This is a genomic window from Mesorhizobium sp. LNHC221B00 (assembly GCF_000502935.1).
In the GTDB taxonomy this organism is placed as follows: domain Bacteria; phylum Pseudomonadota; class Alphaproteobacteria; order Rhizobiales; family Rhizobiaceae; genus Mesorhizobium; species Mesorhizobium opportunistum.
Genome location: NZ_AYWR01000015.1, coordinates 169,495 through 225,488 on the forward strand (window position 1 = coordinate 169,495; position 55,994 = coordinate 225,488).

A 55,994-nucleotide genomic window follows, 5' to 3' on the forward strand; every position below is an offset into this window, starting at 1 on the left:
GTGCCCGATGTTGAGACTCTTTGATATTCTCGATGTTTGAGCGCGTGAGCCTCATTTTCAACATGAACAATTGGCCAGAAAATTGTTTTCTTGGAGAGCCGGTGAACCGATGACGAGCGCTCCGACTTGGCCAGGAAAGGTCAATCAAATGCAACAGGAAAGCCTGGCCGAGAAATCCATCAAGCAGGCCAAGCGGTCGCGACCTCTTAACGGAGCGACGACACCGGGGCAAGCGACAGTTCCAGTAGAAAATGGCGCGACAAAGGAGCGCGCCGCGCCGGTTCTGGTGTTCAGCACGCCCGATGTCATCGGCACAGACGGTCCGATCGCCCCGGACACCGTCGATCATGCTTCGGTGCGTAGCCTGCTCGTTCACGGATTGCTGACAAGACAGGTGGCCATGACCGACGGGGTGCAACTGACGACTCGGGCATCGGACCAATACCTTCGCCAAGTGGCGCCCTTTCTGAACGGAACGATCATCCTAACGCCGACGACGCGTGTGGCGGATCTCAGTCGCGACCATACTTATTTTGACAGCCGCGTATTGCCCACGCTGTCCGATCTGCTGAAAGAGATCGCAGCCGCGCGCAAGGCAGTCGATGCCAAATTCAATTCGCTGAACGGCCTGCTCGGCGGCCCCATCGGCCCGATGGATTTTGGCCCCAAGGACAGCTACTTTCGCAATTACGAGGGCGGTGCGATCTACCTTGCGCCAAATGGGTCGATCCACGAAGTCCATGGCGACATCTACCGAAAATATATCGAACTTGGCGGCGTCGGCGGGTTCCTCGGATATCCGCAGACGGACGAACAGAGCACGACCTTTAATACCGGGCGATTCAACCACTTCCAGGGCGGATCGATCTACTGGACGCCTGAGCTTGGTACCCATGCGATCGGCGGCGCCATACGCGACAACTGGTGGCAGCTCGATGGCGAGCGCGGTCATTTGGGTTTCCCGGTGTCTGACGAAGAAGTCTGGATTGATCCGACGACCGGAGCGGCCGGCGGCAGGGTCTCATATTTCCAGGCGGGCAATATCGCGATCCGGTCCGACGGACGGCCGCTGGTATCCAATTCAAGCGTGGTGCTAAAGGCGAGCCTCGCCACGAGCGGCGTGCATTGCAATGTCGAGCTGTGGATGAACAGTGCGGGGGACTGGAACTACAAGGGCGACATGCGTGACAGCGGCTTTTTCGGCTTCAACGTAACCGTCGCCTCGACGCTCAATTTCCAGGATGCGGCCGGAAACATTATGGTGTTCAACGTCGAGCGGCATCTCGACGGGACCACGTCGTTCGGTAACGATCGCAGCGACGACTGGAACCAGGTGGGGATTCAAGATTCCTTCATCCGCGACAACTGGGAACACATTCGGTTCGCCGGAATGCAGACGCACATGGACGTCGACACAACCTTCGGCGAAATCGTCCAGATCATCGGCACCGCCTTCGCGGTTGCGGTCGTCGTCATCGTAGCGATCGGGACCGCCACGGGCAAGAACTGTCCGCCTCGTGTTACCAAGGAGTGGAACGGCCAAACGGGGCGATACGAGCCCAGCTACACCTTCGATTCGGTTCCGCAGGGAGAGCAATGCCCCAACTGACGTCCAATAATGTTTGATCGCTTGGAGGCGAATATGCAAGGTAACGGCCCAGATTCCGACAACGGTCAGTACCGCGAGAGCGAAGGCTCGCACGCCAGCGACACACCATCATTGGGATCGATGCCGACCCTGTCGATAGCGGCGACGCGCCTCGAATCCGTCATCGCCGCCCATCAATTTCATACTCTCGCACTGTACAGCGCAGAATGGCTCGTTTCGACGTCATTGTCTGATGAACGTAGCGCTCAGGCGGCGCGTCGCGAGGCGTTGGTGCAGGCCTTTATCGAGCACGGCTCCGCGGAGTTCGATTCGAACCGGTACAGCGACATTCTGAAGTTCAATGCGGCATCGCGGGCGATTCGTGCCAAGGCCGCCAGTCTTGGATATGGTCCTACAGCCAACACCGTAGAGATCACTGCAGTTCCAGGCGGGTTTGTCGGGCGTTTTGGAGGGAACGATATCTATGCCTCCGCCCGGTAACGCCTTCGAAGTCCACGGGGACATACGCGCAAAATACAATGCTTTGGGTGGCGCTGCCGGCCCGCTAGGGCTTCCAACTACCAACGAGACGCCGACCCCCGATGGGATTGGGGCCTTCAATCATTTCGAAGGCGGTTCGATCTACTGGACGGGCCATACCGGTCCCTTCATGGTTCGCGGCGCGGTCAGAGACCGCTGGGCGGCATCGGGATGGGAACGGGGGCCATTGGGCTATCCGGTCCAGGATCAGCATCGCATGGCTCTGCAGGGTCCTTTGCCGCTGATCGAGTGGTGCCGGTTCGAGAACGGATTAATTGCCGGCGATGTCCGGGGTGGCCTCCCGTCTCCGTTCATATTGCAAACCCCAGCCGAAACCGGGGGACGCTTTGCCGAGCCTGCCCTGCTAAAGTACGCTGACCTTGGCAATCTGTTCGCGAATCGCATCAACGAGCAGTTCAAGGCATCGCCCGATAACGTTGCCTTGCGGCCGGGCGTGGAACTGACGGGCGTGAGCGGTTGGCAATACGGGTTCTGGGCAAGCAAATCTCGGTCAGTCGGATTCAAGCTGCGCGGCTTTCACGACAATGGACTCGCGCCGGACACCAACTTCACTATCGAGATGAAGCTGCGTCTTGAACTGACCTGGGCATTTGGATCCTTCACCGAGCCGACGCAAAAGACGCTGATCGCGATTCTGGAATATCTGAACGTCGGGCACGATGGCGGGCTTGCCTTGGCGCAGGTTTATGCCTCTGTCGATTCAGCAATCACGGACACATTTTACGGGTCCAACCCCGAGCCGCATGATCCCGCTCACCCCGAGGTACCATCGGGTGCTATATTCGTGGCCAATGTTCCGACATTCGCGAACGCGACGAATGGTGATATCGCCGTGCTCGATGTCCTCGTGACGTCCGGTGGCGATCTCCAGGTCCTCGTTAATCCGCTGACACCGCCGCAGACTGCGCCGAGTTCGATTTCATGGTCGGCTGTGCGCCAGCTGCAAGTGCAAAACATATTGAACACGTTCACCTGACGCGTTCGGCGCAATTCGAAACCGAGATCGATCGAGAACGTCATGCGACGGTAGCCTGACCTCCAAGAAACGCAATCCGCGAAAAAGCCCTCTCAATCCGTGTGTAGGGTTCGACCTGACAATCGAGAATGGCCAGGCATCCAAGTGTATTCGCAAGCTCTCATTTGCAATATTTCTCGCTAAACGGCGGCCTTCCGGGAGCGTCGAACCGGACTTCAACGGCCGACTCTGGGGCGCGTTGCCGTCGGGCCGATACTCGACGAGAAGGGGCCGGCAGCTGACAGGCAGCTTGCGGCAGCGGATGTGCATCTGAACATTTGGCAGCCACAACTGCCGTCGATATTGTGGAGCCATGAGATTCCATTCCGACGGACCCGCCATACCTGACATCCTTTTAGAACGAGCTGACGCTGGTCGCGTCGTGTTCCTTTGCGGGGCTGGTGTTTCATTGCCCTCGGGTATGCCCAGTTTCATCGGTCTCACCCGACATGTAATCGAATTCTTCGATCCTTCCGAAGACACAGAGATCATGTCCGCTTTCCAGCCGTGGCTGGATGACCCGTCGGGCGCGAATGTGCCGCTGGATCAAATCTTCAACCTGCTACACCAGGAGTACGGCAAGGACGAGGTGAACGCTCTAGTCACTGAACGGCTCAGTGCTCCCCCAATAGGCAATGAGGTTGGACGAGAGCACCGTCTAATCAAACGGATATCCTCGAACCAGAGCGGCGCGCCGCAGATCGTGACAACCAATTTCGATCTTTTTGTTCGAAGCAGGAACGCCCGCCGGAGAGATGATCTACCACGTTCCTCCCGCATTCCCTGACCTTGCCTTCGGAACGACGATAGAGGGTATCACTTACCTGCATGGCAGGTTATCAGACGGAAGTTCCGCACATCATCCATACGTGTTAAGTAGCGCAGACTTCGGTCGCGCCTATCTTTCTGAAGGATGGGCAACCAATTTCATCAGAAATTTACTGAGCCGCTACACCGTAGTCCTTGTTGGCTATCAGGCCGAGGACCCGCCGGTCAGATATCTGCTCCAGGGGCTCAACCACGATGGGCTTTATGATCGCTCTCGTCTCTTTGCGTTTGATCGCGGGTTGCCTGAAGATATCGAAGCCAAGTGGCTTGATCGAGGCGTAACGGCCATAGCGTATATTGATCATGCCCATCTGTGGACAACGATGGAAGCTTGGGCAGACCGCGCCGACGATCCCCGTCAATGGCGGGCATCCGTGATAGCGGTCGGGCGACAAGACCCGAAGGAGATAGCTCCTTACCAACGCGGTCAAGTTGCCCATGTGCTTCGTTCCGTGCAGGGCACAAGATTATTCGCAGAAAGCGAACCCGCACCCCATCCGGAATGGGTATGCGTAATGGATGCGAACGTTAGGTCTGCTAAGCACAGCAGTGGCTACGGAAAAGACGCTGAAACGTTCGATCCAAGACTCGCCTATGGGCTCGATGACGATCTGGAAAACTTCTCAGAAGAGGATCGTCGGCAAGGCGTCAGCAACGACAACCTTCTTGTTTGGCGTCCAGGGGATGACAATCCGCACGAGTTCCATCGCCTCGGTGGAAGGCAAGCCGATGGCTTTGAGGCAACCCCAGCCAGACTATGGCATCTCATCACATGGATAGTTAAGTCTATCAACAGCCCCGTGTTGGCGTGGTGGGCCATTCGCCAAAACGGGCTGCATCCGCGACTGCTGCAACAAATCGAATGGCTTATTGAAGGTTCCGCGGCCCCCCATGAGCGTACTCGCCATGTCTGGCATTTGATTCTGGAGCACCATCGCGACCCTCGTAACCGCCATTGGGACGGCAGCTGGTTCGACCTTAAGAAAAGGATTGCCATCGAAGGCTGGACGTCCAGCGTTCTGCGCGATCTTCGACAAGTCTCCACTCCTAGGGTCGATATCAGACCTCCGTTTGGCGTCGGCAGTTCCAGACCGCCGACGGCAGCCTGGGACGACATCCGTCTCAGTGATCTTGGCCAGTTCGAGATCAAGTTTCTTGAACGGCACAACGAGCACCTAGAGGTGCCTGACGAGGCATTGCCTCGAGTGTTCGGCATCCTGGAAGACCAGCTTACCGTTGCCTCCGGCCTGCTCGCGGACATCGAGACGGTCCACTTTCAGACGCCCACCTGTTACCCAGAACGAGAGGTCAATGGCCGAGAACACGTTGCGAAAGCGTCGGAAGCCGTGACGATGTTCATTCAGCTATTCAATCGGATCGCTGACCGTCGACCAGATTTGGCCAATGCCCACGCCACGACCTGGCCTGAATCGGACAGGTACTTCTTCCGCAAACTGAAGCTGTATGCTTTCGCCAAAGGTCACGTCTTCGATGCCGACTACGTTGCCGAGGCCGTGCTGGCCTTCGAGCAGGCATTGTTCTGGGACATCGATGTCGTCCGGGAGTTTCTGTTCCTACTTGCGGACAGGTGGCACGAATTTTCGCCGGAGCACCAGGATCGACTGACCGAGCGCATTCTGGCCGGTCCTGATCAACTCTCCCATTGGTCAGATGAAGCGTATCCCGCAGTACGAGACGGGTTTGCAGCACGGTACGGGAGATACCTTGAACTAAAGGGGTGCGTTCTTTCAGCCGACCATATGGCTCGGCTCGTAGATATCATAGAAGGCATTCCACGATGGAACGATGGGTGGGCGATCTCGATGGTGACGCAGAGAGGCTCGCATGTTGGCTGGGTCGGGACAGATGAGACGCCGGACGCCCTTCTGGACCTTCCAGTAAACGAGATCGTGCCACGAGCAATGGATGATCTGACGCGCGACTTCGCCACCTTCACCGAGAAGCGCTCTTTCACCGGACTTGTGAAAACCAAACCGAAGACGGCGCTGTCCGCGCTGACCGTCGCCGGAAAGGCGGGCGAATACCCGCAGGCGTTCTGGTCGTCCATGATTGACGATCTGCCCGAGGATATCTCACCTCGGCTGAGACGTGTTTTCCTCCACAGGCTGGCCCGACTGCCGCATAGCGTGATCGCGGAGTTGCGACACACTCTGGGGCGCTGGCTCGAACAGAAACTCGTGTCGGTGCTTGAATTCGACGATGGTCTTGGTTGGTCCGTCTACGATCACATCGTTGACGGCATTCTGAGCGGTGGAGAGGACGCCGCAGAGAGTGGTCTTGGTGAGGTTCGCCAAGGCGACGAAATCGTCGAACGGTCTAGACGAACCCTCAGTCATGCAATCAACGGCCCTGTGGGAATGTGTACAGAGGCGCTTTTCCATGCTGTGCCTGGAGAAACTCAACAAGCAGGGTCATTGACTCCCGAGTACATCAAGACTCGCGTCGAGCGCCTCTTTGCAGCACCTGGCGAGGGTTCGGATCACGCTGTCTCGATTGCGATGAGGAAACTGAACTGGCTCATATACGTCGATCCTATTTGGGCTCAGGAACGGCTCATCCCGATGTTGGCGTTCGATCACCCTGGCTCGGAACCGGCATGGAACGGGTTCCTTCATGGCGGGCAAGTCCCATGGCCGCCCTTGGCCGAGCTCATCAAGCCTCTGCTGATTGACCTCTTCCCATGGATCGACGGATTTTCTTGGGATCGTGACCTCTCGAATGTTGCGGCGCAGTGGCTCGGCTTCATGCGTGTCTTTCACCCTGATCAGCCCGACGGCTTGACCAAACGAGAGATGCGTACGGTGCTGCGGTCCATGGCTGATGAGTCTCGGAACCGGTTCATCTTCTGGCTTGGCGAGGTTGGCCAGAAGAACGAAAATGGCTGGACCGAGCTTGTCGTCCCGTTCATCGAGGAGGTCTGGCCTAGGGAACGCAGGTTCCGCACCTCGGCGTCGATGAGAGCTTGGATTGGCCTTCTCGATGACACAGGCGACAGCTTTCCAGCCGTGTATGGAGCCGTGAAGAAGTTCTTGGTACCTGTGGAGACGAATGACCATCCGTTCCATCGGTTCACCCGAGAGATCAACGATGAAGAACCGATCACGACGCGCTTCCCCGAAGCGACTCTCGACCTGATGAACGCCGTCACGCCCCAGGTCATCACTCGGCCATCCTACGAGTTGCCGAAAGTGCTGGCTGTAATTGCCGAGACAAATCCAGCGCTAACCTCAGACCCTCGCTACTTGCGGCTCATCGATCTGGTCGAGCGAACCTGACATCATTTCTTCGAAGGGCTGCTTACAGCGAACGGAATTGAGAACTCGAACGTCCAGCTTGAGGCGCTTTTCAGACTGACAATTTTGTGGGCCGACACCGGACGGTCCGGTTTCAACCAACTTCTGCGGTAAGCTGTCGTTGACGAAACCGACGCAGAATCAGTCGTAGCGCCGGTCAAAGCCGCAGTCGGCGTCATCGTTAGCCAATGGCTCGGTCCTATACCTTCAAAAATCGATAAGCGAAGCGATCGGTCTCGCCCTCGATCGAGTGATCGAAAACCTTGATCGAGTGCGAATCGTCCTTGTTTGCGAGGATGGTGCTGTCCGCATCCAGTACAAAGCCAGCCGCCTCAACCTCCTCCCGAACATGCGCGTCGCTCGTGCCCCCCCGACGGCGGCGGCGTGGTCTACGATGACGTAGGACCCACCGGGCTTCAGATGCTCATAGACGGCTCGATTGAAGTCGGCCGCCGTCGCGCCCCTCGCCTGGATCAGCGCGGTGTGGAGATCGTGGTAGAATAGGTGCAGCCACAGCACATCTGCTGGCTGCGTGACCTCCGGCATCGTCACGAGGTCCGCTGAGGCAGCCTCGACGTTCCCTCGGCCCGGCTCCTTCGAGAGCGTCTGGTTGCGGCCGACCGGATCGTTCTTAAAGTGGGCGACTTCGGCCGACACGAAGCTGAAGACCCGCCCCTCTGGTCCGACGATGTCGGAGAAGAGGCGTGTCGAGTCTCCGTCGCCAGGATACACGTCGATCACGGTGGAACCAGCATCGATACGTGCGAACCGGATCAACTCGGATAGCTTCGATTGGTCGTACATCGGAATTTCCTTACGGTTGGGCATTCGACGAGCGCTCGCAGCAGATGGCCAGCTTTACGCCCGCCGGAACAAGGCCATCTCGGAAGCCTGCTAGTGCTTGCGTGTCGACATAGCTCCCGGATGTTCTTCACTTTGCCACCTCGAACGGTAATGGCGAAGCCCCAATCGTCCTTGAACGTCTCATTCGTGGCTTTGATCTTCCCCCCAACCACGCGGACCACCAGAACCCGGTCTCCCTGCGCCACGAACTCGGGGTTCTGGATATAGTCATTTCCAGCTCTTCGCACGCCTTCTGAGATGACCGTCTCGTTTCGTGCCGTCGTTCTTAGATCGGCAGCGCTTTGCCCGCCTTCTCCGCCGCCATGTACTGCGCGTACCAGTCCGGCCAATTCTCATCACGCTGGCCGCCTGTCCGCTTCTCGTGCTCGCCATGGGTCACAGACGCACGCCGGAGCGCGGCCGCGAGCTCGGTCGACGAGGCAAATGTGGTTTCTCCAGTGTCGACGCGGCCGGGCGCTCGCGCAGTGACCTCCTGCAACATCCAGATATTTCCGGCCGGATCGCTAAAGGATGCCCACGACAAGTAGCTGCGCCGTTCAGGGTCTGGACCGATGACGCGGCCTTCACTGCCGGCATAGTGGAACACTTCGCTCACGTCGACGCCGCGATCGGCGAGTTCGGCGCGTGCTACTTCGATGTCCGACACGACGAGCTCGCCACAGCTTCTGAGGACATCGAGTTCGAGCTGGGCATAGGGTTCCGTTCTGGTCCCTGAGCCGAAGACTACGGAACACGGCGAACCAGGAGGCGTAAACTGGATGACGCGAAATCCGTCGCCTGTGAGGTCGGCGTCCAGTCGCCAGCCCAAGCCGCTATAGAAGTGTTTGGCACGGTCGATGTCCGCAACGGAAATGACCGCGACCTCGAGCCTTATGTCTACGCCTCGCGCTGTCGGCGTTGCGATCGCAGTTTCGCTGGGCAGTTGAGCAACGTTCATATTCACCTCCTTTAATTTGACTATTTTAGAAAGGCGTCTTCATTCCGTCAGGCCACCGCGGCGACGCGATAACGAGCCGGATTAGCACTGAGCGATAGGTTCGGAACGAGCTTCTGGCGTGCCGCTTCATATGCGTGCCAATCACCTGCGTCTGGCAGTGAAGGGATGGTTACCAACTCGCCCTGGTCCAAGCCGGCAAGTGCAGCATCGACTAGATCGTCTGGCTGCATAACCTCAAGTGTCTTATTCGGCAGTTGGTCGAGCGACCCTCCCGAGACATCCCAGAAGTTGGTCGCGATTACCCCGGGCAAAATCGCCTGGATGCGTAGGTTTTTGCCGGCAAGCTCCTTGTGAAGCGAAACGCTGAAAGCCAGGACAAAGGCTTTCGTCGCGCCGTAGACACCGTTCAGCTTTTCTGGCGCAATGGACACCGCTGAGGAGACGTTAATAATAGTGCCGCCCCCCCGCGCAACGAATGCCGGAACCGCAGCATAAGTTAATCGAGTCAGCGCCGTCACGTTCAGCTCAATCATGGCGGCCATTCTGCCGACGTTGGTCTCCAGAAGCGGCGATACCGCGCCCATGCCAGCATTGTTGACAAGCATAGTGATGCCGGGATCGCTTTCGAGTAGCGTTTCGAGCCGAGCTAGATCCATCTTTCTATTGAGGTCGACTGCGACGGCATTGACACCGCGGCCGGTCGAGCCGGCGATGCGCTTCGCAACGTCGTCCAGTTTCGTCTGGTTGCGAGCCACAAGGATCAAGTCATAACCGCGGTGTGCAAGCCGGTCGGCATAGATCGCACCAATCCCCGACGAAGCGCCCGTGACGAGAGCGATGCCTTTTCCAGAACTCGTCATGGTAGCTCTCCTTCAGCATTCGTCCGCAAAAGGATCGACTAAGGGAAACGCTAAATCCATTGAACGATGGTGTAGGCGACACCTGTGTATAGGTGACCGACAGGCGCCAATCCCGCCGCGAAGCGTTGGAAAGCACCGCATGGGTGACTCTCAACGTCGCGTGTATGGGATGACGCCGAAAACGCTCCACTTTGTCCTGCGACCACTGTCAACCTGGTTAGGGCCACATCCAAGCGAGCAACTTTCCACCGTCCTATTGTGCAGATCGCCACACCCCGAAATGCGTTGACGTTGTACGAAAACGACATTTGCTCTACGATCCAGCCAGCGAAACCCTAAAAAAAAGGGAGGCAGTGAGCATGGAAAGCGCATTGCTGATCGAGGGGGGGCTTCACGACGTGGTCGCGTCTTTCGGCCCATTTCGTTTAAGCGCGGCCGAAAGATCCCTGCTGAAAGACGAGAAGCCCATTGCGATCGGCGGACGCGCGTTAGATATCTTAGTCTACCTTGTAGGGCACGCCGGTCAGGTACTGAGTACCAGGGAATTGATTGATCATGTGTGGCCCGATGTAACCGTGGAGGAAGCGGGTCTTCGGGTACACCTCTCCAACCTTCGCAAGGCTTTAGGGGACGGAAAAGACGGTGCGCGCTACATCGCTAACGTCCCAGGTCGCGGCTACAGCTTTGTAGCGGCGGTGCAACGCACTGATCGTAGGCGCTCCGCTGCGCATGCTGGCGCCGCAAAAAGGACTCAGAGACTCCCCCCACGATTGGAGAGAATGATTGGTCGCGACGGAACGGTCGCCGATTTGTGTTCACTCCTTTCAAGCCGCCGGTTCGTCAGTGTCGTGGGACCAGGAGGGATGGGAAAAACGACTGTCGCAGTGGCTATCGCTCACGCCCTGCGCGACGAGTTCGCCGATAAGATCTATTTCCTCGACCTTGGCTCGGTTGGTGAACCATCGCTCGTTGCCGGCGCCGTGGCATCGACGCTCGGACTGATCGGTCAGTCGGCGCAAGACCCGCTGGCCGGCTTGGTCGCTTTGTTGGCAGACAAGCCGGTTCTTCTCGTTTTTGATAGTTGCGAGCACGTGATCGACGCTGTTGCCGAGCTTGCTGAGATGCTTTTTACGGAAACTCAGCTTGTGCACCTGCTGACCACCAGTCGAGAGGCACTGCGTGTAGAGGGCGAAAATGTACATCTTTTAACGCCGCTCGAAAGTCCTGTGGAAGAGGCTGGCTTGACCGCTGCACAAGCGCTTGCCTCACCTGCAGTGCAGCTCTTTATGGAGCGTGCTTCAGCCGGAGGGCTGGGAGTCGAGCTTAGTGATGCGGACGCTCCGGTACTGGCAGCGATATGCCGCCGCCTTGATGGGATAGCACTTGCTATCGAACTTGCAGCCGGCCGTGTGGGCGTCTACGGAATTCGAGGAACTGCCGATCTGCTCGATAATCGCTTCAAGCTTCTTTGGCACGGGAGGCGGAGTGCGCCACCCCGGCATCAAACGCTTCAGGCAATGCTGGATTGGAGCTACAACCTGCTCTCCCAGTACGAGAAGGCCGTCCTGCTGAGGCTATCGGTCTTCGTGGGCGCCTTTACCCTTGAAGACGCATTGGCCGTCGCAGCAGAAAGTGGAGACGACGCGGCCATGCTGGCCGATGCCATCGCGGGCTTGGTCGACAAGTCGCTTGTCAGGACGTCTCAACTGGGCGGAGCCACCTACCATCGGCTGCTGGACACAACGCGAGCATACGCAGCAACGAGGCTCACCGAAACTGTCGAAAAGGAGACGTTGTCGAGACGACACGCCCTCTACTTTGCCAACCGATTGAAGTCCGACGCGACAAGATCGACCGCCTTCGGAAGCAGAGACGTCTCCGCGTACGAACCGCATATGGGCAATATTCGGGCTGCGCTTGTCTGGAGCTTCTCGGAGTTCGGTGAGGTGCAAATCGGCGTACAACTTGCAGCCGGTGCCGCGCCATTGTTTTTGGGGTTCTCCCTCTTGGGAGAGTGTGAGCTTTGGTGCGAACGCGGCTTATCAGCGCTACAAGAGGCAGATCGCGGAACAATCACCGAGCTGGCGCTCCAAGCTGCACTGGCAATGTCTTCGATGTTCACCCGAGGAAATAGTGACGACGTAAGACGGGCCATTGAGCGGGGTATCGGTCTTGCAGAGGCGCTTCGTGACGAAAAATACAAATTGCATCTGCTCGCCGGACTAAACGTCTTTCTCACGCGGATCGGCGATTTTCGTGGAGCGGTTACGTCCGCGGAGCGGAGCATGCTCGTGGCGGGCGAGCTTGGTGAGCCGCCCGGTCTGGTAATGGCTGAGTGGATGCTGGGTGTAGGCCACCATCTGGTCGGGAACCAAGCCGCGGCGCGGCTACATTGCGAGCGCGGGCTTGAGCTGGAAGCTATCTCGGGCGCCGCGCAGATCGACTTTTTTGGTTACGATCACAGGGCACGTGGACTTGTGGCCTACGCAAGAGCCTTATGGTTGCTGGGCATGCCGGAGAAAGCCATCCTCATCGCCGACATGGCAGTTAAAGAGGCCATGAAGCGCGAACATCCTGTGACGATCTGCATGTCACTGAGCTACACAGTTCCAGTTTATCTCTGGAGTGGCGACTTTGACCGAGCGACTGAATGCATTGAGCGTGTCCTGGTTCACGCCACCAAGTATTCCCTAGCTCCCTATCAGGCTCTTGGCCTCGGGCTAAAGGGCGAACTGATGGTCTTGAAGGGCGAGACAGCGGAGGGCATCGACCTGCTGAGGGGCGCATTAGAAACACTGGCCGCGGAGCGCCATCACATTCTTGCAACGACTTTCTTGCGAGCGCTTGCCGAGGGCATGCTTAGATGTGGGAAGGTGGATGAGGCCGCCTCACTGATTGACCGAGCGCTTGTCTTGGCGGAGCAGGCCGGCGAGACATATGACCGCCCAGATCTGCTGCGCGTCAGAGGCGAGATTCACCTGGCACGATCGCCGGCGGAGGTGAGAGCGGCAGAGGATACGTTACTGCAAGCACTCTACTGGGCCAGCAAGCAAGCCGCAGTGGGCTGGGAACTGAGGGCAGCCGTATCACTGGCCCGGCTGTGGGAGAAGCAAGGGCAAGCAGCCCGCGCCGAGGATCTACTTGGCAGGCTCTTGGAGCGTTTCTCGGAGGGGCTCGGGACAGCTGATGTGATGGCAGCGACCGGCCTTCTCGCACAATTGACCGCGAGATCCGCAAACATGTCGCGCTGACGAGTTGTCCTGGGAGGAAAGCGGGGCGGCGAACCGCCCCTGCTCCTGTCAAATGAGCTGCCGCAGCGGCTTGAATGCCGCCCTGAGTTCAGCAGAGAAGATCTTCGGCTGTTCCCACGCCGCAAAGTGCCCCCCAACCTCAAGCTTGTTGTAGTAGATCAGCTTGGGATAGGCCTTCTCGGCCCAGTTGCGCGGGCAGAGATCGATCTCGTCAGGGAATGAACTGATCGCGACCGGGATTGTAACGCCTTTGATACCAAAGTACGTGGCCTTGTTTTCCCAATAGAGACGGGCTCCGGATATCGCTGTGTTCGTTAGCCAAGCGATTGTGACGTTGTCGAGAACATCGTCCCGGGTCAGGCCCGCACTCTCGCCGGCGAACACCCGTGAGATCAGCGCATAGCTCCATGCGTCATGATCAAGGAAGTAAGCTGCCAGCCCAACTGGAGAATCCGCAATGCCGTAGAGAGTCTGCGGACGCAATCCCATTTGGTAGCCGTAGGCAACGCCCTTGCTGTAGACGAACTTCAGACGCTCAAAGGCGTGCATCTCTTCTGCCGACAGGCCGTCTGGCGCCGGCCCGCCGGTGGCTGCCGCTTTGTCGACTTCCGGCGGTACTGCCCCTGGCATATTGACGTGGATGCCGAGCAATTCCGGCGGCGCCTGGAGCCCCATCTGTTCGGTCACCACAGACCCCCAGTCGCCGCCCTGCGCGACGAATTTGCTGTACCCGAGGCGTTTCATCAGCTCAGTCCAGGCATGCCCGATGCGGGCGGTATCCCAGCCTGTCGAACTCGGTCTGGCGGAATAGCCATATCCTGGCATAGACGGGATGACCACATCGAAGGCCTCCGCCGCACTGCCGCCATGGGCGGTTGGATTGACCAACGGATCGATGATCTTTAACTGCTCGATGATCGAACCTGGCCATCCATGGGTGACGATGATCGGGAGCGCATTCTCGTGCTTTGAACGAACATGGATGAAATGGATGTCGAGTCCATCGATCTCCGTGATGAAATTCGGCAAGGCATTCAGCCGTGCTTCGATCTTGCGCCAGTCGTACTCGTTCGCCCAGTAGTGGGCGAGCTTCTGGATCGTCGCGAGCTGCACACCTTGCGATGCGTCCGTGACCGTCTCCGCTTCGGGCCAGCGCGTCTCGGAAACGCGGCGGCGGAGTTCAACCAAATCCTTGTCCGGGAAAGTCATGCTGAAGGGGCGGATGGACTCGCCGCCTGCCGCTGCGTTGAGTCTGCTCGGAAGTGCACTGATAACTCCTGCGGCGGCCGTGGCTGCAAGTATTTCGCGTCGTGACAATGATGACATGATGTCCTCCATAGCTACCTGAACCATTTCAGGTACGAGACGACGATCAACCGTAAGTCGACGCGCATCTATTGTACGAAGGTTTCGACTATACCTGCGTATAGGTTTTATGATTGCTCATAGGGCGTACCCATATATTGCGCAAGAGAACAAGCCTCGCGCTCTGGACAATTGCTCGATTTCCGAGGCTCAACGGTGCCCGTACCCGCAACAGCGGCGTACAGATTTTAACAACGTATAACAAGCTATCCAGCGCCGTTTGAGCAAACGTCCCGTTGTACCCGGCGGATGCCGCCCGAACACGGATAGAGGCACTCCACCAATAGCCACCCAATCGCATCTAAGGAAAATCCTTGCGACTGGTGGGCTGCGTGTCAAACAACGTTATGACCATGGAGGACCTGATAATGCTTGGAACTTCCACGCCTGATGATCTTTGCAACTGCGAAAAGCCGGTCGTATTCGTATTAGATGACGACTTGTCTGTGCGTGAATCGTTGGACTTGCTTGTCCGCTCAGGTGGCTGGATGCCAGAGACGTTCGAAACGGCGGAAGCTTTTCTTTATCGAGCGAAGGCCCTTGTTCCAAACTGCCTGATCTTGGATATCACCCTCCCCGATTTTAATGGATTGGATCTGCAGGCACTTTTCTCGGTAGAGCGAATTGAAATGCCAATCATTTTCGTGACTGGACATGCCGATGTGCCGCTGGCTGTCAAAGCGATGAAGGGCGGTGCCGTCGATTTCTTGACCAAGCCATTCAGTGAAGAGGCACTGTTGCAGGCAGTCGAGCAGGCACTCGAGCGGAGCAAGGAAGCGCTCGCGCTTGCCTCGAGCATGCGAGCGGCCAGTGATTGCTACGGGTCGCTTAGCCGACGTGAAAAGGAGGTCATGGATCTGGTTGTCGTGGGTCTAATGAACAAGCAGATAGGATACGAGCTCGGCATCAGCGAGATTACGGTTAAGGTGCATCGAGGCCAGGCGATGCGAAAAATGAAAGCCAGGTCGCTTCCAGAATTGGTCAAGATATCTTCAATCTTAGGCAGCCGTCGCCAAATCCCATCGCCGCATTCGAATATGGAAACTCGAGCGTGACTTCCATCCCACTCGCCCCTGCTCGATTACGCAAAGGTGTGGATTTCGTTGGCTATGGACAGATCGATTTCCGCGTTGATGCTGACGCCGGTCGGTAGCGCTAAACCGTTTTTGGCGGCTATAGGTGATGATTTTACTAGGGACGAGGACATCCTGACGAAGCGAAAGCACTGCTGCACCCAGTGCTCGAGCAATTTGCGGAGGGGTCGAAACTGCGGATCGAAAAGCGGCCGAAACGGCTGCTTGCAGCATCGGGCTAGCGCAGCGAACTGGGACAGTAGGGATCAGCCCCCTGAACGAGGCCGGTATGGTCGTTTAATGATCAACCTCAAACTAGGCCGGGATCATCGGCAATGTCCGCTTCTGGCAATACTAGCGGGAACGCGAATGACCGACATGAGGCGCAAAGCAGCCCTCCCTCCCTCCGCCGGGAACTGCGTCGCATAACCGCGCGGGAGCGACATTCGACTGGACTTCATACGGCAACGAAGCATTGGTGTTCCCAGCGCACCAGAAAGCGGCGAATAAGACCGAGCAAGATCTCCAGCCCGCCAGGACAGCGGGCTTCAGCCAGTACAAGCGCCGGAATGGTCCGGGTTTGCACTGATGGAGCTTTCAAATGGCTATGCTCAATAACACCACCGCCAAGGCCGACAACACCGAAGCAGGCGAAACGGCGTCCAGCGTCGACAACAGCACCCCAAACCGGAAGCTGCGCGAGAAGTCCGGTGTGACCGTCTCGGTGATCGTAAAGCAGGCAAAGGACGTAGCGCCCGCAGGGCCAACCAAAACCGACATCGTCATCAAGAAGCTGAAGTCGGCCAAAGGCGTTACCATCCAGTCCTTGATCGATGCGACGGGGTGGCAGGCGCACTCCATGCGGGGCTTCCTCTCCGGCACCGTCAAGAAGAAGCTAGGCCACGAAATCCTCAGCGAAACCGGCAAGGACGGACAACGGCGATATCGCATTGTCGAAGCGAAGACCGCCGGTTGACCTCGATGCGCAAGCGGCTCGATCTAGATAGTGAGATCGCCGGAGTCGGCGATCTCACGCGCGACGAACTATCTGCGGCCTGGGCAACCGCCTACGGCTGTCTCCCACCCAAAGGGGTCAAACGCGGTTTGCTTGAACGATCGACTGCCTGGCACCTCCAGGCAAAGCGTTTGGGTGGTTTGACTTCGACCGTCAAGAAAACACTGGGGACAGGCAACGCAGGCCGGACCAACGTGAATGCTGCCCAGGCGAGCAAAACTGGGCCGGATAGCCAGGATGAAGTTCCATCGCTCCGCCCCGCATCATCGGATAGGGCATCAATCTCGCTGCCACGATCTCTTCCGCCAAAAGCCGGCTCCCGCCTGATGCGGGAATGGAATGGCCAGATGCATATCGTCGAGGTTGTCGACGACGGCTTCGTGCTTGACGGCACGACGTACGCATCGCTGTCGGCAGTCGCCCGCCGCATCACCGGCGCCCATTGGTCTGGCCCGAGGTTCTTTGGGCTATGACAGCAATTCCTCGCCTCAACTGTGCCATCTACACGCGAAAGTCGACGGAAGAGGGATTGGAGCAGGAATTCAATTCGCTCGATGCCCAACGCGAAGCCTGCGTCGCCTTCATCGCATCTCAGGTCGGTCTCGGCTGGAAGCTGGTGCCAGACCACTATGGCGATGGCGGCATCTCGGGCGGCACGATGGAGCGCCCTGCCCTGCAGCGTCTGCTGCAAGACATCCGGGACAAAAAGGTCGATGTTGTGGTGGTCTACAAGATCGATCGCCTTACCCGTTCGCTGATGGACTTCTCCAAGATCGTCGAGATCTTCGATGCCAGCTCCGTCTCGTTTGTCTCGGTAACGCAGCAGTTCAACACCACCACCTCTATGGGCAGGCTTACGCTCAACGTGCTTCTGTCCTTTGCTCAGTTCGAGCGGGAGGTCACGGCCGAGCGTATCCGGGACAAGATCGCTGCATCGAAGAAGAAAGGCATGTGGATGGGTGGCGTGGTGCCCTTGGGCTACCGCGTCGAGTACCGCAAGCTGGTGATCGACGAAACCGAAGCGCAGACAGTCAGACACCTGTTCGACCGCTATCTCGCCCTGAAGTCGGTCCGAGATCTTGTCGACGAGGTTGCGGCCGATGGGCTTTCGAAACGGACGCGACAACGCGAAGACGGATCAGTTGCCGTCACCATGCCCTTTGGTCGAGGCAACCTTTACCACCTTCTTTCAAACCCGATCTACATCGGCAAGATCAGGCATAAGGAACAAGTCTACGATGGAGAGCACGAGCGGATTGTCACGTCCGCAACGTTCGAGGCGGTCCAGACACTCCTTGTCTCTCAGGCGCCGCGGCGGCGAAGCCAGGCGAATGTCACGCAAGCGCATTTGCTTACCGGTTTGCTCTTCGATGAAGCCGGCGAGAAACTGCGATCGGTTCATGCCAACAAGCAAGGTGTTCGCTACCGCTACTATGTCTCAAAGCAATTCGTCGACCAGCGCCGAAACGGGTCCGATGGCTGGCGTCTTGCAGCGCAGGCACTTGAATCAGTTGTTGAGCATCGCCTGAATCGGATTCTGAGCGACCATGCCCAACTGTCTGATTGGATTCGGCAATGGGCCGGCGCTGGCGAAATCCTGTCGGCGATGCGGCGAGCCGATGAGATGCGGTCGTGTTGGGTTTCAGACAGTGCATACGCGAAGCGATCCATGCTTCAAAAGATCGTTCGCAAGATCACCCTCAAACCGGGATCATTGACCATCGAAGTGGATCACCGCTCGCTCTCGGAATTGCTTCTCGACCGGACACTGCCACCAAACGAGGGCGCCCAGCTAGCTTCCATCGAATGCCCAATCGGTATGAAGCGGCGCGGCGTCGAAACGCGGATCTTGCTTACAGACGGATCTAACATAAGCCGAGAACCCGATGGTGCTTTGATCGACCTTCTGCGTCGAGCGCACTTATACCTCGGTCAGATTACCGACGGAGCCCACCGAAGCCTCACCGACGTTGCCATGCTAAACGGCACCGATACATCCGAGGTCAGCCGCCTCCTGCCTTTCGCTTTCCTCGCTCCTAAAATTGCGGCCAACATCGTTGCAGGTGATCTGCCTGTTGAATTAACGGCGCACCGGCTGTCCCGATTGTCGGACCTCCCCCTTGCCTGGGCTGACCAGGCTTCACTCCTTGGCTTCTAACCATCCGGCGAGCATCTCGCTGATCAGTCGACCATCGCTTTGGCAAACACTTGGCTACGGAATTCGCCGACAGAGACGGACGACTAAAAGTCAGGTGTTTTGGGCGTTCACTACGGCGTCTCAGCCAAGTGTTGCCCACTACTCGGCGCTAACCCACGGAAATGTCGGAGTTATTCCGAGACGGTCGAAAACCCCAAAAAACGGGGGGACTGGATGGTGGGCCCGGAGGGACTCGAACCCCCAACCAAGCGGTTATGAGCCGCCGGCTCTAACCATTGAGCTACAGGCCCCACGCGCGCTGGATTAATGTTTTTCGCATCGCGGCACAAGGCTTTCCCGACGGGCTTCCGCAGATCGCCCAAATCAACCCATAATCGCGCTCTACGCGACGCTTGCGACCTGATCGCAGACCAAGGAGATTTTCATGACCAGACATTTTTTGCCCCTCGCGCTCGCCGCTGCAGTCGCTTTCCCGGCGATGGCTGGAGCCACCGATTTGCCGACGCCGCCCCGTATCATCGTGTCGGGTGAAGGCGAAGCAACCATTGCTCCCGACCTGGCCCTTTTGACGCTAAGCGTCATGCGCGAGGCCAAGACCGCGCGCGCGGCACTCGACGCCAACAACGACGCCATGGCCGCCGTGATCGCCGCGATGAAGGCGGCCGGCATCAAGGACCGCGATCTCCAGACCGCGGGCATCCAGATCAATCCGCGTTACAACTACACCAACAAGCCGGACGGCAGCCAGGAGGCCGAACTCGTCGCCTATCAGGTGACGAACACGCTGTCGGTGCGCGTACGCGACGTCGACAAGACCGGCGAGATCCTCGACAAGGCGGTGTCGCTCGGCGTCAACCAGGGCGGCGGCATCGCCTTCACCAACGACAATCCGGCGGCCACCGTCACCGAAGCGCGCAAGAAGGCGGTCGCCGACGCCATGGCCAAGGCCAAGACGCTCGCCGAGGCGGCCGGCGTCAGCCTCGGCCGGGTGCTCGAGATCACGGATCAGAACATCAGGCCGGCACCAGTGCCGATCAACGCCAAGGCCTTCGATGCCGCGGCCGGCGCGGCTCCGGTACAGGCCGGCGAAAACGCCTACAACGTCCAGGTCACCGTTACCTTTGAACTGAAGTAACCCGGTCTGGTGATTCCATTGGCCGAGCCCACGCCCGGCCGTGGGATTGTCCGCCGGCGCATGAAAAACCCCGCGGGATCGCTCCCGCGGGGTTTTTTCGAGCCGCACCCGTCCGATTGGGAAAGGGGCTCCGCTAGGATCATGCCGCTACGACCAGACCTCCCGCTCAGCGGTTGATGATCGGGCAACCGCGCTCGTTGGCGAATACGATGACGACGCGGTCCCCATACTGGCGTCCCATGACCTTGACGACACGGCGGTTGGCGTCGACGATGCGGGCGCGATGCAGTCCCATACGCTCGGCCTTGTCGAGGGCCCGGTCCGGCGAACAGCCACGGCGCCAGCCGTCGCCGCGCCAGTCGTCGCGGCGCTCGTCACGGCGATGCCGGTATCCGTCGTCGCCGGCGTAGACGCCAAAGCGCGGATCGTTGTTGTTGCCGAAGCCGAGATAGAGGCTGTCGGCATGGGCGGGAATGGCCGCCAGCGTGCCGAGGCCGACCAGGGCCGAAAGGGCCGCCGTCTTGATCGTGGTGTACATGGTTCTCTCTCCTTGTTGCGGGCTTGCGCCCGTCCTCGTGAAACCGATGGTGGGAGAATGCACTAGCCTGTCTGAACTATTTACGAACTCGCCGTTCATCTGCGGTTCATGTGGCGGGAAAGGGAAAGCTTGGCCGGTTCTCCACCAATATGCCCCCCAAACGCCCTGCCCCGGTTCATGCTTCCGGCGCGCCTTGCGGTTATGAGCCTCAAGGCTCCTCGTCGAGCATATAGTCAAAATAATCCTCGGGCTCGGCGAGCTCGGTCTCGCTCGCCTTAACGCGGCCGCGCATCGAGATGCCGGCCTCGTGCACGGTCTCGGCACTGCCCGACACCAGCCGGTGCCACCAATAGAGGTCGCGGCCCTCTGCCACCAGCCGGTAGGCGCAGGTGCTGGGCAGCCAACTGANCCAGCCGGTGCCACCAATAGAGGTCGCGGCCCTCTGCCACCAGCCGGTAGGCGCAGGTGCTGGGCAGCCAACTGATGGTGCGCACGTTCTGCGACGTCAGGCCGACGCAATCGGGAACGCGCGCCAGCCGGTTGGCATAGTCGGCGCAGCGGCAAGTCTGCGCGTCGAACAGCCGGCAGCCGACGCTGGTCCAGTAGATCTCACCGGTATCCTCGTCCTCGAGCTTCGACAGGCAGCATTTGCCGCAGCCGTCGCAGAGCGATTCCCACTCGGCCGGACTCATCTCTTCCAGCGTCTTTGTTTTCCAGAACGGCGTTTCCATTTTGGGGATGTGGCCCCGGCGGAGGCCGAGGTCAAGCACCGCAATCGCCGCCAAAGCCGCTCCACCATAGGAAAAACATGAAGTTGCCTTCAAAACGCCGGTCAATCGTCCTTCGTTGCCGGTAATGCCCGCAAACCGGAACCAATATGGATGATGAAGGTTTGGGCAGGGATGGGACCCCACAAGGAGAAATTTCGATGAAACGCCAACCACGGATTCTGGCAGGCACAGCACTTGGCCTGTTGATGGCATCCGCGCCGTTGGGCGCATCCCCGCTTCAGGGAAGTGCCGCGTTCGGCTCCATGCAACGCGGCACCGCACCGTTGGTTCTGGCCCAGGCGGCTTGCGCCGAGGGCGAATCGGCCGAAGCCTGCGCACAGCAAGGGGAACAGAAGCCTGAGCGCAAGAAGCGCGAGCAGCAGCAGACCGAACAGGCACCCGCCGGCGAGGCTGCTCCCGCCACCGACGAACAGCAGCCGCGCAGGAAAAAACGCGACCAGCAGCAGCAGGCCGAACAGGCACCCGCCGGCGAAGCCGCTCCCGCCACCGACGAGCAGCAGCCGCGGAGAAAGAAGCGCGACCAGCAGCAACAGGCCGAACAGGCACCCGCCGGCGAAGCCGCTCCCGCCACGGACGAGCAGCAGCCGCGCAGGAAAAAGCGCGACCNAAGAAGCGCGACCAGCAGCAACAGGCCGAACAGGCACCCGCCGGCGAAGCCGCTCCCGCCACGGATGAGCAGCAGCCGCGCAGGAAGAAGCGCGACCAGCAGCAACAGGTCGAACAGGCACCCGCCGGCGAAGCTCCCGCCACCGACGAGCAGCAGCCGCGCAGGAAGAAGCGCGACCAGCAGCAACAGGTTGAACAGGCACCCGCCGGCGAAGCCGCTCCCGCCACGGACGAGCAGCAGCCGCGCAGGAAAAAGCGCGACCAGCAGCAACAGCAGACCGAGCAAGCGCCGGCCGGCGAAGCCGCTCCCGCCACGGACGAGCAGCAGCCACGCAGGAAAAAGCGCGATCAGCAGCAACAGCAGACCGAGCAGGCGCCGGCCGGCGAGGCAGCCCCCGCCAACGACAACCAGCCAGGCGAGAACCCGCGCAAGAAGCACAAGCAGGGCCAGCAAGAGGCCGCGCCCGTGCCCACCCCAAAGGAAGCTCCGGCCGAACAGCCGACACCCAAGGCGGAGCAGGCCCCTGCCGGCGAACAGGCTCCCGCCCAGGGCGAACAGCCCCAGGACAAGACGAAGAAGCACGGCAGGAAGCCGGCCGGCGAGCAGCCTGCAAACGGCGAGCAGCCTGCAAACGGGCAACAGCAGCAGACTGGCGAGCAGCCGGCAACGGGTGAACAGCCTGCCACCGGCGGCAAGGCCGCGCCTGTCCAAGGCGAAACCCCCGTGCAGGGCGAGGCACCCGCTGACAAGAACGCCGCCCCTATTCTCGACAGCCAGAAGGATGCCCGGCGCAAGGGTCGCGGCGAGAACGGCCAGGGCGGCAGGAAGCCGGCCAACCAGAATGGCGAGCAGAACGGTGATCAGCAGAATGGTGGCCAAAACGCTCAGCAAGGCACCGATCAGGGCCGCAAGCCCGTGGTCGCTCCTGTCGACCAGGGTCCGCCACCCACCGACGACAAGTCGGCCCAGCAGGCAATCCAGCCTGAAAAAATCGCCCCGGTGACGGAGGAAAAGGGCAAGCGCGTAGAGCGAGCACCCGATGAGAACGTCCGCGACCGCCAGCGTCCGAAAGGCGTCAATGTCGTCAGGGAACTCGGCGATCGCGTCATCCTGCAGTTCAACAACCAGACATTCGTCCAAAGCAATGATGCCCCGCGCATGACCCGCGGCGCCAGGAACGTGTACTATGAGGATCTGTCGGGCGATCGCACCCGGGAAGTCGTCGAACGTGACAACGGTGTCCGGATCGTCACCATCCGCAACCGTTATGGCGACGTCATCCAGCGTTCGCGCATTGCGCCGGATGGACGCGAATATGTGCTGAGCTATGTCGACGAGCGGCACTATGAGGATGAAAACGACTGGCGCGATCCCGGCGACGACCTGCCGCCGATGCGGCTGACCATTCCGCGCCGGGACTACATCCTGGATTCCGAGGATGTCGAAAGCGACGACGACTACTACACCTTCCTCGAACAGCCGCCGGTAGAGCGGGTCCAGCGTCTCTATTCGATCAACGAGGTCAAGCGTTCGGCGCGCGTGCGTGACATTGCGCGGCGCATCGACCTTGACACGCTGAACTTCGAATTCGGTTCGTCCTCGATTTCCGATACCGAGGTGCAGAAGCTGCAGGGCGTCGCCGACGCCATGGAGAAGCTTTTGAAGAAGAACCCGGCCGAAACCTTCCTGATCGAAGGCCATACCGACGCCGTCGGCACGCCGGAGGCAAACCTGGCCTTGTCGGATCGCCGCGCCGAAGCGGTTGCCGAAGCACTGACCAACGCCTTCGGCATCCCGGCGGAGAACCTGACGACGCAGGGCTATGGCGAGGAGTATCTGAAGGTCGACACCTCGGCGCCCAACCGCGAGAACCGGCGTGTCGCGATCCGCCGCATCACCCCGCTGGTGGCGCCGGTGGCCAGCAACAACTGACCCTGATCCGGAAAGATCATGGTCCATTAAATCTGTATTTCCAGGAGCTTGAGCCGGCTTCTGGAATCAGATCGGCAACAAGGCCCCATCCCGGAGAACCGGGATGGGCGGAAATGCGGACGACAGCCCGGGTTCAACAAGAATTGTCCGGGCATCAGGTCCGGCTCATTGAAGCGTGAGGTGGCCTACCCCAGATTCAGGACTGGGCGTTCCCTGCCCCGTCCCGACTCCAGCGGGACGCACTGAGCCCCGCCGGCCCTCTCCGGCGGGGTTTTTTGCTTCCGCAATTCGCCTTGCAAACCGCGGCGAGCTGACCGAAATACGGGTCCAGCATCGACGAGAGAAATCACCGCAACCAGCCCATGAAGCGGCAAGAAGGACGTGGCGTGAAGCCTCGCTCATCCGAGCGCTTGCTGGCATTCGGGTAAGTTGATACCATCTATTGGTATTGGAGACCCACCATGCCCAAGAACACCTCCGTCACCCTAGGCGACCAGTACGACGCCTTTATCCAGCGGCAGATAGCGAATGGCCGTTTTGGGTCGGCAAGCGAAACCGTTCGAGCCGGCCTTGGTCTTTTGGAAGAGCAAGAGCTAAAGCTGGAGCAACTCCGCTCCGCCATAGATGAAGGGGATATGTCAGGCGGTCCAGAGCCATTCGACTTCGACGCATTTCTAGAGTCGAAGAAGCGTGGATGAAGCGAACCGTCAGGTTCTCGCCGAAAGCGAAAGCAGATCTGGACCAGATTTGGGATCACTCCCTGAAAGAATGGGGGGCCGAGCGGGCGGAGGTCTATATCCGCACCATTCGCTCAATCATAAATTTGATAGACCAATTTCCGGCGATGGCAAAAAAACGCGGAGAATATTTCGGCCTGGTCTGTTGAAATATGCCGTTGGCTCTCACGTACTTTTTTTGCGAATTGCCGATCGATCAATCGACGTTGTACGCATTTTGCATCAGCGAATGGACTACCCAAGGCATCTTTAGAAGGTCGTCCTGATCTTCGTATTGGAATTCGCAAACACCTCGTCCGGCACAAAAAAGTCGCCGGCCAGCGGCCCGGTCGCGCCGGGCGCGTAAACCGAAAAGTCGCTGATCCCCTCGGCGCGCAGCACCTCTTCGTCGATATAGAAATTGCCTGACGTGTCGCGTGACGACCGCATGAAGATGGCATGCGCGGCATCGGCCATGATGTCTGGCGAACGGCTCATTGCCGCCACCGTCGCGCCGCCCAGAAGATTGCGCACCGCCGCCGTGTCGATGGTCGAGATCGGCCACAGCGAATTGACCGCGATGCCGTCCTTGGCGAATTCGGCGCTCATGCCCAGCGTGCACATCGACATGCCGAACTTGGCCATGGTGTAGGCGACGTGGTTCTTGAACCATTTAGCCTTCATGTCGAGCGGCGGCGCCAGATTCAGGATGTGAGGATTGCTGGCTAACTTCAGGTGCGGAATGCACATTTTAGACACCAGGAAGGTGCCGCGCGTGTTGATCTCATGCATCAGGTCGTAGCGCTTCATATCGGTCTCCAGCGTGCCGGTGAGCTGGATGGCGCTGGCATTGTTGACGCAGATATCGATGCCGCCGAATTTCTCCACGGTCTTCGCGACGGCTTCGGCGACCTGCGCCTCCTCGCGGATGTCGCACAGCATTGGCAGCGCCTTGCCGCCGGCCTGCTCGATTTCTTCAGCCGCGGTGTAGATCGTGCCCGGCAGCTTCGGATGCGGCTCGGCGGTCTTGGCGGCGATCGTCACATTGGCGCCGTCGCGCGCGGCGCGCAGCGCGATCGCCAGGCCGATGCCGCGCGACCCGCCGGAGATGAACAGCGTCTTTCCCTTGAGCGACATTTTTCCTCCGCCTGAACTGGTTCTTTGCGCGATCCTTGCCTGTGGCGCGGCGGGATACAAGTGCTTGCCACGGAAGGCGATGATGACGCTGCGGAGGGTCCTATGCACTGTTGGCTGCAAACGGTGGCGCTACAACAAATTTGGCATATTATTTCCCACCGAATGGCAGATCATCAAATGGCTTTGTTGATTGAGAATAGCGAAGTGGAGCAACTGGCGCGAGAGCTTGCCAGCAGCCGCGGCGTGTCCGTGACGGAGGCGATCCGGCAGAGCCTCGAAAACGAAATTACTCGTGAAAGCCCGATGTTCCGGCGAAAGGAGTCTGAGTTGATGAGGCTTTTGGAAATTTCAGAACAAGCAAGTCGGATACCAAAGCGCGATCACCCAATGACGGAAGATGAGATACTCGGTTACGACGAACTCGGAATTCCGACCAGATGATGAACACCTCGTTCGCGGCGTCGCGCTGCCCCTCACCTGCAGGCACTTCGTCCCCGTATAGTGCAAGGGGCAGTACTGACGCTTCCGATGATCGCCAAATCCGCCGGAAACATCGCTCCTAGACCAGCACCAGCCCCTGCCGCATCGCAATGGCGATGGCGTCAGTGCGGTTGGCCGCACCGAGTTTGATCAGGATCGCGGCGACATGGAACTTCGCCGTGTGCACGGAAATGTTGAGCCGGCGTGCGATCACCTTGTTGGGCGCGCCTTCGGCAAGCAGCGCCAGCACTTCCGCCTCGCGGGGAGACAGTGCCGGGCGGGCGGCGTGCTCGTCCGCTTCATCCTCGAACGGCTCGCCGTCGCCGGCATGGAAATCCTCATGGCGTCCGCCCCTGCCATCGCCCGAGACGCGATAACCGGCCGCCGCCAGCCGTGCCGCCGCGGCGATCAGCAAATCGTCCGCGTCCATTGGCATGACGGCAAACACCTCGCCGGCGGGCCGTTCGCCGCCGGCGCGTCCCGACAGCAGCACGCGCGGCATGGAGGCCGGCACGGCATCTCCGCTGCTCTCGTCGACGATGGCGACACCGGCCGTGCCGCCGCCAGCCACCACCGGCAGCAGGTCATCGGAGGCGGCAAGCGAGGCGGCCAGATGCTCGGCACGCGCGGCATCGGCAAGCGCGATCAGCACCACCAGCCGCCGCGAGGCGGCGCCGTCAGCCATGATCCGGTCGCCGGCGAGCGTTTCCATCGATCCTCTCAGCTCAGCGGTTTTTCGCCAATGGTCAATGTCACATCGCGCTGTTCGCCGCCACGCACCACGCCAAGGGTTACAGAAACCCCGGCGCTGTCGGGCCCGAGCCTGCGGATCAGGTCGCGCGGGCCGTGCACGGTCTCGCCGTTCCATGCCACGATGATGTCGCCCAGGGACAGGCCTGCGGCCTTGGCGGGGCCACTGTCGTCGAGGCTCATCACCATCGCGCCCTTGGCATCGCGGTCACGCACCGGATGCAGGCCGGCGCCGAGATAGCCGCGCGCGACATGCCCCTTTTCGCGCAAGGTGGCAACGGCTCGCTCGATCGTCTCGTAAGGCATGACCAGCGCGCGGCCGCGCGGACCGAACAACAGCATGCCGATCAGCGCGCCCTTGGCGTCCAGCACCGGGCCACCCTCGAAGCGGCCGCCGGCGCCGACGGCCAGATTGATGCGCCGGTCGATCGTGCCGCCGCGCATCGAGCGCCAGGCCGGACCGACTTCGCCGACCGAGCCCGATACGGCGAGCGCCGAGCCCTGGCTGCTGCCGATGGCTATGGCGATGTTCCCAGGCCGAACGGCATCGGCCCTCGCAAGTACAGGCGTCGTGGCGGTATCTGCGGGCCTCAGCAGCGCAACGCCCGTCGAAGGATCGCGGCCAACCAGCTCGGCCTTCACCGTCCCCCCAGAGGCCAGCGTCAGCTCGATCTCCTCGCCCGCCTCGACGGCCTCCTCGGCGGTGACGAAATAGCCGTCGCCCCAATGGAAGGCGCTTGCCGTGCGGTGATCGTGCGTGGCGAAGCTCGCCATTGCCGGCGCCGCCTTGGCGGCGAGATCGGCAATGGCTTGGGAAAACGCACTCAGATTGAAGTCGCTCATAGGGGTCTCCTGGGTTTCTCGCATGTCCCAGATATCGCGCGGCAGCACGCTGGAAGGTACTCGCCTGACGGCTAGTTGCCGGTTTGACTGGCCATCTGGTCAGGTCGCGGCGCTTCCAGCCGCTCCGCACATATAGTGCGTGTCGCCCAAAAGTGCTCAGCGGTTTCGGGAGAACGGCACCTACAGGAAAAAGCCATCGCCACGCCTGAAAACACGGAGCCCTTGCATGGCCCTCGCCGCCGCCAAATTCGAATCCGACGATACATTGCTCGACGCCTATTCGACGACGGTGGCGGACGCCGTCGACCGCATCGGTCCTGCCGTCTGCCGCATCGAGCGGGTGGGCGGCCAGGGCGGCCATGGCTCCGGCTTCGTCATTGCGCCGGATGGGCTGGTCGTCACCAACTTCCACGTTGTCGGCGACGCCAGAACGGTGCGCGTCTCGATGCCCGACGGCGCCTCCAGCGAAGGCCGCGTGCTTGGCCGCGACCCCGACACCGACATCGCGCTGGTGCGTGCCGACGGCAGCTTCGTCGATGTCGCGCCGCTTGGCGATTCCAAGCGGCTGCGGCGCGGCCAGATCGCCGTTGCCATCGGCAACCCCCTGGGCTTCGAATGGACCGTCACCTCGGGCGTCGTCTCCGCGCTCGGCCGCTCGATGCGGGCCTCGACCGGCCGGCTGATCGACGATGTCATCCAGACCGACGCGGCACTCAATCCCGGCAATTCCGGCGGGCCGCTGGTGTCGTCGGCCGGTGAGGTCATCGGCGTCAACACCGCCATGATCCACGGTGCGCAAGGCATCGCCTTCGCGGTCGCCTCCAACACCGCCAGGTTCGTCATTTCGGAGATCATCCGCTTCGGCCGCGTGCGCCGCGCCTTCATCGGCATCTCGGCCGACACCGTCAACCTGCCGCGCCGCGCGGCACTGCTGTCGCAAGTGTCGAGCAAGACGGCGGTGCGCCTGCGCAGCATCGAGAAGGACGGCCCGGCGGCCAAGGCAGGCCTCAAGGAAGGCGACATCATCGCCGCCATCGACGGCCGCCCGGTCACCGGTGTCGATGATCTCGTGCGCATGCTCGACGCCGAGCGCATCGGCCGCGAGACGCTATGCACCGTGGTGCGCCGCACCGGCGTCAGCCAGCTGACGGTGACGCCGGTGGCGCGGGCTGGCTAGCGACGCGGGCCGCTGGAGCATTAACGGAAACGACCCCGAAACTGCCCACCGGTCGCTATTTGATTTCCTCCCCCTGATTGCCCAGACGGGCCTTCAGCAGGGTGACCAGACCTGCCTGCATGCTGTCGAGGCTCTTGATGAAAGCGGTTTGCGGCCGTTCGCGAAGGGCCACGCGCATGGCGTGGAATCCAAGCGCGCGGTAAGCTTCCATCTGCTCTTCCGAAAAGAACTGATCGCTCGTCGGCTCATTTGGGAAAAGCGGATAACGGCGCTCGTAGTCGAGAACATAGTCGGGTTCGTCGCCGGTCACCGACGCCTTGACATAGAGAAGGATCCCTTCGACAGGATCATTCTCGTAGAGGATCTTGCCGACCGCGAAATGCCTGAGATGCAGCTCCGATTCCGGCGGGATAATCTTGTTGCGGTTGGCGTCGCGCATCAGCGCCGCATCCCTGACTGGCCGCCAGTCGAGCGAGATGCGCACGCCGAGATCGATCCTGGCGAAGCGTTGGACATCGGTGAACGCACCAAAATTCATGCCGGCATCGGCTTCGGCATCGACCACGATGATCAGCTTGCACTTGCGCTTGAGCAGTTGGTACAGGCCGATATTGTCGATATGGCCGCCATCGGTGATGTAGACGCGCGAACTGTCCGACCTCAGCTGCCCCGTCGCCTCGGCGAGAAGATACAGCCGCAATATGTCCTCCCAGCTTCGCCGGGAAGTATCCTCCTCGGTCGCACGCCAGACCGGTCTTTCGCGCTCGTCCTCAAACGCGGTCCCACTCGGATTAGGAAGCCAGAACCCCAGCCGCAGGTTGAGCAGGGCCAGGGTTGGTCCGAGCAGGCCGAGACTGATGCGACCCATGCTCGAGGAGATGGCGGCGCCCGAAATCGCTGCCGCCGCCGCGAGATCCAGCTGCCCCTCTTCCCTGGCCATCGCGGCGGAGGTCGCATAGCCGGTCGATTCACTGCCGACGAAATGTTTTGAGAACAGAAAGAACTCGGCATTGCGTCCTCGCTTGCTCGGGTCGACTGCTGTCGGGCTGACAGGGGCCGGCGCTGGAGGACGGCGGCCCGCTAGGACGATGTCCGGGCCGCCCCACCAAGCTCGCAGCCTTATGGCAGCAGCGATCTTTCTTCCCACCCAGCGGGTCGCGCCGGCGACAAAAGACTTTCTCGGCGGATCGGCGGCCTGCCTGGCGCGGCGGACGTTCAATGTGCCATTTATCAGCAGATAGGGCGCCTTCACACCGAGGTCCTTCAACGCGATGTCAGCCTGATCTTCACTGCCGCCAAGGCGGAACGCCCAGCGGAGCCGGTCGCGGTAGAGGCGGTGCAGGCCGTTGGCGTTCTCGGTGAAATTGAAGGCCACCATTATGACGATAACGGTGATGGCCAGATAGTTGAGCAGCACTGTGAATTCGTCCGCCTGCCAGACATCTTTAACCATTCTCGCGGCCACCGCGAAAACGACGGAACCCGCCACGACCGCCAATATTTTGGCGACCATCGACCCGCTATAGTCATGAACCATCGCGGCAAAGAAGCTGCTGAGCCGGCCAGGCTCCAGGTCGTCGACGAGATAGCGAACCGCAAAGGTTCGCCCCGCAAGAAACAGCGCCATGCAAAGGGCAAGCACGGTAAACAAGATATGGTTGTTGGCCGTTAGCCAGTCTGGGCCATAGGCATAGCCGGTGGCACGGCCAAATATCCACGATACATGGAACCCATAAAATGTGATCGGAGATATCTTGATGCCCCAAAGGGTAATGAGCAGAAAGAAACCATAGATGAGCAAAGGCAAGGCAAGGCCGAGCGCCAGGAATGCCGCGCGCGCCAGATAACCACGGATCTGGTGGCCGATCTTCGGCGAGTTGAGGGCTTTCTGCACCCAGGAAATCAGCATACCCCTGAAGGCCGCCGTGGCTGTGACCACCGCCGCGGCAGCCGTGATCAGAGCCTTGAGCGTTTCCAATGTCGTCTGCCGATGGCCGAATTTCGGTGAGGTCACCTCGATCAGCCAGAGGATGATTTTGGGTTGAACTTCGATCAGGAAGAGACCGCCTGTTACCAGCAGCAGAGTACGGCCATCCTTGGCCCAGAGGCTGTCCTGTTCGAGATGCTCGCCTTTGCGCGCGGCGGCGTAGCTATCGGAGTAGGAGCGCCGCAGCCCCCAGGCAACCAGCCAGACTGCAAAAACGACCAGGCCCGAGCGCGACAGCACGAAAGGATTGGCCACGATGGATCGCAGGCTGGCGGTCCATCCCGTCTCGCCCCAATCGTCTCCGAACATCCAGTTGGCGACATCGAGAACGATGCTGTGCCCGAGGTGGTCGGTGGTCGGGTTCGTCAGGATGACGAACGTCGCCAGGGGCAGGACCAGTGTCAGAAGCAGGAGGAAATTCACCATCCAGCCGCGCATCAGGATGCCGATCGACAGCGTGATGTCGCGAAAGCCGCGCGGCGCCAGGAAACGGCTGTTGTCGCGGATATGGCCGACGAGCGGATTGTCGTGCACATCGTCGCCCGACGCGAAGGGAAAATCGAGCGGCTCGTCCTTGCCCGTTTTCGCCTGCTCGATCTCCTGACGTGTCATATCGGCGACCATTGCCGATCCGATATAGCCACCCCCCGAGACCGTCGACAGATAGTCGATCCGGGGCGTGAGCTTGTATTGGTCGAGTGCTTGAAGTGCGCCGAGGCAGAACGAAGCCGATCTTATCCCGCCACCCGAAAGTGCGACACCGAACAGCCACGCCGGATTCCCCTTGGCGACGGAATCAGGCTTGCCCCCGGTTACATCTCTTGGAACGACATTTACACCAAGCGCCTTGCGGCGACGGATGATCGAACGATGCTCCAACTGCAGAACCGTCTCGAAGTCCTTGGCCATGGCCTCCCCCGACGCAGCCATTATTGGAACAATACAACAGGCAAAGAAGGTTCTCTGCAAGGATTATTGCCGCTGGAGAAGTCGAGGCAGCGGCAACATCATCCGTGACTTGAAAATCACAAACGATCTCATGGCATCCGGCGCTTTGCTTCGCGGATGGCCACGGCTCCTGCGTCCCGCCTCCCGAGAAGTACTGCTAGGCAGCGCTATGCTCCCGCCGCGCCCTGCGCGTACTGTGCCAGGAATTCTTCGCTGGGCGGGATCGGCTTGATCACGTCGATCAGCACGCCATTGGGGTCTTTGGTGATGAAATGGCGCTGGCCGAAAGGTTCGTCGCGGAGCGTTCGCAGGATCGGCAGCCCGGCGGCAAGAATCCGTTCGTAGACCGCATCGGGATCGCGCACTTCGAAATTGATCAGCAGGCCCGATGTGCGTCCGCGTCCCTCTTCCGGGATCGTCTCATGGTCGCCCCGGACGATGCCGAGATTGACCCTGCTGCTTTCCACCGATTGGAGGTGCACGTACCAGTCGCTTTTAAACAGCGGCTTGAAGCTGAAATGCTCGACATAGAAGCCCGCCGTGCCGGCGACATCGCCGGTCATCAGCACCGGATAATAGCTCGTGGTCTTCATCTTTCCTTCTCCCGTCAACCAACATACAGTCTGCATGTAAATTGAATTAACATACAGGCTGTATGTATGCAACGAGAATCCGCGCGCCGCTCCAACCGCGACCGTACCGAGGCCACGCGCGCCGACCTGATCGCGGCGTCGCGAAAACTGTTCACGGAAAAATCCTATGCCGAGACGGGCACGCCGGAAATCGCAGCCGCCGCCGGCGTGACGCGTGGCGCGCTCTATCACCACTTCGCCGACAAGCAGGCGCTGTTTGCCGCCGTGGTCGAGCAGGAGGCGCAGGCAGTGGCCGACGAGATCGATCGCGCCTCCCCTTCCTCGCTCGAAGCCCGCGATGCGTTGATCGCCGGCTCGGACGCCTATCTCGCCGCCATGCGCGCGCCCGGCCGCACACGGTTGCTGCTGCTTGATGGTCCTGCCGTCCTCGGCCGCGCCGCCATGGACGCGATCGACAACCGCCACGGCAACCGCGCGCTGCGCGAGGGCCTGGTCGCGGCGATGCGCGCCAACATGATGACACGACTGCCGGCGGAAGCACTGACCGCGCTGCTTGCTGCTGCGTTCGACCGCGCGGCACTTGCCATCGAGGCAGGCGCCTCGGCCGAGGACTATCGCGCAGTTCTCATGGCGCTGATCGACGGACTGTCCCGCGCCTGACGCGATTCATCGTTTCCCCCCAAACAGCGGTAAACCAACGCCCGTCTCAGACCGGCAGCCCGAGTTGTCTTCGCAGGCTTTTGTCGAATGCGGATGCGGGGACGAAGCGGCGCAGCAAACTGACCTGGCGCGCCATCTTTCCCGCCGCATAGCGCTTCTTCGGAGCGGGATCGATCGCAGCGGCCAGAACCGTCGCCGCTACCATTTCGGGCGCATCGCCTTTTTCCATCGATTTCCGCACGGCCATGGTCATGCCGGAGCGCGCGGAGTCATAGATATCGAGCAACTGATCGGGGGCGGCGAGATTGTCCTCGAATGAAGTACGGGTGTAGGCCGGCTCCACCAACGAAACGCGAATGCCGAACGGGCGCAATTCGTGATCGAGCGATTCGGAATACCCCTCGATGGCATGTTTGGTCGACGCGTAGAGCGCGAAATAGGGGGCGGGGATGAACCCCTGTACCGAACTCAAATTGACGATTCTGCCCTTCCCCTGGCGCCGCATTGCCGGCAACACCGCGTTGGTCACGCGGAAGACGCCGAAGACGTTCACGTCGAACAGCGCCTGGGCCTGGGCGGTCGAGGACTCCTCCGCACCGCCAAACAGACCCATGCCGGCATTGTTGACGAGCAGGTCGATGCGTCCGGCCTTGGCCAGGACGTCATCGACGAGTTTCGCGACAGACGCATCATCGGTCACGTCGCAGGTCAGCATGGTAACGCCGTCGGATTGCTTGGAGGCCGTGCGACGGCTGGTTCCGAATACGCGATAGCCCGCGCTTAGCAAGGCATCAGCCGTAGCGCGGCCAATGCCGGAAGATGCGCCTGTCACGAGGGCGACGCCGGGATTGATCTTGTTCATGGAATTCGCTTCTTTCTCTGAGCCGGATTTGTGTTCTTGAAATGCGGCATGCGCGGGCGCGGTCAGGGGCAATCTCAGCCGGAGGATCCTTCCGCGCTCGCGCTCGATGACGTGTCCGTCCAGCGCCGGAACAACGCACTGGCATTGACCCCTCCAAAGCCGAAGCCATTGGAGATCGCGTAGTCCATCTCCAATGGCCGGGCCTGGTTTGCGACGAAATCGATCCCGTCGCCGGCCGGATCGGGGGCCGTCAGGTTGAGTGTCGGCGGCGCGACCTGATCCCTGAGCGCAAGGATCGTGAAGATGGCGCCAAGCCCGCCGGCCGCTCCCAGCAGATGTCCGGTCGCCGCCTTTGTCCCGCTGACAGCTATGCCGAAATCCGTGCCAAAGACCCTTTTGATCGCCTCGATCTCCCCGGCATCGCCGACCGGCGTGGAGGTTGCGTGCGCATTGAGATGGCGGACGTCCCGTGCCGAAATGCCGGCTTGGCTGATCGCGATCTCCATGGCTCGGCGGGCACCGTCGCCATCCTCGGGACCCGATGTGATGTGATAAGCGTCCGCCGTCGTGCCGTAACCGACGAGCTCGGCGAGCGGCTTGGCCCCACGCGCGAGCGCGTGGCTCAATGCCTCGACGACCAGGACACCGGCCCCCTCACCCATGACGAAGCCGTCACGCAACATGTCGAACGGACGGGAGGCCTGATCGGGACGGTGATTGAAGGACGTCGAGAGGGAGCGTGCCGCGGCGAAACCGCCGAGACTGACCGCGTTCATGCAGGCTTCGGTTCCGCCGCACACCGCGATGTCGGCTTCATTGGCGCGGATAAGACGCGCCGCGTCGCCGATCGCCTGAATGCCGGCCGCGCACGCCGTCACCGGAGCGCCAAGCGGTCCCTTGAAGCCGTATCGGATGGAAATCTGTCCCGCGGCCATGTTCACCAGGAACGATGGCACGGTGAATGGCGACAGACGCCGAACACCGCGCTGATCGACGGTTCTCACAGCTTCGGTTATCGCCGGAAATCCTCCGACACCCGAAGCGATGATCGTCGCGGTACGGGCCTTGTCATCGTTCGAGACTGGTTTCCACTTCGCCTGGGACAGCGCCTCTTCCGCCGCCGCCAGTGCGAAGAGGATGAAGCGGTCTGCCCTGCGCTGTTCCTTCGGGGCCAGGACGGTGTCTGGATCGAAGCCGGCTTCGGGGTCTTCCTGCAGGGAAGGAACCGTTGCGCCGATCTTTGCCGGCAAGTCTCCCACGACATCGTCCGCAAGCCTCCGGATGCCCGAGCGGCCAGCCAAGAGGCGGGACCAGGAAGTCGGCACGTTGGCTCCGAGCGGGCTAACTGCTCCCATGCCTGTGATAACGATACGACGCATGCGTACTCCGGTTGTCATTCTGTTGGATTCCTTCGCGCGACAGCGTCGTGGCGACATCTCGATCACCGCATGTTCGGCAAATGGCATGCCGCGAGGTGGTCAAAGATGCGCAGTGCGTATCGGAGCTATTCCCGCGAAGCCGCTATTTGCCTGACCTCGCCAGCGGCAGCGCTGAGAAAACGCCGCGACATCTCCTCGTCTTTCAGGATGCGGGAGATCGTTACGGCACCCACCATGAGCGACAGCATCGCCATCGCTTTGCGATGGTCTCCCGCTCCTTCCGCCCCAGGCATCAATTGGTCGAGAATCTCGAGGTGAGCTGCTATCCCATCCTGGAATGGCTCTCTCACCTCCTCGCTTTGACGCGCCGCGTCCGAGCCAAGCGCCACCAATGGACAACCCTCGCCCTTCGTTTCGCGATGTCCGGGTGAAAGGTAGAAACCGATCACGGCCTCGAGCGGGTCAGGGCTTGCGGCGATTGCGGCCGACCATCTCCGGGTCGCGTGCTCCATCGCCCGCCTCGATGCTCGTGCGGCCAGATCGTCCTTGGATTCGAACTGCTTGTAGAATCCACCCTGAGTAAGACCGGCGCCCTTCATCAGGTCCTTCAGCCCGATGCCATCGAAGCCATGCTCTCGAAAAAGCCGGCTCGCGGCGTCGATCACCGCTTCGCGATTTGCTTCCGCCTGCGCACGGCTCACTCTCATGTCGACCTCTGATTTAGATTTCGTTCGTCATCTATATCAGAGATAGAGTTCGACCGCAATCTATTTGAGGCGCCGGGTGCCAAGCCGGCTGCCAACAAGGGAACGGCAATGCCTTGTTGCGGCCTGACGTCCTCGTTCGGCCATCGCCGAGCTCACCCTTGCGCGCTGGACGTTTCCGGCTCTTCCGCGGGCACCTCACCCGGCTCGAACTCGTTGAAGCAGCCAAGCCCGCGCTTGAACCGCTCGATCAGCCAGGCGGCCGCCGGCTTCGGGCTGGTGTCGTTGCGATGCATGGCAAACAGCGGCGAGCGCACCTCGCTGAAGGGTTCAAGGTCGAGTTCCACCAGCCGGCCGCTTGCCAGATCGTCTGATATCAGCCAGCGCGGCAGGCCGCCCCAGCCGAGGCCCTCGCGCATCAGCATGTGTTTGGTGCGCATATCCGTGAGACGCCAGGTCCGGTAGGCGAAGACCCCGAAATCGCGTCCCTTGGTGCGTTCGGACTGATCGGTCACGACAAGCTGGGTGTGTTCACGCACATCCTCGAGCGCCAGCGGTTTCGGCAGCAGCGCCAGCGGGTGGCTGGGGGCTGCGGCCAGCACGATCGACATGAAGCCGATGCGCACGAGATGCACGTCGACATCGCCCAGCAGGCCACCAATGCCGAGGTCGGCCTGGCCGCTGACCACATGATCGGGGATCAGGCCGAGCGTGCCGATATGCAGGCGCAGCATCACGGTTGGAAACTGCGTCTCGAACGCCTTCAGCACCCGCACCAGTACCGATGAGGGCAACGACGCATCGACCGAGAGCGCCACCTCGGCTTCCAGCCCGTGATGATGGCCGTCGGCGCGCGAACGCATACGCTGCAGCACGCCGATCATGCGCCTTGCATCCTCCAGCATCGCCCGGCCGATCTCGGTCAGTTGCGGCTCGCGCGTGCCCTCGCGCTCGAACAGCTTGAGCCCAAGCTGCGCCTCGAGATTGGCGATGCCATAGCTGATGACGGATTGAGCCCGGTTGAGCTTGCGGCCGGCGGCCGAGAAACTCCCGGTGTCGGCCACGGCGACAAGGATCTGCAGCTGGTCGAGTGTCGGATTGGGTTGCATCTCTATATCTATTTTGTGGATCGATCGTATAGAAAATATACTAGTTTATCCGATGGATCGATAGCTCCATATGTGGCGGGACAATTCATTCCACTGGAGAGACCCGCTATGTCCATTCTTCTCGTCACTTCGAGCCCGCGCGGCGCTGCCTCGCACTCGACCCGCATCGCAACCGAATTCGCTGAAAAGCTCGTCGCCGCCGATCCATCGAACACGCTCGTCGTGCGCGACCTCGTCGCCAAGCCGCTGCCGCACATCGATGCGGACTATGCAACCGGCATCTACACGCCCGTTGAAGCCCGCACCCAGCGCCAGGCCGAGGTCGTCGGCGTCTCCGACGTCGTGCTCGACGAATTGTTCGCCGCCGACACGGTGATCCTGGCCACCGGCTTCATCAACTTCAACATCTCCTCGACGCTGAAGTCCTGGGTCGACCATATTTCCCGCTCCGGCAGGAGCTTCGCCTATGGCGAAAACGGGCCCAAGGGCCTCGTCACCGGCAAGAAGGTCTATGTCGTATTGGCTTCGGGCGGCGTTTATTCCGAAGGTGCGGCCGTGCAGTTCGATCACGCGATTCCCTATCTGCGCGGCGTGCTCGGCTTCCTCGGCATGACCGATGTCGATGTCATCCGCATCGAAGGCGTCAGCATGGGTCCCGACGCGGTCGCGGCCGCTTTGGCCAAGGCGACCGCCAAGGTCGATGCCGTGGTGGCGGCAAGCCGGGACGTCGCGACAGCCGCCTAAGGGAAGGCTCGAATGGAAGGGCAGACGCTTTGGCGCCTGCCCTTTCTCGCTGTCCAATGGAAGCCCTTCTCGCTCGCTTTTCGGAGACAGGGCGGAGCGCCCGATCCTTGGCGCGCGGCTTGACGAACCGCCTTGGTTCGCTCAAAATCAATGTGAACCAAGGTGGATCGTTGTCATGACAGCTTTTACCGTACGCCTCCCCGATGACACGGCAAATAGGCTGGACCAGCTCGCCGAAAAGCTCGATCGCTCGCGCTCTTATATGGCAGCCCAGGCCATCGAAGACTTTGTAGCCCGACAGGAGTGGCAGCTCGCGGAGATAGAGGCCGGATTGGCCGAGGCCGAGCGCGGTGAATTCGCTAATGATCAAGAACTCGCTGCCGTGATTGGGAAATACGTCAAGCCCGCGCGCTGATTATGAGCCGCAAGACAATCCGTTGGACCAAGCGGGCATTGCGTCGGCTTGACGCAATCGGCGCGCACATCGAGAAAGACAACCCCGAAGCCGCTGCTCGTGTGATTGCGCGCATCTTGTCCGCGGCGGAGTTGCTCATCGAACAGCCGGCCATGGGCCGCGTTGGGCGGATCAAGGCGACGCGAGAACTCGTTTTGGTCGATATTCCCTATATCGTTCCCTATCGCGTAAGCCGAGATGCCGTCGAAATACTGACCGTCATACACGCCGCCCAACAGTGGCCGCGAACCCTGTGAGCGCACCGCTTTTCTAGCCGATGAAATACCTGAGCAGACCCGCCGCGGCGACCCCGATCAGCACGGTCGGCAGCATGGACAGCCGCGTCGCGGCGACGAAGGTGATGGCCAGCGCCAGCAGATCGGCCGGATTTCGGGACACGAAGGCCGGCGCGATGACCGAGATCAGCACGCAACCGGGTGCCGCCTCCATCACCGCCGTGGCACGCGCGCCAAGCGTGCGGTTGCGCAGCACGAAATAGCCGCCGATCCGCGTCAGATAGGTGACGCCGGCCATCAGCACGATGGTGAAAAGGGTCGCCGCATCGATCATGCGTCACCTGCCATCAGCCAGGCCGCGACCAGTCCCGACACCGCACCCGCCGCGACGTACCAGGCGCCGGGAACGAAGAGATAGACGAGTGCGGCGACAACCAGGCTGACCAGCCAGGGCCGTGCCGCCGCCACTCCTTTCCACATGCCGCGCATCAGCACCAGGAAGACCGCCGGAAACGCCATGTCGAAACCGTAGGTCTCGATATGGCCGAGCATCGGGCCGAGCAAGGCGCCCAGCGTGGTGAAGGCCACCCAGGTCAGATACATCGCCAGTGCCGCGCCCATATAATAGCGCGGGCTGAGGGCCGGCGTGATGCCCGCCCCTGCACGCTGCTTGGCGTCTGAAAGCCCCAGCGCCCAGCTTTCGTCACACATGAAGAACAGCGCCGGAAAAACCTTGCGCCGCGGCAGGTCCCGCAGGAACGGCGCGAGCGCCGCCCCCATCAGCAGATGACGGCTGTTGACCAGGAAGGTGATGGCGACGATGAGCAGGATACGCGGCGGCGACGTCCACAACTGGATCGCCGCGAATTCCGAGCCGCCGGCGAAGTTCAGCCCCGTCATCATGAACAATTCGATCGTGCTCAGTCCTTTCTGCGTCGCCTGCGCGCCGAGCACCAGCGCATAGGGAATGGTACCGAGCAGCACCGGCGCGCAGGATGTCACGCCCCGGCGGAACTCCGATCCCGAACCGTCGCCCGCCGCCTCGACTGCCTGTGAAATGATCATGCCCCGGAAATGCCCATGATCTTGCCGTCGGCCGGCCATGCGGCGGCCGCTCCCTGCGTTTGAACTCTCGTGATGTCGGCCGCAAACATACCCACACCTTCCCGCAATTTGCTTGCGAAGATGATTGCCTTTGGTTGATTTTTGGCATCTGATGTCACAGATCATCGGAAAAATGGAATCCAGAGCCATGCGGCTCGATGACATCGACAAGCGCATCCTGCGGGCTTTGCAGCGCGACGGCCGCATGGCCAACAACGATCTGGCCGATGAGGTCGGCCTGTCGCCCTCGCCTTGCCTGCGCCGCGTGAAGCTCCTGGAGGAGGCCGGCGTCATCGACCGCTATGTCGCCGTGCTCAATCCCGCAAGCATCGGCAGGGGCCTCACCTTCTTCACCCGCATCTGGCTGAAGGCGCAGGACGAGGACACGATCGAGCATTTCGCCACCGAAGTGGCCAGGCTGCCCCAGGTCATGGAATGTTACCTGATGCTCGGCGACTGCGACGCCATGGTGCGCATCGTGGCGGACAGCATCGACGACTACCGCCGCTTCCAGTCGGAGCATCTGAGCCGCATCAAGGGCGTCCAGAACGTCAAGACCGACGTCCCCAGCCAGACCATCAAATACACGTTGGAACTGCCGATCTGAGGTGCCCCGCAAGGCGGCAGGGCTGCCAGAAACGGCGCCATTCCCAGACTGGATAAAAAATGCAACCAGATTGTAGGATCGGCCCCGGCGGAAGCGTCCTTCGGACGCAAGCAGCGCACGGCGCTGCCCTCTGGCATGGGAGATTTGAATGAGCCTTTCCTATCGTTGGGTCATCGTCGCGGCTGGCGCGCTGATGTCCTGTGTCGCCATCGGTACGATGTTTTCGCTGGCGATTTTCCTCGAGCCGATGGCGATCGACACCAGTTGGTCGCGCGCCGGCATTTCGAGCGCCATGACGCTCAACTTCCTGGTCATGGGCCTTGGTGGTTTCGCCTGGGGCGCCATGTCGGACCGCTTCGGCGCCCGTATCGTCGTGACGATCGGCGCCGTGCTGCTCGGACTGGCGCTGGTGCTTGCCAGCCGCGCCGGGTCGCTGATGGCCTTTCAGATCACCTATGGCGTGCTCGTCGGTCTCGCGGCGAGCGCCTTCTTCGCACCAATGATCGCGCTGACCACAGGCTGGTTCGAGACCAATCGCGGCCTTGCGGTTTCGCTGGTCTCGGCCGGCATGGGTGTCGCACCGATGACGATCTCGCCCTTCGCCCGCTGGCTGATCTCGGCCTATGAATGGCGCACCGCCATGTTCGACATCGGCATCATGGCCTGGGTGCTGCTGTTGCCGGCGGTGCTTTTGGTGCGCCAGCCGCCAAAACCCGCCCCGGCCGCTGTCGGCTCCACGCCGGTTGCCGAAGGCGCCGGCCTGACGGTCGGCCAGGCGCTGCGCTCACCGCAATTCATCGTGCTGGGGCTGACCTTCTTTGCTTGCTGTGCCGCCCACTCAGGCCCGATCTTCCACATGGTGAGCTATGCCACGTTGTGCGGCGTCGCTCCGATGGCGGCGGTCTCGATCTACAGCGTCGAGGGCCTCGCGGGGCTTGGCGGCCGGCTTCTCTACGGCGTGCTGGCCGACAGGCTCGGCGTCAAGCCGGTGCTGATCGCGGGCCTCGTGATCCAGGCGATCGTCATTGCCGCCTATCTCTCGATCAGCCAACTCGACCAGTTCTACATGCTGGCGGTCATCTTCGGCGCCACCTATGGCGGGGTCATGCCGCTCTACGCCGTGCTGGCGCGCGAATATTTCGGCCAGCGCATCCTCGGCACCGTGTTCGGCGCCGCCACCATGCTGTCCAGCCTCGGCATGGCGCTGGGGCCGCTCGCCGGCGGCATGGTGTTCGACGCCTATGCCAACTACCACTGGCTGTTCATCGGCTCGGCCCTTATCGGCCTCGGTGCCGCGGGCATAGCGATCGCCTTCCCGCCGCTGCCGCAAAGGCAGTTCCGGACAGCATAGACATCAACCGTTTGGGGGCGCTTGGCGAAGCCGGTCTTCGCCAAGGCCTATGGCATTGTTATGCCGACTTGAGGACCGTGAATGGCCGTCTTTGGACGGCCCGCTTTGCCTGGAGATTCGCTGCGGGGACGGGGCGGCCGACATGGAAGCCCTGGACCTTGTCTATGCCGAATTCACGCATGAGGGCCATCTGCTCCTCGGTTTCCACGCCCTCGACCAGGATCTTGTGGCCGCGATTTCGCACCAGGGCGATAATGTCCTGCAGCATCGCCCGGCCGTTCGGCGTGGCGCAGTCGTGAAGGAACGAGCGGTCGATCTTCACAGTGTCGAAATCGATCAGGCGAAGCCACGAAAGGCCGGCGAAGCCGGTGCCGAAGTCATCGAGCCAGATCTTGATCCCCAGCAGCTTCAGGTCGCTGATGCAGCGAAGGATATCCGAGTGCATCTCCATCTCCAGCCCTTCGGTGATTTCGAAGGCCAGCCTGTTTCCGGTCACGCCGGTCTCGCCCAGAATGGTCGCAACGGACGCGGCGAAGCCAGGTGTCTTGAGCTGGATCGGAGAGACGTTGACACTGACGAGACGGACGTGATCGCCCGCCAGGAGCTCGGCGCATACCGTCCTTATGGCCCAGCGTCCGAGTTCCAGGATCGACCCGGTCCGTTCCGCGACGGGAATGAACAGGCTCGGCGGAACTAATGTGCCGTCGAGCATCTTGAGGCGCATCAGCGCCTCCACGGCTTCAAGCCGGCCTGAGGCGACGTCCTTGATCGGTTGATAGACGAGTGAAACGAGATCCTGCCCGATCGCGATCTTCAGCAAGGCCGCAAGGTTCTCGCTCTCGTCGCTGCTCTGGGGGTCCGTTGGATCGAACAGCCGGGCACAATTTCGACCGCCGGCCTTTGCCAGATAGAGCGCGCGGTCGGCCTCGTGGATGATCTTCTCCAGCTTGGCGCCGGTCTGCTTCCTGGTGAAGGCGGCGCCAACGCTCGCCGTCACGATCGAGATGCCGTCTCGCCGCAGCTCGTGGGCAATCGCCAGGTTCTCAACCGTGCGGCAGATGGCTTCCGCAAGATCCGCGACCTGGTCTTTCTTCTCCATGCGGGCAAGCACGATGAATTCTTCGCCGCCATAGCGGCCGATCGAACCATTGTATTGCTTGATCATGTCGCTGAGGGCGTTGGCGACCTGGATCAGGCAGCGGTCGCCCTCCTGATGGCCGTAGCAGTCGTTGAATTTCTTGAAGAAGTCCACATCGATCAGGATCGCCACAAAACCGGCGCCAAGCTTTTGCCAATCGTTCCAGTAGTCGCGCAGCTTCTCGTCGATCGCCCGCCGGTTCTCCAGGCCTGTAAGCGGATCGGTCCGCGACAGTCTCAGCAGGGCCTTGCCGCGTTCGGTGGCTTCCTTGTGCTGAATTCTGGCTTCCAACGCGTTCAGGAAGACGTTGTAGCGCTCCTCATTCAGCTTCCAGTTCACATATGACGTGAAGGTGAAACACGAGATGTAGAAAGTCGCGAATACCATTTTGTAAACAGGTGTAGTGGGCATGTAATAGTTTACAATATACAATATACATAGAATTATAGTAGAGGTTATGATGGAGATCTTGAATCTGAACGTAAAAAATAGATTGGCACTCATCATGAATATGGTGCCGAAGACCATGTAATAAGAGACGCTTTCTTTGTCTGCGCTCATGACCGCCGGGCACAACCAGCCAACATAGCCAAAGATGATGGCTGCGGCGCAAGTCACGTCCAGCCATCCCGTCGCGGCTCGCCGGCGAAGTTGTCCTTCCAGGATCAAGAGCGCCGTCAAGCCAACCGCGAAGCGAGCCGCGATCGTACGGGCAGCCACATCCGGGATCAGCAGCAGATCCGATACGGAGAACAGGACGTAGATGGCAACAGCGATCCAAAGCCCCGGTCTGGCTTCCTTTCTTCGCTTCGCCTGGGCTTCGGTGCGGTAGAGGGTTCGGAGTTCATAGGGTCCCAGTTCGTAGCGCGGTTCGAACGGCTCCGCATGCGCTATGTCGGCCAATCCAGGCGACACGCGTTCGCTCGCGATACCCCCCAGGGAAAGGGGATCAAGCGTTCCGGCCTCTCTTCTCGTTTCTGCCCCCACGCGGGCCGGCTCCTCAAGACGCGACAGCGATTGCGATGCACAAAATCATGCAATCGTGCAGCACAAGTTTCGGTTAACTCAAACCCGAAATTCGACTTGGACGGCACCTAACGACCCAAGATGGTTAGCGGGAAATTAATCATAACGATAAAATGCCCGCGAGCCGACATTGGCAAACCAAGCATTCTACGCAATAAGTTAACTGACTGTTAACTATGGAGTCTTGGTGTGCAAACTGTGTTTGACGGCAAAAGCCTGATTACTGCCGAAATGATCGCTGGGAGCCTGCGCCGCGGAAGGCCCGAGCAGCATGGCGAAGCGTTCGAAACCGCTCGCGTCGAGCTGGCGCTCGTTCTCCACACGGCGCATCAGCAGATCGAACAGGGAAAAAATCCTGCCGAGATCATTCGCCGTCTGATGTCGCTTCTCGAAGCGATGCGTTCCAGGCTCCATCCCGACGTCTGGCAAGCCTTGATACCGGTGGCGCAGAACCATCCGATCCTGGAATATTTTCTCGAGGACCCGCTGACGCGGTGGTCCTTCAACAAGCCCAGGGGCTATGCCGGCGACGCGCAGTTGCTCGACTACATCTATTGTGATCCGCACGTGGCCGAGAGCGTGGCCAACGCCTCGGAGATCGGCAAGGCGCTCTACACCCATACCCAGGACGTGCCGTCATGCGTCGCGGCACGGGAACGGCGCGATCTCTTGACCCGCTATGTCGACGAGATTGCAGCCAAGAGCGGACCGCAAACCGAGGTCCTGGCAATCGCGGCCGGTCATTTGCGTGAAGCCAATCGCTCCGTCGCACTGGCAGAGGGCCGCCTCAAGCGCTGGGTTGCGCTCGATCAGGATCCCCAGAGCGTCGGGTTGATAGCACGCGACTTCCAGGGCACCGCGATCGAAGCCGTCGACGGCTCGGTGCGGACCGTGCTCACCAGGGGCCACAAGATGGGCAAATTCGACTTCATCTACGCCTCCGGCCTTTACGACTACCTCCAGCACAACGTCGCCGTGAAACTCACCAAGACCTGCCTTCAGATGTTGAAGCCGAACGGGACGTTCCTGTTCGCCAACTACGCGGAAGGCAACCCCGATGCCGGGTACCGGGAAATGTTCATGGACTGGGTGCTGCTGCTGCGTTCGGAGGTCGACATGTGGAACATCGTCAACGCCAGCGTCGATCGCAACACGGTCGAGGCGCGGGTGTTCTTCGGCGAGAACCGCAACGTGCTCTACGCGGTCATCGAAAAGCACGGATAGCAACCGTCTGGACTGCGCACCGGCCGGGATGAGACCTCGGCCGGTGTATTTGTGGCTGGGCGTGATGATGTTCGACGCTCACGCCGACTGGCCGTCATCGACCCTCATCGTCCGTGGTGGTCGCCCCTGCCCGCGCGGCTACTCCGAAAACCTCACGCTCACGCCGCGCTGCCTGAAATAGGCTTGCATCAGCTTGCGGCCCGAGCGGTTGCTCTGCGCCAACTTGGTCGGATCGAACACCGCCTCTTTTATCCCCTCTCGTGTCAGCGCTGCCTTGAGCGTCGCGATATGCGCGTCGATTTCGGCATTGTCCGCCCGCAGCGAGGCATAGATATTTTCGGTCGCCTCGGCCACGGTCAGTTCGCTCACGGGTGTCGTCCTCTGGTTGGTTTGGCGGCGGCTTAGCACAGATTCGCGGCTCCGCCGACCCCGATGGGACCATCAGCGCACAGCGCCCGGGTTTTGATAGGTCCGCCCTGATTGGCCCGACATTGACTCGACCGGCAACGCCGTGGTCTTCACTCCTACCCGAAAATCCGCTCGCCCTGTTCATCGACCAGTTGGATGCCCTTCTTGATCGAGATGTCGACGGCGTCGTCGAGCCCGGCAAAGCGGTCGGCGCGGATGAACTTGTGTTCCTTGACCACGCCGTCGACCTCCTTGGAGACGACGCCGCAGGTCTGGTACTGGCCCTCGGCCTTGTACGGCGTGGCGCTGATCAGGAAACCCTTGTGCTCGACCTGCTTGGCCGGTGCCGCATTCGCGGGCTCGGCCGCCTCGCCGCCGCCGCCGAAAAGACGTTTCAGAAAAGACATCGCTCAAATCTCCTTGTTCGCCCTGCAAACCGCAGCTTGTTCACGATTCACGGCGCTGTTGTCCCAGCATGCGCGAATGTGCCGCCGCGTTCCAGCCCCCTGATGAAGACTGAGACCAGGAGCTCGATCTGCCGGTCGATCTCGTCGGCCTGCCCTCGCACGGATCTCGCCGCATAGCCGCTGGTGACGATGCCATGCACGCTTGACCATAGCGTGCGCGCGGCAATCCGGCGCGTATCGTCGTCGAGGTCGAAGTCGCCGCCGGCGAGCACGCCGGCGATGATCTCGAACAGCTGGTCGAGCCGCGCTTCATAGGCATCCGGCTCGCTCAGCGTCGGACGGCGCCTGTTGAAAGCGAGCAGTGCAGGCCAACTGCCGGGATGCGCCTCGACAAAGCGCACATAGGCGCTGGCCAGCGCCAGCAGGCGTTGCCGCACATCGGTGATGCCGCGCTTGCCGAGATCGGCCATCGCCGCCGCCCCGGCGGCGCCCAGCCGGTCGAGCAGCCGCATGTTGACGGCACGGTGCACACCGTCGAGATCGGAAAACAGATTGTAGACCGAGCCGACCGAGATGCCCGCCTGCTCGGCGATGGTCCTCGCCTTCAGATTGTCCATGCCACCTTCGTTGAGCAGCGCCTCGGCAATGGCCAGCACCCGCTCGCCCGTCTCTTCCTTGTCCAGTGCCATTTCAGTCCTTGTGAATGCGCTTGCCTTGCGGAAGCGGCATGTTGTTTCGAACCCCCGACCTTCCCTCTGTTTACCATATTCGGGATTTTGTGAACAGCGTTCAAAAGTATCTTGAACAATGTTCATTTCCTGCTATGTTGGCTTAGTGAACAATGTTCACGCCACAATTCGAAGGGAGAAGTATCATGCTTAGCCTGATCAGGACATTGCTCGACGGCGCCAGCGTCCGGGCCGAGGACGGCCTCAAGGATCGCTTCGCCATCGACCTTCTGGCGCAGCGCATCCGCGACGCCGAGGCGGGACTTGCCGCCGCCAAGCAGACACTCGCCACGCTGATCGTGCGCCAGCGTGCCGAACAGGCCGGTCTCGACCAGATCGACCGCCGTCATGCCGATCTCGAAACACGCACTGTCAGCGCGCTCGCCGCCGGCAACAACGGGCTGGCCGAAAGCGGTGCCGCGGCCGTCGCCGAGTTGGAGAACGAACGCGAGGTCCGTCGCGCCACCGTGCAGAGCCTTGGCGAAAGGATCTTGCGGATGCGCGTTTCGGTGGAGCGGGCGCATCGCCGCATCATCGACCTCAACCAGGGCATGATCTCGGCCCGAGCCATCGATGCCGAGCGCAAGGCGCAGTCGCGCCTCGTCAGGTCGATCGGTCAGTCGGCGAGCCTCAACGACGCCGAGGAGCTTCTGGCCCGCATCAAGGCCGGCAGCGATCCGTTCGAGGAGGCCGGCATCCTCGACGAGATCGACGGCGAGCTGCGCCACGAAGCGATCCGCGACCGCCTTGCCGACGCCGGCCACGGCCCGGCGGTGAAGGTGCGTGCCAAGGAGGTGCTCGAGCGCCTGAAGACCATCAACTGAAAACTAGCCTTCCAGACCTTGCTTCCATCGACATCACCAACCAATGGAGAATTCCAGTGAACGCCAATCAGACCTACATCATGTTCAACACCGCTTCGGTCGGTGCCGCCTACTTCATGCTCGGCCTGTCGCTGTGGCTGGCGCCGGTCGACCTGGCGACCAAGGGCTACTGGGCCATGGGCATCCTGCTGCTCACCGGCAGCCTGGTGAACCTGGTCAAGTACCGCACCGACGAACGCCTGTCGGCCGAGATGACCGCCAAGATCGAGAAGGCGCGCAACGAAAAGCTGATCAGCGAATATGTCGGCAAGGAATGATGCCGGCACACCTGACGAAAAAAGCCCGGTCACCGGGGCTTTCTTGGGGCTTTGCAGAACTTGGTTTCCTCGCCCCCATGTAATGGGGGAGAGGTGGCCGCGAAGCGGTCGGAGAGGGGGCTGCGGCGTGGGCGAGTTTCCTCAGAATTCATTAGAGGTCGAGCCCCTCTCCGTCTCGGCTTCGCCGAGCCAACTCTCCCCCGCTTTGCGGGGGCGAGGAACCCAATCCTCGCCCGGTCGGCGCCCGATGGCGCCCGATTACGTCACTTGTGCGACAGCGCCTCCAGCGCTTCGGCCGCGGCTTCGAGAATGGCGATCGCCTCGGCCTGCTTTTCAGCCGGGGCATCGACGATCTCACCGAGCGCCGCGCGCAGGCGGTGACGGATGGCACGGAATTCATCGCGCGTTTCCGAGCGTTCGCCACGGCCGCCGCGGCCGCCGCGACGGTCCTCGCTATCATCGTTCCAGCCAAACCAGTCGCGCGCCTTGGCCATCTTGCGGCCGAAGCGCTCGAGATGGTCGAGCACGCCGTCGATCATCTCGCGGTTATCGGCAAGATGCGCCTGCCCGCCCTCGGTGATGGAAAACACCTTCTTGTTGCCTTCGCTCGACGAGATGGCATAGCCGGCCTCTTCCAGGAAGGTCAGGGTCGGATAGACCACGCCCGGGCTCGGGCTGTAGATGCCGCTGGTGCGCTCTTCCAGCGCCTTGATGATGTCGTAGCCGTGGCGCGGCGCCTCGGCCAGCAGCGACAGCGTGATCAGCTTAAGGTCGCCGTCGGCCAGCATGCGCCCGGCGCGGAACATGTCGCCCGGGCCGCCGCGCCCGCCACCGCGACCGCCATGGCCGAACGGGCCAAAGCCGCCGCCCCCTCTGCCACCAAATTTGCCGGCCATGTGCATGAACATGCGTTCGCCGAAATGACCGCGCCCGAAATGATTGTCTTTGTGCATTGATTGCTCCTTGAGTTCTATCTTACGATATATCTTAATTAGGCTCATGCCCTCGTGGAGTCAAGATATATCTTACGATGTATCTGATCGCACGCCAAGCGCATGGGTTTGCCGATCCGGGCCTGTCATCTCAGACCAATGCGATGGATAAATTTGACTACCAGCGCCCGTTGTGCCGGTTCCAGGCATAGAGCAGGCCGGCGAAGCGGTCGTAGGCAAACCGCGTCAGCGGCAAGATCAACCGGTTGCCGAATAGGCCCGCCAGCCAGCCCTCGCCCGGCGTCACCTGCCACACGGCAATCGCCACATCGGCGCCGACCAGCAAGCGGCCATCAGCATCGGTGGCGTGCAGCCGCCGGCGGATATCCTCGAGCGAGGCCCCAAATCCGCTGAGCGCCGCCGGTTCCAGGTTGATGTCGCGAAATTCGATCCGCCCGGCCTTGACCGCTTCGATCAGCCGGCGCTTCTGCCTGACGATGCCCGCATCGCAGACCGGGCAGCGCGTGTTGTACCAGACGGTCAGCAAGGGTGTGGTTCTATCATGGTCATTTGCCGCGTACGGCCGCCTTCGGCCCGACGCATTTGTTGTCGCGAAACAGCGCCCACTCCTCGCACAGGCGCCCGTTGGGCAAGCGGCAGAATCCATATTCGTTGCCGGCCTTGTCCTTCCTGATTGCCAGGCGCCCGCCAACCTCCCCGCAATGGACGGATGCTGGATTGGCTAGGCCGACCGGTTTTTGCGCGGCGGCGCTGGCATGGATCGGCATCAAGGACAACGCGGCAAGGCCGATAGCCAACATCGAAGAATTGCTCATCGCGATCTCCCTCGCCGCATTCTATCACGGCGAGGCGTCCCGTCCTGCGGCAAAGCGCCGTCAAGCCAGCACCAGGTCGACTTCCGGAAACCCTGCCGGCCGCTTCATCCAAGCGAAGTGATGATCTCGCGATAAGCGAATTCAGGGAAAGCCTTGAGCGTTCGCGTCCGGATATTGCCACTCGCCGCCAACATCAGCGCGAAACGCGCCAGCACCGCGTCGTCGGGCGCTTCGACCACCGCCACCATGTCGTATTCGCCCATGGTCAGGTAGAACGATTTGAACGATCCGCCCATCTCGCCAAGCTGCTTCCTGGCGGCGTCGAGCCGCTTGGGCGAGTCGCGAACGTTTTTCGCGCCCTGCTCGGTCCAGGTCATCAGCATGATGTAGGTCGTCATGGCACACCTCCCTCCGGGGCCACGGAGCACGGCGGCTTCGCCGGGGCGGGCATCCGGGTTGTCGCCCAGAAATTGCATCCGACGCGAAATTATCCTCCCGCAACGACCGTCCCGCAAGCACGTATTCATGCCATCATTTGCAGGCTTGAGGCGACAGCCGGCGGCGACCACGGAAAGCCGGTTCAAAACCCGCCCGATTGCGGCATTCTCCTTCGCGGCCATGGCGGAAATCCCAATCTGACATCCGAGACCGGTCCACCGCCGGAGGGCTTCATGCGCGGGAAAACAGACCTGCCGCCGACCGGGGAGCGTCATCGTCAAGGGAGCGCGGCTGAACGTGCCGTTGAAGAAGCAATTTCCAGCCGGAAACGAAAAAGGGCGCCAGTCGGCGCCCTCAATTCTTCGCGGAGATGAATCCCCGACTCAGCTGTCGAGGAAGCTGCGCAGCTTGCGCGACCTGCTCGGATGCTTGAGCTTGCGCAGCGCCTTGGCTTCGATCTGGCGGATACGCTCGCGGGTCACCGAGAACTGCTGGCCGACTTCTTCCAGCGTATGGTCGGTGTTCATGCCGATGCCGAAGCGCATTCTGAGCACACGCTCCTCGCGCGGCGTCAGCGAGGCGAGCACCCGCGTGGTGGTCTCGCGCAGGTTGGCCTGGATCGCCGCGTCGATCGGCAGGATCGCCATCTTGTCCTCGATGAAATCGCCCAGATGCGAATCCTCTTCGTCGCCGACCGGCGTTTCGAGCGAGATCGGCTCCTTGGCGATCTTCAACACCTTGCGCACTTTTTCGAGCGGCATGGCGAGCTTTTCGGCCAGTTCCTCCGGCGTCGGCTCGCGGCCGATCTCGTGCAGCATCTGGCGCGAGGTGCGCACGATCTTGTTGATCGTCTCGATCATGTGCACCGGGATGCGGATGGTGCGCGCCTGGTCGGCGATCGAACGGGTGATCGCCTGCCGGATCCACCATGTCGCGTAGGTCGAGAACTTGTAGCCGCGGCGGTATTCGAATTTGTCGACCGCCTTCATCAGGCCGATATTGCCTTCCTGGATCAGGTCGAGGAACTGCAGGCCGCGATTGGTGTATTTCTTGGCGATGGAGATGACGAGACGCAGATTGGCCTCGACCATTTCCTTCTTGGCGATCGCGGCCTCGCGCTCACCCTTCTGCACCTGGTTGACGATCTTGCGGAATTCCAGGATCGAGATCGCCGTTTCGGTGGCCAGATGCTGGATCTCGGCGCGCAGCTCCTTGATCGCATCCTTCTCGTTCTTGGTGAATTCCTTCCAGCCGCGCGAGGTCAGATTGCCGATCGCGCGCGTCCAGTTCGGGTCGAGCTCGGAACCCTGATATTCCTTCAGGAACTCCTCGCGCCGCACGCCGTAGCTTTCGGCGAGCCGCAACAGCTTGCCTTCGTTCTGCACCAGGCGCTTGTTGATGTCGTAGAGCTGCTCGACCAGCGCCTCGATGCGCGCGGTGTTGAGCGACAGCGACTTCACCGCCTTGATCAGTTGGTCCTTCAGCTCCTTCAGCCGGCGGTCCTGGCTGGGCGACAGCGTGCCGGCCGCGGCCAGACGGTTCTCGACCTGCTGGTCCTGCAGCTTGCGCAGCTTCTTGTAGGTGTCGGCGATGACGTCGAGCGTCTCCATCACCTGCGGGCGCAATTCGGCTTCCATCGCCGCCAGCGACAGGCTCGCCTCGTCCTCGTCTTCCTCGTCGTCATCCGTCAGGCCGCGCGTATCGGCGCCGACATTGGTGATGTCTTCTTCCTCGTCGCGGCCGCGGCGCGGCTTTTCCTCGGCCTTGGGAGCCTCCTCGATGCGTTCGACCACCGGAGCCTGCTTGGCTTCGGGCCCAGCATAGGTGGCTTCCAGATCGATGATCTCGCGCAGCAGGATCTTGGATTCGTTGAGCTCGTCACGCCAGATGATGATGGCCTGGAAGGTCAGCGGGCTTTCGCACAGGCCGGCGATCATCGTCTCGCGGCCGGCCTCGATGCGCTTTGCGATGGCGATTTCGCCTTCGCGCGACAGAAGCTCGACCGAGCCCATCTCGCGCAGGTACATGCGCACCGGATCGTCGGTGCGGTCGGTCGGCTCTTTCTTGGTCGTGGTGGCGGCGACCGCCGTGCCGGTCTGCTCGGCCAGCTCGTTGGCGTCTTCCTCGGCATCGGCCGCGGTATCGCCGGCCTCGGCCTCTTCGCCCTGCTCGTCATCCTCGACGACGTTGATGCCCATGTCGGACAGCATCGCCATCGTGTCCTCGATCTGCTCGGAGGTCACTTCCTCGGAAGGCAGCACCGAATTCAGCTCGTCCATGGTGACATAGCCGCGCTTCTTGGCGGCCTTGATCATCTTCTTGACAGCATCATCGGAAAGGTCGAGCAGAGGGCCATCGGTGGCGCCTTCGCGTTCGGTCTCGACCTCTTCCTTTTCCTTAGTCGCCATAGTTTTTATCTTCTCCTAGCGGCCGGACATCGGGGCCGCGTAAGCTGTCGGACCAGTCAAATCGGATACGCTCGTTTTTCTAAACGCGCTTCACCGGGCCACGAACCGCATCAACTCTATTGTTTGGTGCATGCCGTTGTCCCAAAACCGGTATCCACTCTTGGGCGACCACTCTTGGGCGACATGCATTAAGTCCAGATTAACCCTGATATCTGTGGCAGGCGGCCTGCCTGTCCAGTGACCAGTACCTCACATCGCTGCATTCCCGTCGATGCGGGTGCGGGTTAACGTTTCGAATCGTCCTGATTCCGCCATTCTGTCCGAAGGTCAAGCGCCTGTCGCATGATTCGCATGAAAAAAGCGAATCAATTACCCGACTTAGCGCGCCCCGCCCCTTGAGGAGGCATGGCCGCGCTCTCATTCCCGTACTCAGACGCACTTAGGCTCGACCAGCCCTGCCCGACGAGACGCCAAATCCTTCGATCAGCGCTTCCGTCGCTTGTACATCCCTGAATTGCGCCTGAATTTCGATCAGATGGCGGAAGTTTTCGTCCGAGGGATCCGCTTCGAGCGCCGCCTCCGCCTGTTTCAGCTCCTTATGTAAGGTGCGCGCGCTGCGCTGCAAGTGCAACGCCTGGTTCAGAGCGTCGCGGGCATCGTCGAGTGCCGCTGTCTCCAGCGCCGGCCATTGCCGCGCCCGCCGGATCAGGCCGACGGCACGCTCCCAGATCTCGGCGCAGCCGGCACGCTCGATCGTCGCCACCACGGCTTGGCGGTCATTGGCCATGTCGTGCGCCATGGCGTCGAGGATGGCACCATGCAGCCGCTGCAGATCGGCATTGGCGAGGTCGAGGAACTCGACATGGGCGAAATTCTCGTCGATCAGCGGCGGATGGTTGACCAGCGCGACGATGATCGTCGCCTCGCGTACCGACATTCCCTCGCCGCGCTTGACCAGCGCCGACTGGCCGAGACTTTCGGTGATCGCCATGCGGCCGCTGCCAGCCTTGGCGAACTGCCCGCCGGGTGCGGCCGCCTTGCCCTGCCCGGGTTTCCAGTCCTGACGGTTTTGCCGGGCACCGCGCTGGGAGCCGAAGAAACTCAGCACCCGCTCACGCATCTCTTGGCTGTAGTGATAGCGCAGGCTTTCGTCGCGGATGCGGCTGGTCAGTTCGCGCAGCGTCTTCTCGAGTTCGGCCCGCCGCTCCGGCGTGTCGAAGACGCCGCCTGCCGTCTCGCGCATCCACAAAAGGTCGACCAGCGGCCGCGCGTCGGCCAGCACCGCGCGGAATGCATCCGGCCCCTCGGCCTTGACCAGATCATCGGGATCCTTGCCCTCCGGCAGCAGAGCGAAGCGCGCCGAGCGCCCGGCCTGCACCGATGGTAGCGCGAGATCGGCGGCCCGCCATGCCGCCTTCAGCCCGGCCTTGTCGCCGTCGAAGCACAGCATCGGTTCCGGCGCCATGCGCCACAACAGTTCGAGCTGGTTTTCGGTGAGCGCGGTGCCGAGCGGCGCCACGACATTCTCGAAGCCGGCCTGCGCCAGCGCGATCACGTCCATATAGCCTTCGACGGCGATGACCGTGCCGCCCTTGGCGAGCGCCCCCTTTGCCATCGCTTGGCGGGCGCGGGCGAAATTGTAGAGCACATTGCCCTTGTGGAAGAGTTCGGTGTCGGGCGAGTTCATGTATTTGGCCACCGCATCGGCGGCGAGCGCGCGGCCGCCAAAGGCGATGATCTTGCCGCGCGAATCCGGGATCGGGAACATGATGCGGTCGCGGAACCAGTCATAGGAGACCGGGATATCGTCACCGTGGCGGACCAGCCCGCAGGCCTCGATGTCCGCCTTCGGCACGCCCTTTGCGGCGAGATGCTCCTTCAGCGCATTGCGGCTGTCAGGGGCGAAGCCGAGCCGGAACGAATGTTGCGTCGCCGGCGTCAGCCCACGGTCGCGCAGATAGGCGCGGGCTTTCGCGCCTTCAGGACCCTGTAGGCGTTCTTGGAAAAAAGCTGTCGCCATCTCCATGACGTCGGTCAGGCTGGCGCGTTCCTTCTCGCGCTGTTCTTCCCGTTCGTCGCGGACCGGCATCGGCACGCCGGCCATGTCGGCGATCTTCTCGACCGCTTCGGGAAAGCTCAGTCCCTCGAGTTCGGTGAGGAACTTGAAATGGTCGCCCGAGACCGAGCAGCCGAAACAGTGGTAGCGCCCCTTCTTGTCCTCGCAGTGGAAGGATGGGCTCTTCTCGCCATGGAACGGGCAGCAGGCCCAATAGTCGCCGCGCGACGTATTGGTTTTCTTGCGATCCCACGCGACGCGCTGGCCGATGACCTGTGAAATCGGCACGCGGTCGCGGATCTCATCGAGAAAGGCGGGCGGAAAGCGCATTTAGGGAACTCGTTTCCCCACCATATAATCATGCCGGCGAAATCCGACGACCCCCAATACGGGCCATACCCGGTTTCCACAGGGCAAAAAGGAAGGCGGCCGTTGCGGGCCGCCTTCCTTCAAGTCCAGCACTGGGTGCTTTAGTGTGCGGCAAGCGCGCCGAAGATGACGCCGGAGAGGATGCCGACCAGCACGTAGTCGTTGCCGACGCGAATCCATTCCTGGCCGGGGCCCGGGCGGCGCAGGCCGTAGCGGCCGTAGTCGCGAACCGGCCGGTGCTGCCTCCAGCCGGAATATCGCTGGCCGTTGCGCCAGTTGTTCCGCTTCACGATGACTTTCTTCTGAAAGACGCGCTTCTGGATGACGCGCTTCCTAACATCCCGGTGAGTCGGCTTCTGCCAGTCGACCTTGGTGTAATTCGACCGCAGCGCGACCGGCGCGTCGATCGGCGCGGCGTGGCCGGTGAGCGAGGTGGCGGCCAACATCGAGAAAGCAAGCGCGGAAAGGACGATGCGTTTCATGGGAAGTCTCCTTGGGCTGTCGATGTCCGAGGAGTAGCGGTCAATGGATGAACTGAAACTGAACACCAGCATTACAATTATGTAATGAATTTGCTGGTTTAGCGCAATGAGTTGAACAGTAATGCAAAGACAGGCACCAAAAGTGCGGCAGAGCTGGCCGAACTGCCGTCCCGCCCGTGGCCCGGAAATGCAACCAATTTCGCCTCCGTCCATTTTCCGACACGGCCCGTCGCGCCCCCGTGGGCCCTTGAAATCGACAAAATTTATTATCCGGCTAAAATATTCCAGCTATTATCCCTGCTACCATCGATGACTGCCATGACCATGATTCGCACCCTAGCTTTCCGCCCTGCCCATCGTGCTGTCCGCGTCGCGGCCCGTTCCTGCGTGCAAGTGCCCCGATGAGCGGTTCCGTCGTCCTTCTGCATCTGGCCGGCGCCGTGGCGCTGATGCTGTTTGCCACCCGCATGGTCAAGACCGGCGTCGAACGCGCCTATGGCGATGTGCTGCGCCACAAATTGCGCGCCACCATGCGCAATCCGATCATGGCGGTGCTGGCCGGCACTGGCCTTGCGATCGCCTTGCAAAGCTCGACCGCGGTCACCCTGCTGGTCGGTTCCTTCGCCGGTTCCGGCATCGTCTCGGGTGCCGCGGGCCAATTGGCGGTGCGCGGCGCCGAGATCGGCTCGGCGCTCGTGGTCAAGCTTTTGACCTTCGATCTGACGCTG

General features: G+C 61.2%; 52 protein-coding genes, 1 tRNA gene and 3 pseudogenes (1 of these 56 running past the window's edge). 26 read left to right on the forward strand and 30 right to left on the reverse strand.

Annotated elements, in window-relative coordinates; genetic code table 11:
- Positions 1 to 148 precede the first annotated feature (148 nt).
- The 5 genes from X741_RS1000000167635 to X741_RS01000000167010 all read left to right on the forward strand — a co-directional run bounded on the left by X741_RS1000000167635 (position 149) and on the right by X741_RS01000000167010 (position 7,288).
- Positions 149 to 1,609: a hypothetical protein gene (locus X741_RS1000000167635; protein WP_023779072.1), complete on the forward strand. Its 1,461-nt coding sequence runs from the start codon at positions 149 to 151 to the stop codon at positions 1,607 to 1,609.
- 9 nt (positions 1,610 to 1,618) lie between these two features.
- On the forward strand, positions 1,619 to 2,089 hold the full coding sequence (locus X741_RS146695; protein ID WP_023779073.1) for a hypothetical protein: 471 nt from the start codon (positions 1,619 to 1,621) through the stop codon (positions 2,087 to 2,089).
- Positions 2,073 to 3,125: a hypothetical protein gene (locus tag X741_RS146690; protein WP_084018769.1), complete on the forward strand. Its 1,053-nt coding sequence runs from the start codon at positions 2,073 to 2,075 to the stop codon at positions 3,123 to 3,125. The genes X741_RS146695 and X741_RS146690 overlap by 17 nt, the downstream gene beginning before the upstream one ends.
- 352 nt (positions 3,126 to 3,477) lie before the next feature.
- Positions 3,478 to 3,951 carry a hypothetical protein gene (locus tag X741_RS1000000170495; RefSeq protein WP_198023991.1) on the forward strand — a complete coding sequence of 158 codons (474 nt, stop codon included), beginning with the start codon at positions 3,478 to 3,480 and terminating at the stop codon, positions 3,949 to 3,951.
- Positions 3,920 to 7,288 (forward strand): SIR2 family protein, encoded by a 3,369-nt coding sequence (locus X741_RS01000000167010; RefSeq protein WP_198023992.1) that lies wholly within the window; start codon positions 3,920 to 3,922, stop codon positions 7,286 to 7,288. Before X741_RS1000000170495 ends, X741_RS01000000167010 begins: the two co-directional genes overlap by 32 nt.
- A gap of 217 nt (positions 7,289 to 7,505) precedes the next feature.
- On the opposite strand, the pseudogene X741_RS1000000170500 reads toward X741_RS01000000167010, so the two are convergent.
- From X741_RS1000000170500 to X741_RS146680, 4 genes and pseudogenes are all read right to left on the reverse strand, one after another.
- A pseudogene (locus X741_RS1000000170500) lies at positions 7,506 to 8,110 on the reverse strand (methyltransferase).
- Positions 8,111 to 8,120: 10 nt separating this feature from the next.
- Positions 8,121 to 8,361, reverse strand: a pseudogene (locus tag X741_RS1000000171115) (hypothetical protein); the annotation flags it as partial.
- Between the two features lie 74 nt (positions 8,362 to 8,435).
- Positions 8,436 to 9,107 carry a VOC family protein gene (locus X741_RS146685; RefSeq protein ID WP_023779075.1) on the reverse strand — a complete coding sequence of 224 codons (672 nt, stop codon included), beginning with the start codon at positions 9,105 to 9,107 and terminating at the stop codon, positions 8,436 to 8,438.
- Positions 9,108 to 9,154: 47 nt separating this feature from the next.
- Entirely contained in the window at positions 9,155 to 9,967 is an 813-nt protein-coding gene (locus X741_RS146680; RefSeq protein WP_023779076.1) for an SDR family oxidoreductase, read from the reverse strand.
- Between the two features lie 359 nt (positions 9,968 to 10,326).
- Between X741_RS146680 and X741_RS146675 the strand changes: the two genes are divergently transcribed.
- On the forward strand, positions 10,327 to 13,218 hold the full coding sequence (locus X741_RS146675) for a winged helix-turn-helix domain-containing protein (protein ID WP_156937923.1): 2,892 nt from the start codon (positions 10,327 to 10,329) through the stop codon (positions 13,216 to 13,218).
- 48 nt (positions 13,219 to 13,266) lie between these two features.
- Here X741_RS146675 and X741_RS146670 read toward each other — a convergent pair whose 3' ends face one another.
- Positions 13,267 to 14,544, reverse strand: coding sequence for an epoxide hydrolase family protein (locus X741_RS146670; protein WP_348625693.1), 1,278 nt, complete (start codon positions 14,542 to 14,544; stop codon positions 13,267 to 13,269).
- Positions 14,545 to 14,951: 407 nt separating this feature from the next.
- Between X741_RS146670 and X741_RS146665 the strand changes: the two genes are divergently transcribed.
- The 4 genes from X741_RS146665 (at position 14,952) to X741_RS146660 (ending at position 18,829) form a co-directional block, all read left to right on the forward strand.
- Complete coding sequence (locus tag X741_RS146665) at positions 14,952 to 15,638, forward strand: response regulator (RefSeq protein WP_051410491.1); 687 nt, start codon at positions 14,952 to 14,954, stop codon at positions 15,636 to 15,638.
- A gap of 619 nt (positions 15,639 to 16,257) precedes the next feature.
- The gene (locus X741_RS01000000167020) at positions 16,258 to 16,632 is read left to right on the forward strand and encodes a DUF3489 domain-containing protein (RefSeq protein ID WP_245272754.1); all 375 of its coding nucleotides are present in this window, start codon (positions 16,258 to 16,260) and stop codon (positions 16,630 to 16,632) included.
- Positions 16,633 to 16,637: 5 nt separating this feature from the next.
- Positions 16,638 to 17,144, forward strand: a complete 507-nt coding sequence (locus X741_RS1000000168835) for a DUF2924 domain-containing protein (protein ID WP_031250256.1) — start codon at positions 16,638 to 16,640, stop codon at positions 17,142 to 17,144.
- On the forward strand, positions 17,141 to 18,829 hold the full coding sequence (locus tag X741_RS146660; protein ID WP_031250257.1) for a recombinase family protein: 1,689 nt from the start codon (positions 17,141 to 17,143) through the stop codon (positions 18,827 to 18,829). Before X741_RS1000000168835 ends, X741_RS146660 begins: the two co-directional genes overlap by 4 nt.
- Positions 18,830 to 19,043: 214 nt before the next feature.
- On the opposite strand, the gene X741_RS146655 is transcribed toward X741_RS146660, so the two are convergent.
- Positions 19,044 to 19,119, reverse strand: a tRNA-Ile gene (locus X741_RS146655).
- 134 nt (positions 19,120 to 19,253) lie between these two features.
- Between X741_RS146655 and X741_RS146650 the strand changes: the two genes are divergently transcribed.
- Positions 19,254 to 19,964 (forward strand): SIMPL domain-containing protein, encoded by a 711-nt coding sequence (locus X741_RS146650; protein WP_023779084.1) that lies wholly within the window; start codon positions 19,254 to 19,256, stop codon positions 19,962 to 19,964.
- A gap of 166 nt (positions 19,965 to 20,130) precedes the next feature.
- On the opposite strand, the gene X741_RS01000000167025 is transcribed toward X741_RS146650, so the two are convergent.
- Together X741_RS01000000167025 and X741_RS1000000171545 are read right to left on the reverse strand one after the other, a co-directional pair.
- A complete protein-coding gene (locus X741_RS01000000167025) occupies positions 20,131 to 20,502 on the reverse strand; it encodes a hypothetical protein (RefSeq protein WP_023767079.1) in 372 nt (123 codons plus the stop codon).
- Between the two features lie 208 nt (positions 20,503 to 20,710).
- Positions 20,711 to 21,233, reverse strand: a pseudogene (locus X741_RS1000000171545) (YcgN family cysteine cluster protein).
- Positions 21,234 to 22,365: 1,132 nt separating this feature from the next.
- Between X741_RS1000000171545 and X741_RS1000000171120 the strand changes: the two are divergent.
- From X741_RS1000000171120 to X741_RS1000000171125, 3 genes are all read left to right on the forward strand, one after another.
- Positions 22,366 to 23,832, forward strand: a complete 1,467-nt coding sequence (locus tag X741_RS1000000171120; protein WP_023779086.1) for an OmpA family protein — start codon at positions 22,366 to 22,368, stop codon at positions 23,830 to 23,832.
- A gap of 461 nt (positions 23,833 to 24,293) precedes the next feature.
- Entirely contained in the window at positions 24,294 to 24,530 is a 237-nt protein-coding gene (locus X741_RS146640) for a type II toxin-antitoxin system ParD family antitoxin (protein ID WP_023779087.1), read from the forward strand.
- A complete protein-coding gene (locus tag X741_RS1000000171125; RefSeq protein ID WP_051410487.1) occupies positions 24,527 to 24,718 on the forward strand; it encodes a type II toxin-antitoxin system RelE/ParE family toxin in 192 nt (63 codons plus the stop codon). The genes X741_RS146640 and X741_RS1000000171125 overlap by 4 nt, the downstream gene beginning before the upstream one ends.
- Positions 24,719 to 24,818: 100 nt before the next feature.
- Here X741_RS1000000171125 and X741_RS146635 read toward each other — a convergent pair whose 3' ends face one another.
- Positions 24,819 to 25,685, reverse strand: coding sequence for an NAD(P)-dependent oxidoreductase (locus X741_RS146635; protein WP_023779088.1), 867 nt, complete (start codon positions 25,683 to 25,685; stop codon positions 24,819 to 24,821).
- 102 nt (positions 25,686 to 25,787) lie between these two features.
- On the opposite strand from X741_RS146635, the gene X741_RS146630 reads away from it, so the two are divergent.
- Positions 25,788 to 26,126, forward strand: a complete 339-nt coding sequence (locus X741_RS146630) for a type II toxin-antitoxin system VapB family antitoxin (RefSeq protein WP_245272756.1) — start codon at positions 25,788 to 25,790, stop codon at positions 26,124 to 26,126.
- A 118-nt stretch (positions 26,127 to 26,244) separates the two neighbouring features.
- On the opposite strand, the gene X741_RS146625 is transcribed toward X741_RS146630, so the two are convergent.
- Complete coding sequence (locus tag X741_RS146625; RefSeq protein WP_023779090.1) at positions 26,245 to 26,877, reverse strand: helix-turn-helix transcriptional regulator; 633 nt, start codon at positions 26,875 to 26,877, stop codon at positions 26,245 to 26,247.
- Between the two features lie 8 nt (positions 26,878 to 26,885).
- Entirely contained in the window at positions 26,886 to 27,758 is an 873-nt protein-coding gene (locus X741_RS146620) for a S1C family serine protease (RefSeq protein ID WP_023779091.1), read from the reverse strand.
- A 226-nt stretch (positions 27,759 to 27,984) separates the two neighbouring features.
- Here X741_RS146620 and X741_RS146615 point away from each other — a divergent pair, with 226 nt between their 5' ends.
- On the forward strand, positions 27,985 to 28,935 hold the full coding sequence (locus X741_RS146615) for a trypsin-like peptidase domain-containing protein (RefSeq protein WP_023779092.1): 951 nt from the start codon (positions 27,985 to 27,987) through the stop codon (positions 28,933 to 28,935).
- Positions 28,936 to 28,990: 55 nt separating this feature from the next.
- Here the strand turns inward: X741_RS146615 and X741_RS1000000167645 are convergent, their stop codons facing one another.
- Together X741_RS1000000167645 and X741_RS146610 are read right to left on the reverse strand one after the other, a co-directional pair.
- Complete coding sequence (locus X741_RS1000000167645) at positions 28,991 to 31,831, reverse strand: patatin-like phospholipase family protein (protein WP_031250259.1); 2,841 nt, start codon at positions 31,829 to 31,831, stop codon at positions 28,991 to 28,993.
- 206 nt (positions 31,832 to 32,037) lie between these two features.
- On the reverse strand, positions 32,038 to 32,463 hold the full coding sequence (locus X741_RS146610; protein ID WP_023779094.1) for a VOC family protein: 426 nt from the start codon (positions 32,461 to 32,463) through the stop codon (positions 32,038 to 32,040).
- Positions 32,464 to 32,529: 66 nt separating this feature from the next.
- On the opposite strand from X741_RS146610, the gene X741_RS146605 reads away from it, so the two are divergent.
- Entirely contained in the window at positions 32,530 to 33,123 is a 594-nt protein-coding gene (locus X741_RS146605; protein ID WP_023779095.1) for a TetR/AcrR family transcriptional regulator, read from the forward strand.
- 46 nt (positions 33,124 to 33,169) lie between these two features.
- On the opposite strand, the gene X741_RS146600 is transcribed toward X741_RS146605, so the two are convergent.
- The 4 genes from X741_RS146600 to X741_RS146585 all read right to left on the reverse strand — a co-directional run bounded on the left by X741_RS146600 (position 33,170) and on the right by X741_RS146585 (position 37,177).
- Complete coding sequence (locus X741_RS146600; RefSeq protein WP_023779096.1) at positions 33,170 to 33,985, reverse strand: oxidoreductase; 816 nt, start codon at positions 33,983 to 33,985, stop codon at positions 33,170 to 33,172.
- Between the two features lie 74 nt (positions 33,986 to 34,059).
- Positions 34,060 to 35,364 carry a beta-ketoacyl-ACP synthase II gene (gene fabF / locus X741_RS146595; protein ID WP_023779097.1) on the reverse strand — a complete coding sequence of 435 codons (1,305 nt, stop codon included), beginning with the start codon at positions 35,362 to 35,364 and terminating at the stop codon, positions 34,060 to 34,062.
- A 125-nt stretch (positions 35,365 to 35,489) separates the two neighbouring features.
- Entirely contained in the window at positions 35,490 to 36,071 is a 582-nt protein-coding gene (locus X741_RS146590; RefSeq protein WP_023779098.1) for a TetR/AcrR family transcriptional regulator, read from the reverse strand.
- A 152-nt stretch (positions 36,072 to 36,223) separates the two neighbouring features.
- Positions 36,224 to 37,177: a LysR family transcriptional regulator gene (locus tag X741_RS146585; RefSeq protein WP_023779099.1), complete on the reverse strand. Its 954-nt coding sequence runs from the start codon at positions 37,175 to 37,177 to the stop codon at positions 36,224 to 36,226.
- 108 nt (positions 37,178 to 37,285) lie between these two features.
- On the opposite strand from X741_RS146585, the gene X741_RS146580 reads away from it, so the two are divergent.
- From X741_RS146580 to X741_RS146570, 3 genes are all read left to right on the forward strand, one after another.
- Positions 37,286 to 37,921, forward strand: coding sequence for an FMN-dependent NADH-azoreductase (locus X741_RS146580; RefSeq protein ID WP_023779100.1), 636 nt, complete (start codon positions 37,286 to 37,288; stop codon positions 37,919 to 37,921).
- A 175-nt stretch (positions 37,922 to 38,096) separates the two neighbouring features.
- Positions 38,097 to 38,336 (forward strand): CopG family ribbon-helix-helix protein, encoded by a 240-nt coding sequence (locus X741_RS146575; RefSeq protein ID WP_023767097.1) that lies wholly within the window; start codon positions 38,097 to 38,099, stop codon positions 38,334 to 38,336.
- Between the two features lie 2 nt (positions 38,337 to 38,338).
- A complete protein-coding gene (locus X741_RS146570) occupies positions 38,339 to 38,632 on the forward strand; it encodes a type II toxin-antitoxin system RelE/ParE family toxin (RefSeq protein WP_023779101.1) in 294 nt (97 codons plus the stop codon).
- Positions 38,633 to 38,645: 13 nt separating this feature from the next.
- Here X741_RS146570 and X741_RS146565 read toward each other — a convergent pair whose 3' ends face one another.
- Positions 38,646 to 38,945, reverse strand: coding sequence for an AzlD family protein (locus X741_RS146565; RefSeq protein WP_023779102.1), 300 nt, complete (start codon positions 38,943 to 38,945; stop codon positions 38,646 to 38,648).
- On the reverse strand, positions 38,942 to 39,676 hold the full coding sequence (locus X741_RS146560; protein WP_023779103.1) for an AzlC family ABC transporter permease: 735 nt from the start codon (positions 39,674 to 39,676) through the stop codon (positions 38,942 to 38,944). Before X741_RS146560 ends, X741_RS146565 begins: the two co-directional genes overlap by 4 nt.
- Positions 39,677 to 39,863: 187 nt before the next feature.
- Here X741_RS146560 and X741_RS146555 point away from each other — a divergent pair, with 187 nt between their 5' ends.
- Both X741_RS146555 and X741_RS146550 read left to right on the forward strand, forming a co-directional pair.
- A complete protein-coding gene (locus tag X741_RS146555; RefSeq protein WP_023779105.1) occupies positions 39,864 to 40,322 on the forward strand; it encodes an Lrp/AsnC family transcriptional regulator in 459 nt (152 codons plus the stop codon).
- 148 nt (positions 40,323 to 40,470) lie between these two features.
- A complete protein-coding gene (locus X741_RS146550; RefSeq protein WP_023779106.1) occupies positions 40,471 to 41,673 on the forward strand; it encodes an MFS transporter in 1,203 nt (400 codons plus the stop codon).
- A 58-nt stretch (positions 41,674 to 41,731) separates the two neighbouring features.
- Here X741_RS146550 and X741_RS146545 read toward each other — a convergent pair whose 3' ends face one another.
- Complete coding sequence (locus tag X741_RS146545; protein WP_023779107.1) at positions 41,732 to 43,798, reverse strand: GGDEF domain-containing protein; 2,067 nt, start codon at positions 43,796 to 43,798, stop codon at positions 41,732 to 41,734.
- A gap of 228 nt (positions 43,799 to 44,026) precedes the next feature.
- Between X741_RS146545 and X741_RS146540 the strand changes: the two genes are divergently transcribed.
- A complete protein-coding gene (locus X741_RS146540) occupies positions 44,027 to 45,061 on the forward strand; it encodes a class I SAM-dependent methyltransferase (RefSeq protein ID WP_023779108.1) in 1,035 nt (344 codons plus the stop codon).
- A gap of 138 nt (positions 45,062 to 45,199) precedes the next feature.
- Here X741_RS146540 and X741_RS146535 read toward each other — a convergent pair whose 3' ends face one another.
- The 3 genes from X741_RS146535 to X741_RS146525 form a co-directional block, all read right to left on the reverse strand.
- Complete coding sequence (locus X741_RS146535; RefSeq protein WP_013893650.1) at positions 45,200 to 45,430, reverse strand: hypothetical protein; 231 nt, start codon at positions 45,428 to 45,430, stop codon at positions 45,200 to 45,202.
- A 155-nt stretch (positions 45,431 to 45,585) separates the two neighbouring features.
- Positions 45,586 to 45,876, reverse strand: coding sequence for an HlyU family transcriptional regulator (locus X741_RS146530; protein ID WP_023779109.1), 291 nt, complete (start codon positions 45,874 to 45,876; stop codon positions 45,586 to 45,588).
- A 47-nt stretch (positions 45,877 to 45,923) separates the two neighbouring features.
- Positions 45,924 to 46,565, reverse strand: a complete 642-nt coding sequence (locus X741_RS146525) for a TetR/AcrR family transcriptional regulator (protein WP_023779110.1) — start codon at positions 46,563 to 46,565, stop codon at positions 45,924 to 45,926.
- Positions 46,566 to 46,750: 185 nt separating this feature from the next.
- Between X741_RS146525 and X741_RS146520 the strand changes: the two genes are divergently transcribed.
- Positions 46,751 to 47,428, forward strand: a complete 678-nt coding sequence (locus tag X741_RS146520) for a PspA/IM30 family protein (RefSeq protein WP_023779111.1) — start codon at positions 46,751 to 46,753, stop codon at positions 47,426 to 47,428.
- Between the two features lie 56 nt (positions 47,429 to 47,484).
- A complete protein-coding gene (locus X741_RS146515; RefSeq protein WP_023779112.1) occupies positions 47,485 to 47,745 on the forward strand; it encodes a YiaA/YiaB family inner membrane protein in 261 nt (86 codons plus the stop codon).
- 263 nt (positions 47,746 to 48,008) lie between these two features.
- Here X741_RS146515 and X741_RS146510 read toward each other — a convergent pair whose 3' ends face one another.
- The 7 genes from X741_RS146510 to X741_RS146480 form a co-directional block, all read right to left on the reverse strand.
- Positions 48,009 to 48,698 carry a PadR family transcriptional regulator gene (locus X741_RS146510; RefSeq protein WP_023779113.1) on the reverse strand — a complete coding sequence of 230 codons (690 nt, stop codon included), beginning with the start codon at positions 48,696 to 48,698 and terminating at the stop codon, positions 48,009 to 48,011.
- Positions 48,699 to 48,855: 157 nt separating this feature from the next.
- On the reverse strand, positions 48,856 to 49,224 hold the full coding sequence (locus X741_RS146505; protein WP_023779114.1) for a DCC1-like thiol-disulfide oxidoreductase family protein: 369 nt from the start codon (positions 49,222 to 49,224) through the stop codon (positions 48,856 to 48,858).
- A gap of 19 nt (positions 49,225 to 49,243) precedes the next feature.
- Positions 49,244 to 49,513 (reverse strand): DUF333 domain-containing protein, encoded by a 270-nt coding sequence (locus tag X741_RS146500; RefSeq protein WP_023779115.1) that lies wholly within the window; start codon positions 49,511 to 49,513, stop codon positions 49,244 to 49,246.
- Positions 49,514 to 49,617: 104 nt separating this feature from the next.
- Positions 49,618 to 49,911, reverse strand: coding sequence for a GYD domain-containing protein (locus X741_RS146495; protein WP_013893642.1), 294 nt, complete (start codon positions 49,909 to 49,911; stop codon positions 49,618 to 49,620).
- Between the two features lie 423 nt (positions 49,912 to 50,334).
- Positions 50,335 to 52,359: an RNA polymerase sigma factor RpoD gene (gene rpoD / locus X741_RS146490; RefSeq protein ID WP_013893641.1), complete on the reverse strand. Its 2,025-nt coding sequence runs from the start codon at positions 52,357 to 52,359 to the stop codon at positions 50,335 to 50,337.
- Between the two features lie 439 nt (positions 52,360 to 52,798).
- Positions 52,799 to 54,745: a DNA primase gene (dnaG, locus tag X741_RS146485; RefSeq protein WP_023767114.1), complete on the reverse strand. Its 1,947-nt coding sequence runs from the start codon at positions 54,743 to 54,745 to the stop codon at positions 52,799 to 52,801.
- A 140-nt stretch (positions 54,746 to 54,885) separates the two neighbouring features.
- Entirely contained in the window at positions 54,886 to 55,266 is a 381-nt protein-coding gene (locus tag X741_RS146480; RefSeq protein ID WP_023779116.1) for an RcnB family protein, read from the reverse strand.
- A 401-nt stretch (positions 55,267 to 55,667) separates the two neighbouring features.
- Between X741_RS146480 and X741_RS146475 the strand changes: the two genes are divergently transcribed.
- A protein-coding gene (locus X741_RS146475) for a Na/Pi cotransporter family protein (protein ID WP_023779117.1) crosses the window boundary here: on the forward strand, positions 55,668 to 55,994 show its 5' end (the start). The gene runs 1,338 nt beyond the window's last position; only the first 327 of its 1,665 coding nucleotides appear in the window; its start codon is at positions 55,668 to 55,670; its stop codon lies beyond the right edge, outside the window.

What these genes read in the sequence shown, in the direction of transcription:
- X741_RS146570 (WP_023779101.1), top strand. Translation starts at nt 38,339, where the DNA reads ATGAGCCGCAAGACAATCCGTTGGACCAAGCGGGCATTGCGTCGGCTT.
- X741_RS01000000167025 (WP_023767079.1), bottom strand. Translation starts at nt 20,502, where the DNA reads ATGTACACCACGATCAAGACGGCGGCCCTTTCGGCCCTGGTCGGCCTC.
- X741_RS146675 (WP_156937923.1), top strand. Translation starts at nt 10,327, where the DNA reads ATGGAAAGCGCATTGCTGATCGAGGGGGGGCTTCACGACGTGGTCGCG.
- X741_RS146590 (WP_023779098.1), bottom strand. Translation starts at nt 36,071, where the DNA reads ATGAGAGTGAGCCGTGCGCAGGCGGAAGCAAATCGCGAAGCGGTGATC.
- X741_RS01000000167020 (WP_245272754.1), top strand. Translation starts at nt 16,258, where the DNA reads ATGGCTATGCTCAATAACACCACCGCCAAGGCCGACAACACCGAAGCA.
- X741_RS146560 (WP_023779103.1), bottom strand. Translation starts at nt 39,676, where the DNA reads ATGATCATTTCACAGGCAGTCGAGGCGGCGGGCGACGGTTCGGGATCG.
- X741_RS1000000170495 (WP_198023991.1), top strand. Translation starts at nt 3,478, where the DNA reads ATGAGATTCCATTCCGACGGACCCGCCATACCTGACATCCTTTTAGAA.
- X741_RS146580 (WP_023779100.1), top strand. Translation starts at nt 37,286, where the DNA reads ATGTCCATTCTTCTCGTCACTTCGAGCCCGCGCGGCGCTGCCTCGCAC.
- rpoD (WP_013893641.1), bottom strand. Translation starts at nt 52,359, where the DNA reads ATGGCGACTAAGGAAAAGGAAGAGGTCGAGACCGAACGCGAAGGCGCC.
- X741_RS146565 (WP_023779102.1), bottom strand. Translation starts at nt 38,945, where the DNA reads ATGATCGATGCGGCGACCCTTTTCACCATCGTGCTGATGGCCGGCGTC.
- X741_RS146500 (WP_023779115.1), bottom strand. Translation starts at nt 49,513, where the DNA reads ATGAGCAATTCTTCGATGTTGGCTATCGGCCTTGCCGCGTTGTCCTTG.
- X741_RS146650 (WP_023779084.1), top strand. Translation starts at nt 19,254, where the DNA reads ATGACCAGACATTTTTTGCCCCTCGCGCTCGCCGCTGCAGTCGCTTTC.
- X741_RS01000000167010 (WP_198023992.1), top strand. Translation starts at nt 3,920, where the DNA reads ATGATCTACCACGTTCCTCCCGCATTCCCTGACCTTGCCTTCGGAACG.
- X741_RS146615 (WP_023779092.1), top strand. Translation starts at nt 27,985, where the DNA reads ATGGCCCTCGCCGCCGCCAAATTCGAATCCGACGATACATTGCTCGAC.
- dnaG (WP_023767114.1), bottom strand. Translation starts at nt 54,745, where the DNA reads ATGCGCTTTCCGCCCGCCTTTCTCGATGAGATCCGCGACCGCGTGCCG.
- X741_RS146520 (WP_023779111.1), top strand. Translation starts at nt 46,751, where the DNA reads ATGCTTAGCCTGATCAGGACATTGCTCGACGGCGCCAGCGTCCGGGCC.
- X741_RS146670 (WP_348625693.1), bottom strand. Translation starts at nt 14,544, where the DNA reads ATGTCATCATTGTCACGACGCGAAATACTTGCAGCCACGGCCGCCGCA.
- X741_RS146600 (WP_023779096.1), bottom strand. Translation starts at nt 33,985, where the DNA reads ATGAACAAGATCAATCCCGGCGTCGCCCTCGTGACAGGCGCATCTTCC.
- X741_RS146690 (WP_084018769.1), top strand. Translation starts at nt 2,073, where the DNA reads ATGCCTCCGCCCGGTAACGCCTTCGAAGTCCACGGGGACATACGCGCA.
- fabF (WP_023779097.1), bottom strand. Translation starts at nt 35,364, where the DNA reads ATGCGTCGTATCGTTATCACAGGCATGGGAGCAGTTAGCCCGCTCGGA.
- X741_RS146525 (WP_023779110.1), bottom strand. Translation starts at nt 46,565, where the DNA reads ATGGCACTGGACAAGGAAGAGACGGGCGAGCGGGTGCTGGCCATTGCC.
- X741_RS1000000168835 (WP_031250256.1), top strand. Translation starts at nt 16,638, where the DNA reads ATGCGCAAGCGGCTCGATCTAGATAGTGAGATCGCCGGAGTCGGCGAT.
- X741_RS146555 (WP_023779105.1), top strand. Translation starts at nt 39,864, where the DNA reads ATGCGGCTCGATGACATCGACAAGCGCATCCTGCGGGCTTTGCAGCGC.
- X741_RS146625 (WP_023779090.1), bottom strand. Translation starts at nt 26,877, where the DNA reads ATGGAAACGCTCGCCGGCGACCGGATCATGGCTGACGGCGCCGCCTCG.
- X741_RS146510 (WP_023779113.1), bottom strand. Translation starts at nt 48,698, where the DNA reads ATGCACAAAGACAATCATTTCGGGCGCGGTCATTTCGGCGAACGCATG.
- X741_RS146635 (WP_023779088.1), bottom strand. Translation starts at nt 25,685, where the DNA reads ATGTCGCTCAAGGGAAAGACGCTGTTCATCTCCGGCGGGTCGCGCGGC.
- X741_RS1000000167635 (WP_023779072.1), top strand. Translation starts at nt 149, where the DNA reads ATGCAACAGGAAAGCCTGGCCGAGAAATCCATCAAGCAGGCCAAGCGG.
- X741_RS146550 (WP_023779106.1), top strand. Translation starts at nt 40,471, where the DNA reads ATGAGCCTTTCCTATCGTTGGGTCATCGTCGCGGCTGGCGCGCTGATG.
- X741_RS146610 (WP_023779094.1), bottom strand. Translation starts at nt 32,463, where the DNA reads ATGAAGACCACGAGCTATTATCCGGTGCTGATGACCGGCGATGTCGCC.
- X741_RS146480 (WP_023779116.1), bottom strand. Translation starts at nt 55,266, where the DNA reads ATGAAACGCATCGTCCTTTCCGCGCTTGCTTTCTCGATGTTGGCCGCC.
- X741_RS146585 (WP_023779099.1), bottom strand. Translation starts at nt 37,177, where the DNA reads ATGCAACCCAATCCGACACTCGACCAGCTGCAGATCCTTGTCGCCGTG.
- X741_RS146685 (WP_023779075.1), bottom strand. Translation starts at nt 9,107, where the DNA reads ATGAACGTTGCTCAACTGCCCAGCGAAACTGCGATCGCAACGCCGACA.
- X741_RS146495 (WP_013893642.1), bottom strand. Translation starts at nt 49,911, where the DNA reads ATGACGACCTACATCATGCTGATGACCTGGACCGAGCAGGGCGCGAAA.
- X741_RS146575 (WP_023767097.1), top strand. Translation starts at nt 38,097, where the DNA reads ATGACAGCTTTTACCGTACGCCTCCCCGATGACACGGCAAATAGGCTG.
- X741_RS146680 (WP_023779076.1), bottom strand. Translation starts at nt 9,967, where the DNA reads ATGACGAGTTCTGGAAAAGGCATCGCTCTCGTCACGGGCGCTTCGTCG.
- X741_RS1000000167645 (WP_031250259.1), bottom strand. Translation starts at nt 31,831, where the DNA reads ATGGCCAAGGACTTCGAGACGGTTCTGCAGTTGGAGCATCGTTCGATC.
- X741_RS146605 (WP_023779095.1), top strand. Translation starts at nt 32,530, where the DNA reads ATGCAACGAGAATCCGCGCGCCGCTCCAACCGCGACCGTACCGAGGCC.
- X741_RS146660 (WP_031250257.1), top strand. Translation starts at nt 17,141, where the DNA reads ATGACAGCAATTCCTCGCCTCAACTGTGCCATCTACACGCGAAAGTCG.
- X741_RS146665 (WP_051410491.1), top strand. Translation starts at nt 14,952, where the DNA reads ATGCTTGGAACTTCCACGCCTGATGATCTTTGCAACTGCGAAAAGCCG.
- X741_RS1000000171125 (WP_051410487.1), top strand. Translation starts at nt 24,527, where the DNA reads ATGAAGCGAACCGTCAGGTTCTCGCCGAAAGCGAAAGCAGATCTGGAC.
- X741_RS146620 (WP_023779091.1), bottom strand. Translation starts at nt 27,758, where the DNA reads ATGAGCGACTTCAATCTGAGTGCGTTTTCCCAAGCCATTGCCGATCTC.
- X741_RS146630 (WP_245272756.1), top strand. Translation starts at nt 25,788, where the DNA reads ATGCACTGTTGGCTGCAAACGGTGGCGCTACAACAAATTTGGCATATT.
- X741_RS146695 (WP_023779073.1), top strand. Translation starts at nt 1,619, where the DNA reads ATGTTTGATCGCTTGGAGGCGAATATGCAAGGTAACGGCCCAGATTCC.
- X741_RS146530 (WP_023779109.1), bottom strand. Translation starts at nt 45,876, where the DNA reads ATGTCTTTTCTGAAACGTCTTTTCGGCGGCGGCGGCGAGGCGGCCGAG.
- X741_RS146640 (WP_023779087.1), top strand. Translation starts at nt 24,294, where the DNA reads ATGCCCAAGAACACCTCCGTCACCCTAGGCGACCAGTACGACGCCTTT.